Below are 46,353 nucleotides of genomic sequence, written 5' to 3' on the forward strand. Positions count from 1 at the left end.
CCCACAGACCCAAGACGAGTGCCCTATGAAACCTAGGCCAACCGTCAACCATCACCTGGGATCGAACCGTCAAGCATCAGGTGGGACTAGACAACTCACTGCTCCTCGTCGCTGCAGACTCTTCTCCAACAGGCGGGCAGCCCAGGAGGGATGGTTCACCTCGAGGGCCGAATGCTAGGAGAACCTGTTGAAGAGGCGGCCGACTTCACGAGGAGGAACTTCCCGGGTGCTCGGACCTTGGCGCTCGTACCATTTATCGCGGTACGTGACGGGATGGGTAAGAGCATGAATCGGTAACATAAGAACCAGGCGACCGTAGTATCTGGCTGGCCTCATCTGCCTAACAACGTTTGCCGCCAATTCCGGGTCAAGTTCGGAATTCTTGATCCGTTCGGTCAAGAATGTAAGATAGCCGTCGATAGTACCGCCGTGCTTTGACGTCTCGTTGTCTACACCTGTGATGTAGAATCCATGTTGAGACATCAACGGCAAGTCGTAGATATGCTTCACGCGCTCCGCATCTTCTCTATCGTCGGAGATTCCGATAATGACATATCCTGTTGCATTCGATCCTTCATTTGCGATTGCCGAGATAGTTTGCAAGATACGGTCTAGCAGTCTTTCGTTTAGTTCGGCTGCAGCGTCAAGGTTGTGTAGACCTTGCTTAAGTTCGAAGAGACTGTGTTCTGCCAGGGCCGCAGTCAAAAGACGCTGAATCTTAGCCTCATTGGGTTCAAGCAATAGATCTCGGTCGCCACTCGAAAGGGCCGTGTGGTCTCGGAGCAGATCAGCGACAGCTGCAATGTTGATCCGCTTATTCTCAGCTGACCATGTGCCGCCACCGCCCGTAATATTTAGAACCCGATCTCCCGAACCATCTAGTGATTTGATGACCTGAGGCAGATTGATGATCTCACGATTTTCCTTGATGAGCAGCGTGTAAAGAGCAAGGAAGATAGACTCATAATAGCGTGGAACGCGTTGCCTAGGAGATTTGAAGACGAGTTGGGCAAAATTCTTGCCAGCTGTTTTCAAGATTTTTTCTAGAACACCGTGCACGTACTCGAATCGTTGCCGGATTAGCTCAGGGTTGTCGCGCTGTATCGCGGTCTCGACGCGCTCACTCCGTCGCTCAGAGGTGTCTACTCCAGTGAGTCCGTAGTATGAATCTAGCACTTCCGAGTGATATCGCGGTGTCGTATCGAGGATCATTGTCGCTAGCAGGTCGGCGACGATCTCTTCATCTCGTGACTCGCGGACCTGGTCCTTCTCTAAAATTTTGTGACGCACCCAGAATACGTCATCTATGTATATCCCTTGCCCATCCTTGTCACTTGAAATGCTAATTGCCGGCATAGCCGTCAACTTAACCAGGTCTCGAATAGACGAGTCGCCGCGAATAAAGGAGGACACTTCCCTAACTAGGTCGGAAAAATTTGAAACGGCGCCCGCTTGTCTAATCTCTTGGCGCGAAAGATAGCGCCCATTCGAATTTATTCGTCGAAACACTTCCTCCACAAGGGCTTCGCCTGGAGTCCGATAAGTCGACATGGGAAGTACGTAGTTTGCGATACGTACGCAATCAGTTCGCGCAAGCTTTGGTTCACGCTGAATAAGAAGGCCGTCATCCCTTCGAAGCTTAGTTTCTGCCAGCGTTTCAAGGTCGAAGTATTTACCATCGAGCGGATAGGCATTCTCGATGAAAGAGAAGATCGCATTCAGTCGCTGTAGGCCGTCGATGATTTCGAATACGGGTTGTTCGTCGACGAGCCGTTCTGCGGTTAGAACTAGAGGGACCGGCAATTGCTTCTGCAGCGAATCGATGAACGCTTGCTTCTCCGGCAGAATCCAAACAAGCTTGCGCTGATAGCGTCGATTCACAACAAACGAGTTATTGACATAGCTGTTATACAGTGTTTGTACATTTTCGCCACGAACTATCAGATTGCTGCTGAGCTCAGCCATGTGGTTCCTCTACCTCAATTCAGCCCTGTCGAGATCGATCGGCGCATGGATTGTGATACCACCATGAGTCCCTCCTGCCAACCCCATTGAACTGGTTACCTGATCGTGTCGGATCGAGGAGGTTCTGTCGTGCTTCAACGACCCGTGTCGCACTAATCCCCGCGAAAGGCGCCGGTTAAGAGCATCATCGTGGTGGTGATGGCAGTCGGCTGTGCGTTCGACAATGCCTCTGTCTTGCCTGGTTTGTTCGCGTAGCCGACGGAGCGGGCGTGGGCAGCACGAGCTGCCTGAATGTCAGTCGGCGAGTCGCCCACGAGCGTGCATCTGGCCGGTTGCACTTTGAGCATCGTAATCGCCTTGTCTACCAGGTGCGGGTTCGGCTTGAGCAGAGCAGAGTCCGCGTTCGCTCGCGCGGCGATCACGTCCGTGGCGGAGCGGAGGTCGTAGAAGTCGAGGTAGGCCGCAATAGCGGCGACAGAGTTGTTGCTCACGATGGCCAGCGGTCGATCTGTCAACTTCCAGCCTCGGAGGAGGTCGTGACTACCGGCCGTCGGCTTCGCGCTGCGAACGGCGTCTGCCTCCAGAGCACGAAATGCGGCGTCGACGTAGCGGACCTCTTCCTCGCCCAGAGCCGCCGCGTGGAACAGCACGACGAACGGGTCCGTGGCTTGCTCGACGTCCAGCGGAAGCTTGGAGTGGCCGCCCGCGGCAAGGACCTGACGGAGTTGGTCGGCAACGACGTGTGCCGGAAGGCCAGCGAACAGCGAGCAGACAGGGCCGTCGAAGTCGAGAAGCAGGGCGTCGGTGGTTGCGAGGATCTCCCGTAGTGCCTCGGGGTCGTCGATGGGTGGGGTCACGGGGTGAACTCCGTGGAGACGGTGTTCCACATGCTGTCGAACCAGGTGCGGGCTTGGTCGACGTATTGGGAGCCGGTGGAGGTGTCGTCGTCGTTGGCGGAGTGGTGGAACAGGACGGCGTCTTTGCCCATGAGGTCGTAGATGGTTTGGGGTTGTTCTCCGAGGGTGAGGATGTGTTCGCGGACAGGGTAGAAACCGAAGAACGCTTCTTCGCCATTGACGATGTAGAGCTTGAACAGTGGTGCGGCGTGGTGCACGTGGACGGTTGCGCTGGCGTTCTCAACCAGGCCCAGGCTGCCCAGCTCGTTGACGGTGTCGGTGATCGCGCCGACGTAGCGGTGCATGATCCGGGTGGCGCGGGCGCGGAACTCGGGGCTGTCGCCGAGGTCGTCCGCGCGGCATGGGATCGCCAACGGCGCTGTCGTGTCCGGGATGAGGATGCGAACGGCGATGGACTTCGGGCGGAGTCGGCCGACGCGGATCTTGTCCAGCGGTTCTTGCATGGCTCCGTGCAGGGTCTCGCCGGAGAACCCGGCGAAGTCGATCGTGACTTCCTCAGCTTCGAAGGCGCGCTCGATGTGGGGGCGGAGGCCGACTGGGCGTTCGGTGCGCTCTCGCACGAACACGCCGCTCCCCTGCCGGGACACGATCAGCCCTTCTTCGCGCAGTTCGCGTAGGGCGTTCTGGATGGTCATGGGCGCGACGTTGTACGTCTTCGCCAGCTCCTGGCGTGACGGCAACTTGTCGCCAGCGGCGAACTTCTTGGTCAGGATCGCGGCGCGCAAGGCGTTCGCGACCTGCACGTATGGCGGACGCGGGTCGTCCGGATCTAGCGCCATGTCGCCTCCTCCGGCAGCACAAGCGTGCTGCAAAGCTCTGCAAAGCGGGCAGCACAACTGTAGCTGGTGTTGTCTAGGCGACCTAGAGAGCTAGCCACGTCAGACCACCGCTTGACTTGTCTAGCCAGCCTGGCTTACTCTTGGATTTGTACAGGTTGCCTAGCCCAGCTAGGCCGGACGTCAGGAGTCATGCAGATGCCAGTTGTTCCGACGCGGTTCGCGGTGGAGTTCGGGGAGGTGTTCCCGTTCGGTGCGTTTGTGCTGGGTGTGGAGCCGTCCATGGCCTTCTCCGCGGACGCCAACGCACCCAAGCAGCAGGAACGGGACAAGGAGACCGGTCAACTCGTATGGGTCGTCCGTGCGCTGGACGCCAACGAGGACGCGGCCAGGTTCGGGGCCGAGTTCAAGGTCAAGATCACGGCTGATCACCAGCCGGTGCCGCCCGAGAAGCTGCCGGGGTTCCCGTTCCCGCCGGTCGAGTTCGACGGGCTGACCATCACGCCCTACGCCAACAACAAGGGCCGGATCGCGCACAGCTTCCGGGCCAAGGGCATGCAGGCGCCGGGCGGCACGGCGCGCAAGCCTGCTCCGGCCCGTGAGCCGAAGGCGGCGTGATCACCATGCGGGCGTCTCGGGAAGCGGTCGCCCGCTGGAACACCGCCTATGCCGAGCAGACGGCGGCGCTGTTCGCGGCTCAACGCGCCAAGCCAAGAGACGTGGCAGCGATCCGCCGTCTTGCTCGGGCCTATCACGACGTGGCCGAAGCGTGGCGGGGTCTGGCCGGAGAGCTGGCCATCCCGCTGTGGGCACGTCACGCGGCTGCGGTTGCCGCCGAGGAGTTCGACCGGCGCGCGGTCGTCGAAGCCGCCCGCATCGGTCCACCACCAAGCAAGGAGTTGTGAGAAGTGGCGTTCAACGTGTCGTGTTCGCCCGGCAATGACGCGACGGCCGCGTTCATGCGGGTCACGCCGCAGCTACCGGCGCTGGTCCTCTACCTGGACCCGGTGAACCTCGCGATCCAGTTGCCGCCGTTCCCCGGCGGGACGCTCGTGTTGGCGAAGTTCTGCCGGGAGCTGGCGCGCGAGGCCGCGAAGCTGGCTGCCGAGATCGACCCGGACGGCGAACCCGCTCCGCCGGAACGTGCGCCCCGACATCGGCTGGTGACCGGTGATGACGGTGATTCTGGTGGTGGGTACTGATGGGTCGGTGTCAGCTCGTGCCGTCGTCGGTGGCTGAGGCGCATGAGGTGTTGTGGCGACGCAGGCCAGCCCATGACGCGGCTCCTGCCGAGTGGGCAGCGTTTCACCGGCGCAGTGCGGAGGTGTACGCGGCGGCGGCGAAGGTCGACGTGCCGAATCGGCAGGAGGCGTCGCAGTACGCGGTGTTCGCGATCAGGCGGGCTCGGGAGATCGAGCACCGGCTCAACCCAGACGGTGATGACGAGTGACCGGGGCAACGGAGGCGTTGGCCGAGTCACTGGAAACCGCGGTCACTCGGGCAGTGGGCGAAGAGTTGCGGCGCGTACGTGAGGCTCGCGGCTGGTCACGCGCACACTTCGTGAAGCGGTTGCCGTCAGGTATCGGTGACAGGACCCTTCTCGCGTATGAGCACGGCGTCCGTCAGCTGACCCTGTCCCGCTTGACTGAGCTGGCCGAGGCCCTGGAGGTCGATCCGGCGACGGTTGTCGCACGCGGGCTCCAGCGAGCACGTCGGCACCTGGACCAGCTGACGTTGCACGTCGACCTGCCCGCGCTGCTGAACCATGACGGCGCAGGCCGGGGCAAGTTCCGGCCGATGATCCAGTGGGCACGCAACGCCCTCATCGAGAACCCGCACGGGGTCGCGGAGATCGACGTCAAGGTTGTGCGCAACCTCGCACTGTTCGCGGGCTGTTCACACCGGGAACTGGCCGAGTACCTGGCCCAGTTCACCCCGCCGCCCGGTGACATCGAGGACGAGGAGAACCCGGACGAGCGGCCGCAGTAGACGCAGACGTTCAACAACTAATTCCTGAGTAGACACAACACACGCGGGGTCGTGTGGCGATGGCGCACGCCTTGGTGCGGGTCGCTGATCCCGTAGGCGCAGAAGCGGAATCTCTCGGTCTGGCAACCTTTTCCGCTCCTGCGCTGTCCACCCGGAGGTAGACAGTGAACAGGTTAGAACCATGTCCTGTGCGTGCGCCAGAGGGGGTCACCCGAACGCGGTGCGCCCGGTGTCGGCGTTTCGCTCGGCTGCTGGCTGGCGAGACCCGCTGCGCGCGGTGCGCGGGCATGCTCGCCCTGGAGTTCGCCCCGAAGCGGGGTGAGCGCCGATGAACGCGCAAGCTATCGCAACGCTCGCGCTCGCCGGTGGTGCGATCGCGGTCGTCGTATGGCTGCTGAACAAGATCGGTCGCGCACTGACGGCGGTCCTGGAAGCCCTGGCGACAGTCGCGATGGTGCTCGTCGCCGTGTGGTTGCTGGTCAAGACGGTGTACTTCGTGGTCAAGGCTGCGGTGACCCACTGGCGCACCACACTCGGCGGCACCCTCCTCGCCGGGTGGCTGTGGTGGTGGGGCTGGCTGCCCGTCACCGGCACCCTCCTGGCCGTCGCCGTTGTGCTGCTGGTGTGGCGGTGGCGTCACCGGCTCTCGTTCGAGACCTGGGCGGGCCGTTGGCTGCGGTCGTGGTGGCAGCGCTGGGCCGTGTACGCGCGGAAGCTGCCCGGTTGGTTGCGTGCCTGCGGTCTGACCGTGCTGGATGCGGACCGGCCGATCGTGGTCACCGCGAACCCGTTGGGGCGTAACAAGGTTCGGCGTCAGCCCAAGCAGCGGGCGGACCAGGTGCCGAAGGTGCTGCGGGTGCGGTCAGGAGCGTCGTGGGATGAGGTACGGGTGCGGCTCGTGCCCGGCCAGAAACCCGAGGACTTCGACGACGCCGCTCGCGCGCTCGCGGTGGCTCGTGGGGTGACGCGGTGCCAGGTGCGGGAGCTGTCGCCGAACGTCGTGTCGATCGACTTCCAGCGGCGTAACCTCCTCGCGCAGACCGTGCACTGCATCGACCTCGCCGACCTGGCCGACGTGCCCGGCACCGACATCGACCTCACCAAGGTGTGGAGCGGACGCACCGACTACGGCGTCGACTGGCACCAGTCCCTCACCGGCTCGCACACCCTCCACGCCGGGGTGACCGGCGCGGGCAAGGGCGCGCAGATGTGGTGCCCACTGGTGTCCATCGCCCCGGCCATCCGTGACGGTCTGGTCCGGGTGTCCGGCATCGACCCCAAGGGGATGGAGCTGGCGTATGGCCGCCGGATCTTCCACCGCTACGCGGTCACCGGCAAAGACGCGCTGGCGCTGCTGGATGACCTCATCGGCGTCATGGACCGGCGCAAAGCCGAGTTCGCCGGGCGGCTGCGGTCCGTGCCGATCTCGCGTGAGCACCCGCTAGAGATCGTGGAGTTCGACGAGATCGGCGCGTTGATCCGCTACATCGGGGACCGCAAGCTGCGGGAAGCGATCACGGAGCGGGTGGCGCTGCTGACCACCCAGGGGCGGGCGCTGGGCTGCACCGTGCGCGGCTACGTCCAGGAACCCACCAAAGACACCGTCCCCGTCCGGGAGCTGTTCCCCCGCCGCATCTGCCTCCGCGTGGCCACCAAGTCGCACGTCGGCATGGTCCTCGGCGACCAAGCCTACGAACGCGGCGCGTGGGCCAACCGCATCGGCGAAGGCGAACCCGGCGTCGGCTACCTGTTCGGCGAAGGCATCCGCGAACCCCTGCGCGTACGCGGCGGCTGGGTGCCCGACGAGGTAATCAAAGACCTCGAAGCCTTCGTCACCGGCACCACTCCGCCGAGTCGGCCCGGCACGGTCCACACCTTCCCTGCCTTCCGCAGTGCACGCGACAACGCGCCCGGCGGCGCGGCCTAAACCCATTGTCTTGAAAGGACTTCTCGCGATGAACGCTGTCTTGACCACGCCGTCCACCATGGACTCGTTGATCGGCGCTTACCGGTCCCACGTCCTCGGCCGGAACCTGCCCGACCCCGTGTCGCTGAACCTCATGCCCTCCACGCGAGAGATCATGGTCCAGCCCCATGGTGGCCTCGACGTGGCATCCCGGCTCGGCAACATCCTCGTCTGGGCTTACACCCTGTCCGACCTGACCGCCTCCTGGTCACGCACACCCGAAGACCGCCTGCACGTCCGCGTGAACGGCCGAACCGCCGGCGGCACCGTCCTCACGATCTACGGCGGCGGACCCTTCGCCGAGTGCTGCGGCCTCGTCACCCTCGACCTCGACGAGCGCGAAGGTGTCTCCCTCGACGAGCTGTACACCCTCGTCGGCCTGCTCCGCGAGCACGGACAGCACGAGCGGGAGGTGGCCTAATGACCACAGGCACCCGCGCACAGCGGATGAAACAACCCCTCGCTGCCGACGTGATCATCGCGACGGCAGAGCAGCACGGCGTCTGTGTCCGGCCGTTCACGATGGAGGTCGGCGACCTGGACACCGGCGAACTCCGCTACGTCCCGGTCCCCTGCGGCTCAACCGTGGAATCCGTGTGCGGACCATGCGCGCGGAAGGCTCGGGCGCTGCGGATGGCCCAGTGCCGCGAGGGCTGGCACATGACCGAGGAACCCGACTTCACACCGGACAAGCCCAGCGACGACCACACGGCGCTCCTCGAGTTCCGTGCGGATCTGGTGGCGGCCTACCAGCAAGCCGCGGTGGCCGGTGCCGTGGAGGCCGACGAGCTGCACGACGAGATCCGCTCCGTGGACGAGGAACTTCGGCAACTGGGCATGCGCGGCCGTCTGCCCAACCCGGACGGTCCGGGCAAGCGGTCGCCGAAGCGCTCGACCAAGCGACGGCAGGACGCACCGGAGCTGCCTCGGCGACGAGTCGAGAAGCGCACTGTGGGCCGGGAGTACGCGGGCCGGTTCCGGCCGTCCATGTTCGTCACGCTCACCCTCGACAGCTACGGCCGCGTCCGCGACGACGGCACCCCCGTCGACCCGACGAGCTACGACTACCGGCGGGCCGCTCGGGACGCGGTGCACTTCGCCGCGCTGGTGGATCGGTGGTGGCAGAACCTTCGCCGTGTCGTCGGTTGGGATGTTCAGTACTTCGCGACCGTCGAGCCGCAGAAGCGCTGCACACCGCACCTGCACGCCGCTGTGCGTGGGTCGGTGCCGCATGAGGTGCTGCGGCAGGTCACGGCAGCCACGTATCACCAGGTGTGGTGGCCGCAGCATGACGAGCTGGTCTACGACGGCAACCACCTGCCCGTGTGGGACGGCGAACAGTTCGTCGACCCGGACACCCGGCAGCCGCTCACGGCCTGGGCGGACGCCGTGGACGACCTGGACGAACCCGCGCACGTCGTCTCGTTCGGACGGCAGGTGCACTCCAAGGGCATCCTCGGCGGCTCGCAGGAAGCCGGACGGCACATCGGCTACCTGACCAAGTACCTCACCAAGTCCACCGGTGAGGTCATCGAGGCCGCCACCGACCGTCAACGCCAGCATCACGACCGGCTGCACGACGAGCTGCGCGTCACCCCGTGCTCGCCGCGCTGCGCGGTCTGGCTGCTCTACGGCATCGAACCGCTAGGCACCAACTCGCGCACCCATCCCGGCCACTGCAAGGGGAGGGCGCATCGGCGGACCACGCTCGGCCTGCCTGGTCGGCGCGTGCTGGTGTCGCGGAAGTGGTCCGGGAAGACGCTCGCTGACCACCGGGCCGACAGGAAGGCGTTCGTCCTGGAGTCGCTGGCCGCGGTGGGCATCTCCAAGCCTGAGCCGGATCGGTCGCGGCTGGTGTGGCAGAAGGTGCAGCCCGGTGATCCCGGCCTTCCGCCACGCGACCACCTGCTCATGCACGCGATCGCCGAACGGATCAAGTGGAGAGCCGAATACGACAAGGCGCTACTAGCGGCGAGTCCACCCGATCTTTCGGCAACTCAACCGCAAGCGGCTTGAACGGGGGATCCGGGGATGAGCAACGTAAGCAAGATTGATCCGCTGTGGACGGTCGATGAGGTGTCCGCCTACCTCGGCGTGCCGGTCAAGACCCTCTACCAGTGGAAATGGCGTGGCGAAGGTCCGCCCGTACGCAAGATCGGCCGTCACCTGCGCTATGACCCGGTGGCTGTCCGCGCCTGGGCCACCGCTGCGGCCTGAACTTTTCGGCAACCACAAAGGGGCTCGTCATGGCACACATCCAAGACCGCTGGTACAGGCCGAAGAAGGACCCGGAGACCGGCAAACCCGTGCTGAACGCACGTGGCAAGCAGGTGATGGAGAAGACCGAACTCCACGGCACCGGAGATCGATACCGCGTTCGGTACATCAACCCGGACGGCCTGGAAAGATCCAGGTCCTTCCCGGATCGGCAGAAGAAACAGGCCGAAGACTTCCTGATCGGCATCGAGAATGACAAGCGGGAAGGACGCTATATCGACCCGAAGTCGGCTCGGGTGACGTTCCAGGTCCAGGCCGACAACTGGATCAAGGGGCAGTCCGACGACCCCGCTACGCGGGAGATTCTGCGTAGCCGACTGCGGAGTCAGATCCTTCCGCACCTCGGCGACCTCCCGATCGGAAAGATCACGCCGAGCACGATCCGGGATTGGCTCGGCGTGATCCAGGACCAGGCCGACAACTATAAGGTGGTCCTGTTCAGCGTCGTCACCGGGGTCATGGACTCGGCGGTGGACGACAAGCTGATCCGCGACAACCCGTGCAAGGCCAAGACGATTCGTCGGCCAACGAGTCCGGCCGTCGAGGTCAAGGACATCTGGCCGGTGGACCGCGTCCAGGCCGTTCGGGATGGCATGGAAGAGCGGTGGCGGATCACGGTCGTGATCGGGGCCGGGCTCGGCCTGCGGCAGGGTGAGATCCTTGGCCTCTCGCCGGACGACATCGACGAGGAATCGATGCTGCTGCACGTCCGGCGACAGCTCCGCACGGTGGATCGGACGTTGGTGTTCGCTCTCCCGAAGGGCAACAAGACACGGACAGTGCCGCTGTCGCCCGGCGTGCTCGCCGAGATCCGCGGGCACCTCGCCGACCACCCAGCGACGACCGTCACGGCCCCCTGGCGGAAACCGACCGGCGACCCGACGACCGTTCGACTCCTCGCGACCGGGGAAGACGGGCGGCTCTACTCCGGCGACCTATTCACCAAGACCATCTGGGAAGGAGCCTTCCGCACGGCCAAGCTCACCCGTGCGAAGCAGGTCGACGGCATGCACGCGCTACGGCACTTCTACGCGTCGACCCTGCTCGCGCAGGGCGTGTCGATCAAGGAGCTTGCGACCTACCTCGGGCACGCTGACCCCGGGTTCACCCTGCGCGTCTACACGCACCTGGTGCCGTCCAGTCACACACGGGCACGGCTGGCCGTCGACACGGTGTTCGGCGATGCACGTATGGTGGTCTGAGTTCATGGCGGCATCGTGGCTGGCAGGAGAGTGCAAGAGTGCGGGAAAAATCGGACAGACACAAGGAAGCCGAGACCCAGAAGCATATCTCCACGCCTCGCACCGACGGCGGACACTTTATTTATGCCGACCGCGTCGTTCAAAACTACAACACAGTTCACGCCGAGATCAGATCCCTCGAAAACAGTATCGACGACTTAGTACTTTTGTCAGAAGTTTTTGGCGTAAATGTAGACGTTCCACGCAACTACACACCTCGCATAAATGTCGACGACGCATTGGTTACCGCGCTTAGCCGAAGAAAACATGTCGTAATCCACGGAAGTAGCAAGCAGGGGAAAACCTGTCTGCGCAAGAAGTACCTTGGCGATGACGCGGGTCACGTAGCCCTAACCTGCTCAGCAAACTGGTCACTAAGCGACCTACACTTACAAATCTTAAAGGCAGCCGGATATCGCCAAGTGCGACAAGAGGTGATCACTTCAAATTCGAGTCAAAAGGCCACCGGCAAGGTCGGTGGCAAAATTCAACTACTTAAGACCTTAGAGATTACCGCCGAAGCAGCGGGCGAGGCTGGTCGCGCTCAACAGATCGAGCGAACCGTCGAACATCTTACACTCGACCCTTCTGATGCCAACGATGTCATCGCCGCGCTGCGAGATGCACAGTTCGACAAGATTGTCGTACTTGAAGATTTTCACTATTTGCAGCCGTCGACTCAGCAAGACTTTTCGGTCGCACTTAAGGCCTACCACGACTCCGGTCAAATCCAAGTGGTGATCGTCGGCGTATGGCTAGATCGCAACAGGCTAATCCAATTCAATGGAGACCTCAGTGGACGTATCGAATCCATCAATGTTGATAACTGGACTCCTGAAAGCCTAGCTGAGGTTATCAAGACCGGTGCGGACATCATCGGCCTCGACTTCGATCCCTCTTTTTCTGATTCACTTATAAGGGAATCGCGGAACAGCGTCTGGATTGTTCAAGAAATTTGCTACAGCGCGTGCCAACGTTCCGGGGTAGTGAGCGACCAAGGCGGCGGACGCCCCACGGTTGGGAAAGGATTCGATGTCCAGGCCGCTGTAGCGGACATCGTTGATTCGATGTCATCCCGATTTCTTCGAATGATTGCTCATGTAGCAGACAAAGGACGTTCGCAAACAGACATTCACAAGTGGATTATTGCCGCCATCCTAGTTAGTGATGTAGATCAACTCTCTGCCGGTGTCCGTCGGTCAGAGTTGCGGGATTTTATCAATACTCATCGACCCGGAGCACAAGTTGACGAAGCCTCTCTGACGAGAGCACTGAACTCACTGACCCAGCGACAGCTAACCCACGGAGTCAGACCCATCGTATTGGACTACGACCACAGCTCAGGGACTATCAATATTGTTGACCGCTCATTTCTACTTTGGCTGGTATTCAAGAAGCTGGATATGCGATCGATATTTGAAGAAGCACAACTTCCTGCGGAATTCATTCAAGAGGCATTAGTTCGTGCGCGCCAGACCGGAAGGCATAGTAGACCAACTTCCTGATTGCACCCACGGGGTTGCCACAACGTCAGTCCAATGCCTAACGGCCTGGAGACGGCCTGATCATGAACACATCTCGAGCCGCCATCCTGCCAAGATCGGTGATCTAGCCCCTGAGCAGGGCGCGGGCCATCACCATGCGCTGGATCTGGTTCGTGCCCTCGTAGATCTGGGTGATCTTGGCGTCGCGCATCATGCGTTCCACCGGGAAGTCCTTCGTGTAGCCGGCGCCGCCGAACAGCTGCACGGCGTCCGTCGTGACCTCCATCGCGATGTCGGACGCGTACGTCTTCGCCGCCGAGGCCATGAAGCCCGCGCGCTTGTCGCCGCGCTCGGTGGCCGCCGCCGACGCGTACACCAGGTGCCGGGCCGCTTCGATCTTCATGCCCATGTCGGCCAGCATGAACTGGACGCCCTGGAAGTCGGCGATGCTCTGGCCGAACTGCTTGCGGTCCTTGACGTAGGTGATGGACGCGTCGAGCGCGCCCTGTGCGATGCCCAGGGCCTGCGCACCGATCGTCGGCCTGGTGTGGTCCAGCGTCCGCAGCGCCGTCTTCAGCCCGGTGCCCGGCTCACCGATGATGCGGTCCTCGGGGATCTCGCAGTTCTCGAAGTAGATCTCGCGCGTCGGGCTGCCCTTGATGCCCAGCTTGCGCTCCTTCGGGCCCACGGAGAAGCCCGGGTCGTCCTTGTGCACGGCGAACGCGGAGATCCCGTTGGCCTTCTTCGGCGCGTCGGGGTCGGTCACGGCCATGACCGTGTACCACGACGACTCGCCCGCGTTGGTAATCCAGCACTTCGTGCCGTTCAGCACCCACTTGCCGCCGTCGAGCACGGCACGGCAGCGCATCGACGCGGTGTCCGAGCCGGCCTCGCGCTCCGACAGCGCGTACGACGCCGACGCCTCACCCGACGCGATGGCGGGCAGCACCAGCTTCTTCACCGCCTCGCCGCCGGACAGGATGATCGGCTGCGTGCCGAGCTTGTTGACCGCCGGGATCAGCGACGCCGACGCGTCGACCCGCGCGACCTCCTCGATCACGATGCACGCCGCGACCGCGTCCGCGCCCTGACCGTCGTACTCCTCGGGCACGTGCACCGCGTGGAAACCCGCCTTGACCAGCGCGTCCAGCGCCTCCGACGGGTACCGCTCCTGTTCGTCGACCTCAGCGGCGTGCGGCGCGATCTCCTTCTCCGCGAGCGCGCGCACAGCCTCCCGCAGCGCGTCGTGCTCCTCGCTCAGCTCGTACACCGCACACCTCCTGACGTGGAACCAACGGCCTCGATGTTAGCGCTCGTTAGCTTGGCTGGACGTGTCGAGCCCGTCACGCAAGCGTGCGTCCTTGTCCAGCACGAGTTGTTCTAGATCGGCGGCGAACCGCGCCAGCCGGTCCCGCAGCTTCTCGTCGGCCACCGACAGCATGCGCACCGCCAGCAGACCGGCGTTGCGGGCACCGCCGACGGACACCGTCGCGACCGGGATCCCGGCGGGCATCTGCACGATCGACAGCAGCGAGTCCATGCCGTCGAGGTACTTGAGCGGCACCGGCACACCGACCACCGGCAGGGTGGTCGCCGACGCCACCATGCCCGGCAGGTGGGCCGCCCCGCCCGCGCCCGCGATGATCACCTTCAGGCCGCGGTCGGCCGCGGTACGCGCGTAGTCGAGCATGCGCTGCGGCGTGCGGTGCGCGGACACCACGCTGACCTCGTAGGGCACCTCGAACTCGGTCAGCGCCTCTGCCGCGGCCTTCATGACCGGCCAGTCCGAGTCGCTCCCCATGATCACGCCAACGAGCGGCGCCATACGTCAACTCCCACCGTGAATGTCGTATCCGTCAAGCCATTCGGCGTGGGACAACCAGTGCGCGGCGAGCTTGGCCCGTTCCCGCACGTCGGCCATCGACGCCCCGAGCATCGTCACGTGGCCGATCTTGCGGCCGGGACGTTCCTGTTTGCCGTAGTAGTGCACGTGCGCGTCGCGGAACCGGGCGAGCAGGTGGTGCAGCCGCTCGTCGGGGCTCATCGCGGGCGCGTCCGGGGCGCCGAGCACGTTCGCCATGACCACGGCGGGGGCCATGACGTCGGTCGCGCCCAGCGGGTAGTCGAGCACGGCGCGCAGGTGCTGCTCGAACTGCGAGGTCCGCGCGCCCTCGATGGTCCAGTGCCCGGAGTTGTGCGGGCGCATGGCCAGCTCGTTGACCAGCAGGCCGTCGGCGGTGTCGAACAGCTCGACCGCCAGCACGCCGACGACGCCCAGCTCGGACGCGATCCGAAGCGCCAGGTCCTGCGCGACCTCGGTGTCCGCCTCGGACAGGTCCGGCGCGGGCGCGAGAACCTCGACGCAGATGCCGTTGGACTGCACGGTCTCGACGACCGGCCACACCCCGCCCTGCCCGAACGGCGACCGCACGACCAGCGCGGCCAGCTCACGGCGCATCGCGACCCGCTGCTCCACCAGCAGCGGGGTGCCCGCCTCGAGCAGCTTCGGCACCAGGTCACCGGCGCTGTGGGCGCCGTTCAGCATCCACACGCCGCGGCCGTCGTAGCCGCCGCGCGCGGCCTTCAGCACGCACGGCCAGCCGTGCTCGCCCGCGAACCGCTCGACGTCCTCGACGCTGGTGACCTCCGCGAACGGCGGGATCGGCAGGCCGAGGTCGCCGAGGCGGCGGCGCATGACGAGCTTGTCCTGCGCGTGCAGCAGGGCGTCCGGGCCGGGCCGGACGTGCACGCCCTGGTCGACCAGCGCCCGGAGATGCTCGCCGGGGACGTGTTCGTGGTCGAACGTGAGCACGTCGCAGCTCTTCGCGAAGGCGGCGAGCGCGTCGAGGTCGGTGTGCGAGCCGAGCGTGACGTTCGGCGACACCAGCGACGCGGGGTCGTCAGGTGACACGGCGAGCACGTGCAGGGATTGGCCGAGCGCGATCGCCGCCTGGTGGGTCATGCGCGCGAGCTGCCCACCACCCACCATGCCGACGATCGGCAAGCCGGTACGAGTGTCCACGCAGGTCAATCTATCCGCGCCGCCACCGGGCCAGCACCAGGACGCCCGCCACGAGCGGTACCAGCAGGTACGCGCTGCCCAGGATCACCTCGGGAGGAGTCCACTCCAGCTCGGGTTTCTCGCCCGCGGGGCGGTTCGGGTCGGACGTGCGCATGATGAGCAACACACAGCTCGCGAACACGAGCACGATCGAGCCGACCCCGGAGAGCGCCCGCACCCGGGCCCAGCCGTGCGGCAGCGGCTCGGGCAGGCGGGACAGCAGGTAGACCAGCAGCGGCACGATCCACACCCAGTGGTGCGACCAGCTGACCGGGCTGAACAGCAGCCCGAAGAACGCGGTGACCAGCAGCGCGGGCAGTGGTTGACCGGCGCGGTGGAAGCGGCGGGCGATGACGAACGCGGGGATCGCGAGGACCGCGCCGATGGCGAAGGAGATCTCGTTCGACCACGGGGACAGGTCGGAGAGGCGCTGGACGAGCCCGTTGAGGCCCTGGTTGCCCGCCCAGAACGTCGGCCCGGTGCGTTCCGGGTCGGTGACGGTGAGGAACTTCAGGACGTCGTGCGGGATGATCGCGAAGATCAGCAGCTGGAGCAGCGCGAACGTGACGACCGCGCGGACGGCGTCCATACGGCGGCCGGTGAACCACAGGTGCGGCACGAAGACCAGCGGCGTGAGCTTCACCGCGGCCGCGACACCGACGAGCACGCCGCCGAAGTGCCGGGAGCGGCCGAGGACGAGCACGTCGACGACCACGAGCGCCATCAGGATCAGGTTGATCTGTCCGAGGAACAGCGTGCGCCAGACGGGCTCGAGTCCCAGCGCGAGCACGGTGACGACGACGGTCGTCTGCGCGGGCGCCATCCACGTGGGCCGGGTGGGCACGTTCTGGATGGCGACACGGACGACGGTCGCGAGCGCGAGCACGGACAGCGCGCCGAGCAACCCCCAGGACACCTGCGTCGGGAAGAGCGCGAGCGGCACGAACAGCAGGGTGCTGGTGGGCGGGTAGGTGAAGGGAAGCCGAGCCCAGGGCGGCTCGGCGGAGAGAAACATGTTGTCGTAGAGCGGTTCCCCGGTCAGCAGGGCAACAGCCCCCGACCGGTAGACAGCACTGTCCACCCCAAGCCGCCAGTCGATGACCCAGCTGACAACCCCAGCAGCCACCACCACAGCAGGCACAGCAAAAAGCGCGACAACCAACCAAGGCCGCGCGAACAACCGCCGCACAGCCTCGAAAACCCACCCTCGACGCCCCAGAACATCAACCGGCACCGCAAGAGCAAACCACGCCCCCACCCACCCCACCCCACACCCCCACAAGCCCCCGCAAGTCACGCCCCCAAACACAACGAGCCGCCGCTCCCGTGCACACACCCACCCCACGCGACATGCACAAACCAACAACTCAGTACGCCCGGGAACGCGACTCGCGAGACACACACACCCGCGAGTCGCGTTTTCGGACACGTTGAGTTGTCGGTTTCGTGCGTGCATCCACCCCACACGACATGCACGAAACCAACAACTCAGTACACCCGGGAACGCGACTCGCGAGACACACACACCCGCGAATCACGCCCCCGAACACAACGAGTTGCCGGTTTCGTGCACACACCCCACCCACACAACATGCACGAAACCGACAACTCAGTACGCCCGGGAACGCGACTCGCGAAAGACACACACCCGCGAGTCGCGCGCTCGAACACAGCGAGTTGTCGGTTTCGTGCGTGCGCCCCACCTCCGTGGGACATGCACGAAACCGACAACTCGGTGTGTCTGGGGGCGTGACTCGCGGGGTTACGCGCGGCTTATTGAGTGGAGGAGGGTTCGGGCTTCTTCCTGGGTGGCTGGGAGGCGTTCCAGGCGGACTATCGGGCGGTTCGTGGACTTGAGTTGGGGGTCCACTGCCAGGCGTTCCGTGATCAGCCAGCCGGCGCTCAGTGCGCGGTCGCCGAAGCCCGGGTCGCGTTCCGCCAGTACCGCGGCCACCGACGGGCCGAGGAGTGCGATGCTCTCGCCGCCGTCGAAGACCTCCCGCAGCGCGTCCGCTAACAGGACCATCGCCATCAGGCGCGCCCAGCCCGTGACCGCGGACAGGTCCAGGGTCACCACGAGTAGCGCGTGGGTCTCCGCCGCCGGCACCCCGAGCCGCGTGGCCTGCCGGTAGACCTCGCTCAGCCGCGTCCGCAGGTACGCCAGCGTCGCCAGGTTGGTCAGGTTCTCCGTCGTCTCCGCGTTCCGCAGCTCCCCGAAGGACGCCTCCGCCCACGCGAGCGCCGCCGCTCGCACGAGCCTGGTCGGCGCCGCGTTGGGGTCGGTGGCGATGAGGCCGTCACGGACGTCGACGTTCGTCAGCACCGCGTGCAGCGCGGCGATGTCGGTCAGCGTCTCGTCCAGCCCGGCACCAGCCTCGGCGCGTGCCCGGCCCAGCCCGGACAGCGCCTTCATCAGATCTCCCCTGCGTACCGCGGACAGGCAGACCTCGTCCACCTCGGGTACGCCCCAGTCACTCGGGAATCGCCACCCGGCCGCGATGCTCGCTGTGCGCCATCGGGTACGCAGGGTACGAAGGTCGTAACCAGTACCCTCCGCATCGCCACGATGTGAGCGCGGGTCGGCCTCACGTACTGTCACTGTCGTTCATCCCTCCGCCGTGCCCGTCGGATGAGAAACGTCGACGAGTGACGTCCGTGACGCCGTTCGGGCGAAAACGCTGATGGATTCGTCTGGTGTGCGGCCATTCCGGTGATCGGATGATGCTGTTCGGGGCATTTGGCGTCACACTATGCGCGGGAGCGCGTCCAGTGAGGGACCGGGACCTTGAAGACGCAGGTCCTGGCGCTGTACGTGAGTGAGTTCGAGGAGGATCGTGGCCACCGTTCCAGCCGACGTTGAGGGTCCTGGCGACGCCGAGCTGATCGAGGCCGTACGCAAGGGGACAGTGTCCGCGTACGGGGCGTTGTACGAACGCCATGTCGCCTCCGCCTACAACCTCGCACGCCAGCTTTCCCGATCTCCCGCCGAGGCCGACGACCTGGTTTCCGAGGCCTTCGCCAAGGTGCTCGACACGCTCCGTGGCGGTCGCGGCCCGGACTCAGCCTTCCGGGCTTACCTGTTGACCGCGCTCCGTCACACCGCGTACGACAAGACGCGACGTGAGCGGAAGCTGGAGCTGTCGGACGACGTGTCCACGGTCTCCGGTGTCTCGGTCGAGGCGGTCAGTCAAGAGTTCGACGACACCGCCGTCAAGGGCCTGGAGCGGTCACTCGCCGCGCAAGCGTTTGCGCGACTGCCGGAACGGTGGCAGGCGGTCCTCTGGCACACCGAGATCGAGGGCCAGTCACCCGCCGAGGTGGCGCCGATCCTCGGCCTGACGGCCAACGGCGTCTCCGCGCTCGCCTACCGCGCCCGCGAGGGTCTGCGGCAGGCCTACCTGCAGGTCCACCTCGCCGAGACCACCGACCGGCACTGCCGCGCGGCCGCCGAACGGCTCGGCGCCTGGACCCGCGACGGCCTCGCCAAGCGGGAGAAGGCACAGGTCGAGGCGCACCTGGACACGTGTGCGCGCTGCCGTGCGCTCGCCGCCGAACTGGCCGACGTCAACGGCGCCATGCGCGGCTACGTGGCACCGCTGGTGCTGGGCGTGGCCGCGGCGGGCTACATCGCGGCCACCGGCGTCCTGAAGGTCGCGACGATCGGCACGGCCGCCACCGCGACCGGAGCGGCGGGCGCCGCGGGCGCCGCGGCGGCCGGACCGCGCCAGTTCCTCGGCGTCGCCGCGTCGAGCGTGGCGCTGGCCGCGGCGATGGTCGTCGGCCTGACGGCGGGCGGCGAGTCCCCGGAGATCCCGGCTGCCGCGCCGGTCCCCACGCAGGAGGCGCCCCCGCCGGGACAGCCGCCGCAGCCCGAGCCACCGCAACCACAGCAGCCGCCCGCGCCGCCGCAGGCCCCGCCCGCCCAGAACCCGCCACCGGCCGAGGAGGAGCCGCCACCCGCGGAGAACCCGCCGCAGGAGCAGCCCCCGGCGCCGCCACAGCTGGACGCGAACGGCCCGAGCACGCCGGTCTCACTGATCGCGGGCGGTGACCCGGTCGACCTGCCGCTGACCGTCCGCAACACGGGCGGCTCCGTGTCGGAGCCTGTCACGGCCGTACTGAACCTCCCGCCCGGCGTCAGTGCGGTCCCGATCGACGGGTTCGCCGCGCCGAGGCTGCTGAACCTCAACGGCGCACGGCAGGCGACCACGGTCAACTGCCCTGGCGGCGAGGGCACGGTGCGGTGTTCGAGCGGTACGGGCCTGCGGCCGGGCCAGTCCGTGACGTTGCTGTTCCGCCTGCAGGCCGCGGAGGACAGCCGGGGCGGACAGATCACCGGTTCGGTGTCGGCCGGGTCGGGTGTGCGGGTCAACGTGACGGTCCGTGTTGACGTCAAGCCGGAGGAGACCACCGACATGCTCCGGCTGTCGGCCGAGGTCGAGACCGACCTGCTCGGCGTGTTCCGCCTGTGGCTGCACCCGACGGTGGTGGTCACCGCCACCAACACGGGCACCAGCTCACGGCCCGTGACGGTGAACCTGGACCAGCCCGCGAAGCTGCGCTGGTCGTCGCAGGAGGTGAGCTGCACGTCCGGCGGCGGCACGACCTGCACCACCACGGCCGAACTGGCCCCTGGCGAGTCGCTGCGGATGGTGCTGAAGGTCCACGCCGACCCGTGGCCGGAGCACCAGCCGGGCCGCGACGAGCTACACGTGTGGGCGACACTCGGCGCGGCGAAGGACAGCGTGGTCGTCACGCTGTGGGACTGGTTCCCGCCTGGGCTGACCCCGCCGACCACCCCGACGCCGCCGTCATCCCCGACGCCGCCGACCAGCGAGTCGACGACGGAGCCACCGTCGACGTCGGAGGACGACCCGACGACCACCACCACACCACCGGCGACAACCCCACCGACGACCCCACCGACGACCCCACCGACGACCTCCTCAACGCCCCCGGCACCGTCGAAGGAGAAGCCCGACAAGTCGGAAAAGCCGCACAAGCCGTCGAAGACGACGAAGCCGACGGACCGCTCGGAACCCACGCCGGAGGCCTCGCGGAGCGGTGGCGGACTGAGTGACCTGCTCAGGTGGCTGCTTGGCGGCTGATCACGGCACGGTCACGAAGCCTGGTTAGACTGCGCCGACATGAGCCTGCTCTACCGGGTGCTCTCGCGCCTGCCCAAACCGGTGCGGGACAAGCTCGTGAAGCACAAGGAGCTGCTGAAGTTCGCGTTCGTCGGCGGCATCTGCTTCGTCGTCACCGTGGTCGTGAACTACTCGCTGAAGCTCACGGTGCTCAACGACAACCCGGTGACGGCCCAGGCGATCGCGGTGATCATCGCGACGATCGTGTCGTACGTGCTGAACCGCGAGTGGTCGTTCCGCACCCGTGGCGGCCGTGAGCGCCAGCATGAGGCGGCGCTGTTCTTCCTGATCAGCGGCATCGGCGTGGGCCTGAACTCGGCGCCGCTGTTCGTGTCGCGGTACTGGTTCAACCTCGAGGTGCCGCATGTCACGCTGCTGGTGCAGGAGGTGGCGGACTTCGCGAGCGGCATCATCCTCGGCACGCTGATCGCGATGGTGTTCCGCTGGTGGGCCTTCCGGAAGTGGGTGTTCCCGCAGTCCGGCGCCCGGCCCCGAATTGTCCGGGTCAGCCGCCGAGGCCACCGGCTCGCCGTCGTGGAGGACGACGAAGAAGCCGCCTGATCGGTCGCGCTCCGTACACTGCGCTGGTGACCGTCGTCGACACCGTGCTGGCGCGCGTGCCCGAACCGCTGCGCGATCTGCTGCTCAAGCACCGCGAACTGCTGAAGTTCGCCATCGTCGGCGGCACGACGTTCATCATCGACAACGGCATCTGGTACCTGCTGAAATTCACCGTGCTGGTGGAGAAGCCGGTCACCGCCAAGATCATCGCCATCATCATCGCGACGATCGTGTCGTACGTGCTGAACCGCGAGTGGTCGTTCCGCACCCGCGGCGGCCGTGAACGCCACCACGAAGCGGCTCTGTTCTTCCTGATCAGCGGGGTCGGCGTGGCGCTGAACTCGGCACCGCTGTGGATCTCCCGGTACGTGCTGATGTTCGAGGTCCCGCACGTGTCGCGGCTGGCGCAGGAGGTCGCCGACTTCACGAGCGGCGCCATCATCGGCATGTTGCTGGCGATGTTCTTCCGCTTCTGGGCGTTCCGCCGCTGGGTCTTCCCGGACGAACTGGGCGACAAGAGCCGCCACGCCACACCGCCGGACGACCCGGTGGAAGAGCTGGGCCACTCGTAGCGGACGGTCAGCTCCCCCGGCACAGGGCCATGCCCAGCGGGGTCAGGCTGTGGACCACCCGCTGCCCGTCGCGGACGCTGACCACCAGACCCGCGTCACGCAGCACCGACGTGTGCTCGCTGGCCGACGACGTCGACAGGTCCAGCCGCTGCGCCAGCTCACTGGTGGCGGCCGGGGTCCGCAGCGCGGCGAGTACCCGGCCCCGGGTGCCGCCGAGCAACGCCGCGAGCGCGTGCGCGCGCCGTGGCGGCAGGTCCGGGGCGTGCTCGATCGGATAGACCGCGACCTGCGGCAGTTCGGGGTCCACCAGCACGACCGGCATGCCCTGGCAGAAGTACGACGGGATCAGCCGCAGCCCGCGACCACGCAGGTGCACGTCCATCTCGGCGAACGGGTAGTCGGCGGACAGCACGGGCGGGTCCCACCGGAACACGGGCCGCAGCGAGCGCAGGAGTGCCTCGGTGCCGCCGCGGAGCACGGTGCGTGCCCGGCGTGCGCGGTCGGCGGCGATCCGCTCGTGCACGGACGTCCACTCGGGCTCGATCACCATGCGGTACCACGTGTCGAGCCCGTCCGTCAGCGTGCGCAGCGCGTCCCGGTCACCGGCGGCCAGCCTGCGCTCCCACGCCGTCGGCCGCCGGTGCCGGGCGAAGTGGGCGAGGTCGGCGCGCAACCGGTCGCCGGGTGTGGCGAGCACCGCCTCGAGCCCTTCGCTGAGCCCGGCCGCGGCGGCCGCGGGGGTCAGGAAGTCGGGGAAGTACCCGGTCTGTGGCACGAGGGTGCGGAGCAGCCGGACCAGCCCGCCCGCGTCGGCCGCGCGCAGCCGGTCCACTGCCTGGTCGCGCCAGTTGGCGACGACACCGGGCGAGCCGAGCCGGTGCAGGCTCAGCACCGACTCCCACAGCGGGTCGGGCTCGTCGGCGACCTGGACCCGCCCGAGGTCCCGGTCGGTGAAGTGGATGCGCAGCATGATCGGCTTCCGTGCTGGTTGGTTGTCACACGTGGACGATTCAACCCCACAGGACGTTCCCGGTCTCCTGCCGTCAGCGCGGGGAGCGTTCCGCGGGCCAGCGGACGCCCTGCACGTCACCCGCCCTCGGCACGGGCAGGAACACCGTGAACGTGGCGGGCCGCTTCGCCGACAGCTCCAGCCGTCCGCCGTCCGAGTCGATCAGCGCACGTGCCAGCGCCAGCCCCAGCCCGGTCGACCCACCACCGGAGACGCCGCGTTCGAAGATGTGCTCGGCCAGCTCGTCCGGCACGCCCGGCCCCATGTCGGTCACCTCGATGACCACGGTGTCGCCGCTGGTCCCGACGCCCTCCCGGGCCGTCAGCGTGACCGTGCCGCTGCCGTGCCGCAGCGCGTTGTCCAGCAGCACGCCGATCACCTCCCGCAGCCGCGCGGAGGACACCTTCGCGAACAGGTTGTCCTGCAGCTTCACCTTCAGCGACCGGCCGACGGCACGCATCGGCGCGCGCCATTCCTCGGTGATGCCCACCAGCTCACCGCTCAGGTCCACCGGCTCGGCGCCGGTGGCGCGGGCCTCGCGGGCCGCGGTCATCAGCTCGTCCAGCACGTCGGCCAGCCGTTCCGCCTGTTCCAGCGCCGCCTGCGCCTCGCCCGCGATCTCCTCGTCGGGGACGGCGGTCAGCTCCTCGATCCGCAGCTGTAGTGACGTCAACCGGCTCCGCAGCTGGTGGGACACGTCCCCGACCAGCTCCCGTTCCCGCTGCACCAGCTGCGCCAGCGCGGTCGCGGACGCGTCCAGCGCCTCGGCGACGGAGTCCAGCTCGCTCACCTGGTAGCGCGTCTTGTCGAGCCGGAAGTCGCCCGCGCCCAGCCGCGCGGCGCGGTCGGCGACGTGCCGCAGCGGGCGGGTCAGCCGTCGCGCGGTGACGGACGCGACCGCCGCGCCGCCGCCGATCGCCGCGATCACGACCAGGACCACCAGCAGCGTGACCTGGGTCTGCGTGGTGCGCATGGGGCCCGCGTCGACCGACAGGACGACCTTGCCGTGCTGGACGATCGGCACCTCCTCCGACACGGTGTCGCCGACGAGGTCGTCGCCGAGCTCGCGCCGGAAGTCCGAGTCGGGCAGTTCCACCAGCAGGTGCCCGCCGGGCGGCACGAGGAGCTGCACGCCGTTCAGGTCCGGTTCGTTGCCGCCGGTGACCTGGTCGTCCAGGACCGCCGCGATCTGGCGGGCCCGGCCGCCCAGCTCCTCCCGCGTGAGGCTCTCGACGACGGCCGACGCCGACCACCCGAGCGGGATGCCGAGCGCGACGGCCGTGACCGTGACGGCCAGCAGGATGGCCAGGAGGATGCGACGGCGCATGGGTGCCTATTCCGTGTTGAACCGGAAGCCCACGCCACGGACGGTCGCGATCCGCGCGCCGCGCCGGCCGCCGACCTTGCGGCGCAGCCACGACATGTGCATGTCGAGCGTCTTGCTGGTCCGCAGCTCGGGCCCGCCCCACACCTCGTCGAGGATCTCCTCGCGGGTGACGACCTGGCCCGCCCGCTGGATCAGCACGCGCAGCAGCTCGAACTCCTTGTTCGCGAGCGTGACCTCGTCCCCGTCGACGATCACCTGTCGCGCCGCGAGGTCCAGTTTCACGCCGTTGACCTCGATCGTTCCCGGTGCCTGGCGGCGCAGGAGGGCGCGGATGCGCGCGAGGAGTTCGGCGAGCCGGAACGGCTTCGCCACGTAGTCGTCCGCCCCCGCGTCCAGCCCGACGACGAAGTCGACCTCGTCGGCCCGCGCGGTCAGCATGAGCACGGGAAGACCGCGCCCCGCCGCCCGCAGCCTGCGGCACACGTCCAGACCGTCTATCCCGGGCAGCCCCAGGTCGAGGACGAGCAGGTCGACGCCGCCGCCGTTGGCGGTCTCGAAGGCGCGGTGCCCGTCGCTGACGACCCGCACCTCGTAGCCCTCGCGGTTCAGCGCGCGGGACAGCGGGTCGGCGATCGCCGCGTCGTCCTCGGCCAGCAACACCACACTCACGTGGTCAGACTATGCCTGCTTCTCCCGAAGATCAGCCCGGAAGGCGTCCCACCCGGAGACGGGCACGGTGAGCATGGGACCGGAAACGTTCTTGGAGTCCCGCACCGCCACGCCCTGCCGCACAAAAGCAACCTCGACACAGTCCTGCTCGTTGCTGCGACTGCTTTTACGCCAGTTCACGTAGCACTCCTCAGCTTGCCAGCGAGTTCCGCGATCAGCTGCCGGGAGTCGTCATCGGACAAGGCGGCGGCCGACAGCCTCTTCCAGGCCACCCTAGCCTTGTCGATGAACTCCTCGTCCTCGAGAAACGCGGCAGTGGATCGAGTCTCCTCATAGCAAAGAGGCGGCTGCCCGGGGCAGTCGAGGATCTTCAGAGAGCCTTGCGCGGCGACCGCGACGACGGCGTTGAATGGCAAGACCCGGATGCTCACGTTGCGGCGCGCCGAGGCAGCGAGCAGATGCTGGAGCTGGCCGTACATCATGACGGGATCGTCCATCGTCCGCCGGAGGACCATCTCCTCCACGATCAGCTGGACCGTCGGCGGATCGATTCGATCAAGCACACGCTGGCGCGCCATTCGCGACGCGACAAGGCTTTCGGTGACCTCCTCGGATCGGCTGCCGGGCAAGGCCCGGAGGAGCGCGCGGGCATAGTCCGCCGTCTGGACCAGACCCGGGACGAGGGTGAGTTCGAAGCTGTGGATTGCGGTCGCTTCGTTCTCGAACCGGATCAGGTCCCGCAGCATTCGGGAAAGCGGAGCGCTGCCGATCTCGTGCCAGTTTCGTTCGTCGCCGGTTCTGACCAGGTCCAGGACGTCTTGCCGGATTTCGGCTGGGACGCGGAGAAAACCGAGCACGGCCGCCACGTCATCGACATAGAGCCCGCGTTCGCCGGTCTCCATACGACTGACCTTGCTCTCCGACCAGTCCAGCGCCCGCGCGACGTCCTTGCAGCTCAAACCCCGCTTGATCCGCCATGCCCGCAGCTGTGTCGACACCCGTCGCTGCCGGACGGAAACCCCTTTTCGCCGTGCCATTCCGACACGATCCCGTCATGCCACGGTGGCACGAAAGTCGTGTCACCCGAACGGAAATTTGCGCGACCGCATGGCGCGGCGGGACGTTGTGCGGCATGGAGCTGACCTGGACCGTGCGCGGCGCGTACGCGAACTGGACGATGACCGTCTCGACCGCACCGCCCGACCCCGAAGAGGAAATCGAGTACCGGGACGAGTGGCCGTCCGAACCGTTCAACCGGCTGCACGCGAACTTCCGGGAACTGATCGACCTGCTGGAAGCCGTGCGCGGCCTGGACAACGTCCCCGGAGCGCTGCTGTCGTACACATGACAGCATCTGGCCATGCACCGCACCGACCACACCGACGACCTCGCCGTCGCCTTGCGGCTCGCCGACGCCGCCGACGAGATCACCATGGCCCGGTTCCTCGCCGCCGACCTCGTCGTCGACCGCAAGCCGGACCGCACGCCCGTCACCGACGCCGACACGGCCGTCGAGGACACGGTGCGGGAGATCATCGCCGAGCTGCGGCCCGACGACGAGGTCCTGGGCGAGGAGCGCGGCGGAGCCGTCGGGGACGGGCGGACGTGGGTCGTCGACCCGATCGACGGGACCAAGAACTTCCTGCGGGGCAATCCCGTGTGGGCGACACTGATCGCGCTCGTGGACGGTGGGGTGCCGGTCGTGGGGGTCGTGTCAGCGCCCGCGTTCCCGCGCCGGTGGTGGGCGTCGGCCGGTGGCGGGGCGTGGTGCGGGGAACGGCGGCTGCGGGTGTCGGCGGTCGCGGCGCTGGCGGACGCGTACCTGTCCACGACGGACGCCCGGCTGTGGGAACCGAGGGAGCCCTACCAGTCGCTCATGGACGCGTGCTGGGAGACCAGGGCGTTCGGCGACTTCTGGCAGCACGTGCTGGTCGCCGAAGGTGCGCTCGACCTGGCGGCGGACCCGATCGCGAACCCGTGGGACCTGGCGGCGGTGCAGGTGATCGTCACCGAGGCGGGTGGCCGGTTCACCGACCTGCGCGGCGAGGCGCGGTTCGACGGCGGCGACGGGCTCGCGTCGAACGGGCTCCTGCACGACGCGGCGCTGGGCGTGCTTCAGGCCGGCGTCAGCGCACCCCGCACGACCTGAGCCCAGGTCAGCCTGCCGAACAGGTAGTGGCAGGCGACCTGTTCGTTGCTGAAGCGGGCCCAGTCGTAGCGGTTGCCCTGCTCGCGCCAGAAGACCTCCCAGGCGTAGTTGCCCTCGTCGTCGGGGTTGTCGTCGCGGACGAGGCACCACGCGTTGTCGGCCTCGGCACCCACGGACACGACCTCGGCGGGCACCCCGACGGCGGCCAGCCATTCGGTGATGGACTCGGCGTTCATGCGATCTCCTCGAGGTAACCCAGCGCGACCAGCTCGATGGCCGAGTGGGTGGTGCGGTAGCGGACGCCGCCCCCCGGCTGCCCGAACCAGGCCGCCGACACGGCACGCCACACCGGCAACGGCTTGACCACCCGGTAGCGGCGGTACCCGGCGTCCTTGTGCTCGGGCGGCAGGGACCGTTGCGCGAACATCGTGCCGTCGACCGCGAACACCCGCCCGTGCGGCGACCCGAAGCGGTCGATGACCGTGTCCTCGGCGAGGGTTTCCGCTTCGCCCGGGGCGCTGCCGCCCTCGGGGTACTGCTCGCTGGTGGGCCAGTTGTACTCGAGCCCCTCGGGGCTGATGCCCTGCGGCGTGACGCTGCCGAGACGGACGAGGTAGCGGCGGTCCCAGTCCCGCTCGTTGGCGCCGCCGAGCGGGTCGTGGTGCTCGAGGAGCGCCTGCACCGCGGGGTGGTCGGCGGTGATGCCCGCGCTCGGGTTGACCGGGCGGAACCTGGGCAGGGTCGCGGCGTCCGGTGACACGTCGGCGGCGCTGGGCGCTGCTGGTGCGGGTTCGTCGACCGGCGGCCGCGGATAGCCCTGCTGGCCCAGGCCCGTGTAGGACATGCCGCCCCCGACCTGCGGCGCGGGATGAGGGGGCGGGTACTGGTACGCCGACGGCGGTGCGTAGCTCTGGTAGCCCGGCGGTGTCGACGGGGGCGGCAGCTGCGCCGGGGCGGCGTCCGCGGCGGCCTTCGTGGCGGCGCGGTGGGCGATGCCCTCGTGCAGTTCCGCCAGGCGGGGCCGGTCGTCGACGAGGCGGTGGTCGGGGTGGTCGGCGGGCTCGAAACGCAGGCCCGCCGCGTAGTCCAGCTCCGGCGGGGGCGCCGGGGTCTGCCGCGCGGGCCGGTAAGACGCGACCGGCAGGTGCCCGATCGGGAACATGTGGATCCAGAACGCCGCCAGAACCTCGTTCCGCTCCCCCTTCGCGGGCGGCGGGGCACCGGGCGGTCCTGCCATCGGCTTGCCCGCTCGTGGTGCCGGGTCGGCCGGGCGCTCCGCCGACGGGACGTACGCCGCCGGGGCCTGCCGGACCGGGGCCGGGGCGACCGGTGCCGGGGCCGCGGGCGCGGCCGGACGGCCCGGTGCGGGAACGGGTGCCGCCGGTGCGGGCGCACCGCCCACCGGAGCCGCGGGAGCGCCCCCGAACTGGCCACCGCCGTAGGCCGGTGGCGCCGCCGGGTTCGCCACCGGCGGGGCCGTCGCCGCTGGCGGGAGGTTCGGCGGTGGCGCCACCGCCGGTTCCAGACCACCAGCGAAACCCGCCTGTACGGTCTGGCCGGTCGGCGGGGTCGGGGTGTCGTCGATCGTGTCGTCGATGACGTCGGACGGGACCGGGCCCGTGATGTCCGGATCCGCGGGCAGCACACCGTCCGGGCGCCCAGGCAATACACCCGACCCGTCTCCGGGGGGCACGTCACCAGGCGGCAGGTCTCCAGGGATGCCCGGCACCACGTCCCCGGGCATCCCGTGGCCCGGCGTCGGCCGCAGCGTGTCGGCCGTGTCGCCGACCACCCCCGCGGCCGGGCCTGCCACGTTCCCAGGAAGCTGCGTCGCGGTGTCCACCGTACCGCCCACCGTACTGTCCACAGTGGACGCTACGGCGTCGGTCACCGGTGACGCCACGTCCGTCACCGTCGTCGTGACGCCCGGCAGCAGGTGGTGACCGGGGTTGGCGTTCACCGGGGTCTGCACGGCCGCGATGTCCACGCCAGAACCCGGCTGCACGGCGCTGACCAGCTGAGACTCGATGTGCGCCACGTTCGCCGCCGTGCCCCGCACGGCCGTTTCCAGACCGGCGAGCGCGGTCGGGTGGCCCGCCGACGCGGCCGTGTGGGCGGCGTCGGTGTTCTGGGCCAGGTGCACCAGGTTCCGGACGATCTCCACCTTGGCCGCGCCGACCTGGCCCGCCGCGTGCTCCAGGCGGTCCGCCGCCGCGTTGGCGTCGCGGACGACGGAAGTCAGGTGACCGGAATCCGCCTCCACGAAGGACTTCCACTCGTTCGCCGCGGCGTCACCGGCGTCGCCGGTCACCGCCGACAACGCGGAGCGGGCCGTCGTGTCGGCGTCCGTCGTCAGCGTGGACATGGTGGTGGCCGTGTCACGCCAGGCCTGGGCCTGTCTGGCCATGGCCTCCTCGTCGGCCTCCGGCCACACGACACCGGCCTGCGCGGCGACGTCCGCCAGCTCCGGTGGCAGCTCGATGCCCATCTACTGCTCCGCGGACTTGAGATGGTCGAGCGCCGCGCCCTCGCCCGCGCCGTACGTGGTGGCGGTGTCGGAGAACCGCGTGCCAACCGAACCGAGCCGCTCGGACAGCGACGACAGGCGGGCCACGACGTCGTCGGCGGGCTGGGCGTGCACGGACGAGAAGCTCTGGCCCACCGCGTCCGTGCCCCAGCAGGCGCCGTCGGCGCTCAGCGCGTCGGAGAGCGAGCGGTGGATGGCGGCGACCCTGGTGCTCAGCGGTTCGAACTGGCTCGCCTGCCCGGCCAGCCGCTCGGCATCGACGTCATATCCGTCGTGCATGGCGCGTGCCTCCCGACTGCATCCAGGACTTGTCCTCGAACGTCTCGTCCTGCGGGTCGTCGTCCGGCTCCGGTTCCGGCGCCAGCTCCTCGTCCGACAGGTCGGCGGTGCCGCGCAGCAACGCGGCCGGGTCGGAGTCGGCGGGCAGCACAGGCGCGAGCACCTCGCTCGCCTGGCGGTTGACGCGTGCGGCGGCCTCGGCGGTCGTGCGGACGATCAACGCGGCCAGGTCGGCGGGCCGTAGGGCGCGGTAGGCGTCGTCGTCGATGGCGAGGTCCACGAGCGTGCCCGACGCGGACACCGTGACGGCCACGCGGCCGTCGTCACTCGTCACTGTCTCCCGGACCGTCGCAAGCGACCGTTGCACGGCCCCCAGTTGCTCCCGGCTTCGCCGGTAGCCGGCCAACAGGTCCTCGACCTGAGCTCTGTGGTCAGCCACCACGGCCACCTCCGCTGGGGGACGGCATTGGTCTCGGTCTCGCGTTGGACGTGTGGCACGCGCCGAGGGTTCCAGAGAATTTTCACAGCCGCGCGCGGATCGCGCTGTGCACCGCGCGGGCGAGGGCGCCACCGACCACCGATCGTGGACCGCCGAACGGTTCGGCGGGCCCGTCGGGCGGGCAGAGCACGACCACCGAGTCGGTCGGCGTGCCCGTTCCCGGTACACCTGACTCGAAAAGCGCCTGCGCCTTGGCCTCCGCGACCGTGGCGACCGCGTTGACCAGCGCCGCCTCGGTGAGCCGGACCGGCAGGTGGCAGATCGCGTTGATCGTGCCGACCGGCTCCGGCACGGCGGCGGGACCGGCCGCCCACGTCGGGTGCGCGCCGATGCCGGTGGTGACCGCGACACGGACACCACCGTCCTCCCGGTGTACGACCTCACGTACGTCAACGGCGGTCAGCAGCCCGATCCCGTCACCGGTCAGGCCGAGCGAGGTGGCGATCTCGTCGAGGTGGCGGTCCGGGTCGAGCCGGGCGTAGGTGTTGGCGACGGTCGCGTTGACCACCCAGTTCCGCAGGCCGATACCACCGCCCAGCACGCCGGACGACACCGCGAGCCACGGCGAGCAGGCCCGCCACACGTACACCGGCGAACCGTCGACCTCGGTGATCACGTGAGTTCCTTGCGCACCAGCGCACGCCGGGTGCCGCGCCGTTCGACGAGTTCGAAGCCCGCCGACAGGAACACGTCGAGCGTGCCGTGGTACAGGTCGCCGGAGGCCTTCTTCTGGCCCTCGGTGTCGACCGGGTGTCCCTCGACCGTCGTCGCGCCACGCTCGCGCGCGAAGTCGACGGCCGCGTCGACCAGCGTGCGAGCGAGGCCGCGACCACGGGCGGAACGGTGGACGAAGAAGCAGGTCACCGACCAGGTGTCCGGGCCAGCGTCGGAGGCGGTGACCTTCGAGCGGTCGAGCTTCGGGTACGTGGACCGGGGCGCGACCGCCACCCAGCCGACCGGGCGGTCGTCGTCCAGCGCGAGCACGCCGAGCGGCTCACCGGCCCGCACCAACTCGTGCAGGAACCTCTTGTTGCCCTCGCCCCATTCCGCGCGGACCTCGGTCCGCATGAACCACGTGCAGTAACACCCGCCGACGGTCTTGTTGGCGCTGAACAACTCCGCCAGCGACGGCCAGGTGTCCCGCGTGAGTTCGGCGAGCCGCATCGCTCAGCCCCGCAGCGCGCGGACCACGCGTGACGGGCTCGGCCGCCCCAGCTTCGCGGCCATCCACGCGCTGGTGTCGGCGAGCTTGTCGAGGTCGACGCCGGTGTCGACGCCGAGGCCGTCGAGGCACCACACGAGGTCCTCGGTGGCGAGGTTGCCGGTGGCGGACTCCGCGTACGGGCAGCCGCCGAGGCCGCCCGCCGAGGAGTCCACTGTGGTCACCCCGTGCCGCAGCGCCTCGACCGTGTTGGCGAGCGCCTGCCCGTAGGTGTCGTGGAAGTGCACGGCCAGCGCGGCCGCGTCCGTGCCCGCCTCGGTGAACGCGTCGATCAGCGCGGCGACGTGACCCGTGGTGGCGACACCGATCGTGTCGCCCAGGGAGAGCTGCGAGCAGCCCATGCCCAGCAACCGCTGACCGACCGAGACGACCGCTGCGGGATCGACCGCGCCCTCCCACGGGTCGCCCCAGCACATGGACACATAGCCGCGCACGTCCAGGCCCTCGGCGACGGCCCGGCTCACGACCGGCTCGAACATCTCCATCTGCGAGTCGAGCGTGCGGTTGAGGTTGCGGCCCGCGAACGTCTCCGTGGCGCTCGCGAAGATCGCGATGTGCGTGACCCCGGCGGCGAGCGCCCGGTCGAGCCCGCGCTCGTTCGGTACCAGCACCGGGTACCGCACACCCTCACGAGCCGCGAGCCCGGCCAGCAACTGCTCGGCGTCAGCCAGCTGCGGCACCCACTTGGGGTGCACGAAGCTGGTGGCCTCGATCGTGGTCAGCCCGGCATCGGCGAGCCGGTCGAGGAACTCGAGCTTCACCTCGACGGGGACGATCGCGTCCTCGTTCTGCAGCCCGTCCCTCGGCCCGACCTCCCAGATCGTGACGCGTGCCGGCAACCCGGGTGCGGGCACCCGGGTCGGCAGGCCGAGGTCGCGCGCGGTCGTGGCCATGTTCGCTCCGCAAGCTCCGCTCAGCGGCGGTACTGGCCGCCGCCCTGCGGCGGGTACTGCTGGGTCTGCTGCGGCTGCTGGACGAAGTCGTCGTGCGGGTTGTCGTTGATCTCGCGGTAGAGCAGCGTGTGCACCTTCTCGACCGACGGGATGTCGTCGAACTCGAGGGCTTCCTGGGAGGCGGACTCGATGATCAGCGTGCCGCAGCCGAAGATCCGGTCGATGAGGCCGTGCTCGAAACGGACGCTGTTGATGCTGTTCATCGGGATGGTGATGCCGGTCGTCTTGATGACGCCCTCCTTGGCCATGACCCGGTCGGTCGTGACCACGAAGTGCGTGGTGCGCCAGCGGACGAACGGGATGAAGAACAGCCACACCAGCAGGATCAGCGCGACAGCGCCGATCGCGATGTAGCCGACCATGCTCCACGACGTGTCCGAGACGAGGATCGCGAGCCAGATGCCCACCCCGAGCGTCACGATCAGCACGACATAAGGCAGGAGGAGCATCTTCCAGTGCGAGTGTTTGTGCAGGATGACGCTCTCGCCCTCGCTGAGCAGATCCTCTGGGTATGCCACGGCGTCCTCCCGAGATAAACCGCCTGTCGCGCGTAACCGTACCGAGGTGGACCGACAGTTCGTGGGCTGACCCGCGAGAATTCCCGTCAGTCCGTCCGCAGGTGCACGATGTCACCGGCGGAGATCGCTTTCGGGGTTCCGTCGTCCAGTTTGACCAGCAACCGGCCGTCGATGTCGACGTCCACGGCGACGCCCGTGAGCACGCCGTCCGGCAGCTCGGCACGCACGCGCTGACCGATGGTCCCGCACACGTCGCGGTAGCCGGTGAGCACGCCGGAACGCTCCAGGTCACCGTCGTTCATCCGCCACACGGCCTCCATCTCCTGGAAGGCACGCAGGAAGCTCGCCGTGATCGTCGTCCGGTCGGTGACCTGCGCGCCCGCACCCGCGAACGACCCCGGCGCCAGCCCACCCGGTCCCGGCTCGGCACCCTCCGGCAGCGCGGTCACGTTGAGGCCGACCCCCACCACGGCGCCAGGTCCCGCGCCGTCGTGCACCGCCTCGGACAGCACCCCGGCCGCCTTCGCCCGTTCGGCGCCGACGAGCAGGTCGTTGGGCCACTTCAGCACGGCCTCGATCCCGGCGGTCTCCGTGGCGACGTGCACGAGCGCCAGACCGGCGACCAGTGCGAGCGAGCCGAGCCGCTCCTGGGGCACGGCCGACGGCCGGACCAGCACCGACAGGTACACCCCGGACCCCGGCGGCGACGCCCACGTGCGGTCCCGGCGGCCGCGGCCCGCCGTCTGCTCGCCCGCGACCAGCACCGTCCGGTCCGCCGCGCCGTCGGCAGCGGCGGCCATCAGGTCGGCGTTGGTCGAGCCCGTGCGCTCCACCACGTCGAGGGCCGCGTACGGGCCGTTCGGCGCGACCAGCTGTTCACGAAGGACCAGGACATCCAGGTTGTTCTCGGTCACATCGGTGAACTTACCGGGAGTCAACCGCGACTACGCTCCCGAGACATGAGCAGCGCGACCGAACCACTGGGTCAGGTGCCGACCGGCGAGACGGACATCCACACCACCGCGGGCAAGCTGGCCGACCTGTACCGCCGCAGTGACGAGGCGGTGCACGCGGGTTCGGAGCGCGCGGTCGCGAAGCAGCACGCGAAGGGCAAGAAAACGGCCCGCGAGCGCATCGACGCACTGCTCGACCCCGGTTCGTTCGTGGAGCTCGACGAGCTGGCGCGGCACCGGTCGGTGAACTTCGGGCTGGAGCGCAACCGCCCGTACGGCGACGGCGTGGTGACCGGGTACGGCACCATCGACGGGCGTCCCGTGTGCGTGTTCAGCCAGGACGTGACCGTGTTCGGCGGCGCGCTCGGCGAGGTGTACGGCGAGAAGATCGTCAAGGTCATGGACCTGGCGCTCAAGACGGGACGCCCGATCATCGGCATCAACGAGGGCGGCGGCGCGCGCATCCAGGAGGGCGTCGTCTCGCTCGGCCTGTACGGCGAGATCTTCGTCCGCAACACCCGCGCGTCCGGCGTCGTCCCGCAGATCTCGCTGATCATGGGCGCGAACGCGGGCGGGCACGTCTACTCGCCCGCGCTGACCGACTTCGTGGTGATGGTCGACCAGACGTCCCACATGTTCATCACCGGCCCGGACGTGATCAAGACGGTGACCGGCGAGGACGTCGGGTTCGAGGAGCTGGGCGGCGCGCGGGCGCACAACACCAAGTCCGGCAACGCGCACTACATGGGCGCCGACGAGGACGACGCGATCGCCTACGTCAAGGAGCTGCTGTCGTTCCTGCCGTCGAACAACATGTCCGACCCGCCCGTGTTCCCCGGGTTCGCCGAGGAGGGCTCGGTCGCGTCGAACGTGTCGGAGACCGACCTGGAGCTGGACACGCTGATCCCGGACTCGCCGAACCAGCCGTACGACATGCACTCGGTGATCGAGCGGGTGCTCGACGACGGCGAGTTCCTCGAGGTCCAGTCGATGTTCGCGCCGAACATCCTGGTCGGGTTCGGGCGCGTCGAGGGCCACGCCGTCGGCATCGTGGCGAACCAGCCGACGCAGTTCGCCGGGTGCCTCGACATCGACGCGTCCGAGAAGGCGGCCCGGTTCGTGCGGACCTGCGACGCGTTCAACGTGCCGGTGCTGACGTTCGTCGACGTGCCGGGCTTCCTGCCGGGCACCGACCAGGAGTGGAACGGCATCATCCGGCGCGGCGCGAAGCTGATCTACGCGTACGCGGAGGCCACGGTCCCGCTGGTCACGGTCATCACGCGCAAGGCGTACGGCGGCGCGTACGACGTCATGGGGTCCAAGCACCTCGGCGCGGACGTGAACCTGGCGTGGCCGACCGCGCAGATCGCCGTCATGGGCGCCCAGGGCGCGGCGAACATCGTGCACCGCAAGACGCTGGCGGCGGCCGCGGACTCCGGCGAGGACGTGGACGCACTGCGCGCACGGCTGCAGCAGGAGTACGAGGACACACTGTGCAACCCGTACGTGGCGGCCGAACGCGGCTACGTGGACGCGGTCATCCCCCCGTCGCACACCCGCGGCCACGTGGCCCGCGCACTACGCCTGCTCCACGACAAGCGCGAGACCCTGCCCCCGAAGAAGCACGGAAACATCCCGCTATGAGCGACCGCCCCCACCTGCGAGTAGTCCGCGGCAACCCGACCGACGAGGAAATAGCCGCCCTGATCACAGTCGTCTCCACCCTCCACCCCCCAGAGGAACCACCCCCACCCCCCCGGTCAGCCTGGTCAAACCGCGAACCCCTACTCCGCCGCCCCCTACCCCACAACCCAACAGCCTGGCGAACCTCAGCACGCCCCCACTAACCCCGCGAGTCACGCCCCCACCCACAACGAGTCGCGTTCCCACACACCGCGAGTCGCGCCCCCAGACACAACGAGTTGTCAATTTCCTGCAGACGACACGCGCACAAAACCGACAACTCGATGCGCACGAGACCGCGACTCGCCCTCACACACACCGCGAGTCACGCCCCCAGACAGCGCGAGTCGCGCGCTCGGACATAGCGAGTTGTCGATTTCGTGCAGGTGGCATGTGCACAAAACCGACAACTCGGTGTGCGCGAGAGCGCGACTCGCTACGTCCGGGGGCGCGACTCGCTATGGCTGGGGGCGCGACTCGCGGGGTTAGTCGCGTTCTCGGCTGTTGGCCCAGGTGATGCCGGGGACTATCAGGGCGACGTAGGCCGCGACGCCGTACAGGACCTCGCGGACGCGTTCCTGTTCGCCGGTCAGCCAGATGCCGCCGCAGATCAGGGCCAGTACCAGGGATGTGCCCGCGACGACCTTCGCGAAGAACTTGTACGAGCACCAGCGGGTGCAGCCGCCCGGGACGCGGTGGCGGCACAGGCGGTTCCCGCTGGCGCTGGTGGGCAGCTGCACAGCGCGCTCCGAGTGCCGCCGCATACCCCACATCCTCACCGCCGGTGACGATCCCCGACAAGCCGTCGATCTCGAACTGACACACTGCACCGCATGAGAAGCCCGTGGATCCCGATGTGGGCGCTCTGTGCGTGCTTCTTCATGATCATGCTCGACTCGACGATCGTCACCGTCGCGATCCCCACGATGCTGACCGACCTGCACGCGAACCTGAACGAGGTCGTCTGGGTCAACAGCGTCTACCTCCTCGCGAACACGGTCCCCCTTCTCATCACGGGGCGGCTCGGCGATCGGTTCGGTCCGAAGAACGTCCTCGTCGCCGGGCTCGTCGCGTTCACGGCCGCGTCGGCGTGGAGCGGCCTCACCACCACCGCGGGCGAGCTGATCGCCGCCCGCGCACTACAGGGCCTCGGCGCGGCTCTCATGACCCCGCAGACGCTGTCGTTCATCACCCGCCTGTTCCCACCTGAGAAACGCGGTGTGCCGATCTCTGTCTGGGGCGCGGTGGCCGGTGTCGCGACGCTCGCGGGCCCGGTGCTCGGCGGGCTGCTCGTCGAGCACATCGGGTGGCAGTGGATCTTCCTGATCAACATTCCGATCGGCGTCGTCAGCCTGCTGATCGCGCTGGCCGCCCTGCCGAACTGGCAGCCGCGCCGCCGCCTGCGCTTCGACCCGCTCGGCACCGCGCTGTGCGCCGTCGGGCTCCTGCTCCTCGTCTTCGGCGTGCAGAACGGGCAGCACTACCACTGGAGCACGGTCGCGGGCCCGGTCACGATCGTCCACCTCCTCATCGCGGGCGTCCTGCTGCTCGCCGCGTTCGTGTACCGCCAGGTCACCGTGAAGAACCGCGAGCCGTTGGTGCCCAACGAGCTGTTCCGCGACCACACCTTCACCTACGCCAACCTCGCGCACGCGGCCATGGGCTTCGCGATGACCGGCATGTTCCTCCCGCTGGTGCTCTACCTGCAGACCGTCCTCGGTCTGACGGCGCTCGAGTCCAGCGCGCTGGCCCTGCCCATGGCGGTCACGGCGGCCGCAGCGGCCGGGCTGTCCGGCGCGCTGTGGCACCGCATCGGCGCCCGCAACCTGATCGTCGCCGGGTTCGCGATGCTCGCGCTGGCCGTCGGCATCCTCGTCTACCAGGCACAACCGGAGACGGACCCGGTCACGCTCATCCCCGGCCTCGCGTTCGCCGGGCTCGGCATCGGGTTCGTGTTCTCGCCGCTGACCACCGCCGCGACCGCGGGCATGCCGGCGGAGCTGGTCGGCGCGGCGTCGGGCGTGTACAACACGGCCCGCCAGGTCGGCGGGGTCCTGGGCAGCGCGGCGACCGGTCTCGTGTTGCAGCTGGGCGTCGCGTTCGCAGTGCCCGACGCGGCCGCCCGGTACGCCGAACGCCTGCCGTTCCGGTACCGCGAGGAGTTCGTCGAGCGGATCACCGAGGCGGCGAACACAGCGAGCCAGTTCGACTCGTCCAGCCCGCCCGTGCCGTCCAACCTGGACCCGGACGTCGCCGACATCGTGCGCAGGATCGTCACCGGCGTGTTCCACGAGGGGTTCACCGTGGCCGCGAAGGCAAGCCTCATGCTGCCGATCGCGGTGCTCCTGCTCGGCATCGTCGCCGCGATGGGCATCCGCGTACGCACCACACCGCGCGATCTAGAGTCGCAACCGTGGAGTTCGTCCTCGCATCACAGTCCCCCGCCCGCCTGATGGTCCTGCGTGCCGCGGGCATCGAACCCGTCGTGCACGTGTCCGGTGTCGACGAGGACGCCATCACCGCGACGCTGCCCGCCGACGCGCCGCACGAGCACGTGGTCGTCACGCTCGCCGAGGCCAAGGCCCGCGCCGTCGCGCCAGGTCACGCGGACGCGGTGATCATCGGTTGCGACTCGATGCTCTCCCACGACGGCGAGCTGGTCGGCAAGCCCGGCACGCCCGAGCGGGCCCGCGAGCGGTGGAAGCGGATGGCGGGCGGCGAGGGCAGGCTCTTGACCGGCCACGCCGTGCTGCGTGTCCGCGACGGAGCCGTCGACGCGGTCGCCACCGGCACCGTGACCACCACGATCCGGTTCGGCACCCCGGCCGAGGACGAGGTCGAGGCGTACATCGAGACCGGCGAGCCGCTGTCGGTCGCGGGCGGGTTCACGCTCGACGGGTTCGGCGGCTGGTTCGTCGACGGCGTCGACGGCGACCCGTCCAGCGTGATCGGCATCAGCCTGCCGCTGACCCGCGGGCTGCTCGGCGAGGTCGGCGTGCGGGTGATCGACCTGTGGGCTAGTCGCAGGACCTGATCGTCGCTTCCGACAGGTCCGGGTTGGGCCAGCCGGGCATCGACTCGAGCCGCGCGTAGTCACGGGTGCAGCCGAGCACCTCGCTGCGCATCGAGAAGATCTGCACGTAGACCTCGGTGTCCGAGCAGTCGGCGGTGGCCGCGCGGTCGCAGCGGTGCTGCGCGACGAGCACCTCCGGCCCGGACTGCTGCCCGGTGACGTCCTGCACCGCGACGAACCCCGCGTCGGACGCGAACGGCTTCGCCAGCGACGCCCACTTCGCGGACCGGCCGACGATGACCTGGCCGAGCATGCCGTCGGCGGCGCTGCCACGGACGACGCACGCCGACAGCGTGCCGCCGACGCACTGCAGCGCGTCGGGCCCGAGCACGGCGCCGAGCTTGGTGATGGTCACCTCGATCACGTCGCTCGCGCCGCCCCCGCCGATCTGCACGCGGCCGGACTTGCCGCCGGCGTCCGCGACCAGCTGCACGGCGGTGCCACCGATGGGGATGGGCCCGAGCACACGGCACGGGTCGTCGAGGCACCCGTCGGCCCCGGCTCCCGACGTGGTCGTCGGCGGTGTCGTGGTCTCGGCCGGGCGGCTCGCGGTCGACCGTTCATGGCGCAGGACAGCGGCCGTGACCAGCGCGCCGAGCGTGACCAGCGCGCACACGACCGCGGTGACGACCACGGCCCACGGCCTACCCGATCGTGTCACCCGTCACCCCACCCCCGTGACCTTGCTCTCGCCCCATGTCAGCACAGGGTCCGTAAACTTCCCCACCAGTAACAAGTGTGCCGCTTCGTCGGTGAGGGAGTAAGGGCGTGCCCCAGCTCAGCAAGATCCTGATCGCCAATCGCGGTGAAATCGCTGTCCGTGTCGTTCGTGCGTGTCGGGATGCGGGTGTGTCGAGTGTGGCTGTTTACGCCGACCCGGATCGTGATGCGTTGTTTGTCCGGTTGGCGGACGAAGCGTTCGCGCTGGGTGGGTCGACGGCGGCGGAGAGTTACCTCAACATCGAGAAGCTGATCGAGGTGGCGGCACGATCGAGTGCGGACGCGGTACACCCCGGTTACGGGTTTTTGTCGGAGAACGCGGAGTTCGCGCAGGCGGTGATCGATGCGGGGTTGACGTGGGTTGGGCCGTCGCCGCGGGCGATCCGGGATCTGGGTGACAAGGTGACCGCGCGTCATATCGCGATGCGGGCGGGTGCGCCGCTGGTGCCGGGCACGAAGGAGCCGGTGGGGGGGCCGGAGGAGGTTGTGGCGTTCGCGCAGGAGCACGGGTTGCCGGTGGCGATCAAGGCGGCGTTCGGTGGTGGTGGCCGCGGGTTGAAGGTCGCGCGGACGATCGAGGAGATCCCGGAGCTGTTCGACTCGGCGGTGCGTGAGGCGGTGGCGGCGTTCGGGCGGGGTGAGTGCTTCGTGGAGCGCTACCTGGACAGGCCGCGGCATGTCGAGGCGCAGGTGCTGGCCGATCAGCACGGCAACGTGGTGGTGGTGGGTACGCGGGATTGTTCGTTGCAGCGGCGGCATCAGAAGTTGGTGGAGGAGGCGCCGGCGCCGTTCCTGTCCGAGGAGCAGCGGGCGTCGATTCATTCCTCGGCGAGGGCGATCTGCCGGGAGGCGGGGTATTCGGGGGCGGGCACGGTCGAGTACCTGGTGGGGCAGGACGGGACGATCTCGTTCTTGGAGGTCAACACCAGGTTGCAGGTCGAGCATCCGGTGTCGGAGGAGACGGCCGGGGTGGATTTGGTGCGGGAGCAGTTCCGCATCGCGGCGGGTGAGAGGTTGCGGTTCACGTCTGATCCGGTGCCGCGGGGGCATTCGATCGAGTTCCGGATCAACGGTGAGGACGCCGGGCGTGGGTTCTTGCCGGCGCCGGGGGTGGTGACCCGGTTCGTGTCGCCGGAGGGTCCGGGGGTGCGGGTGGACACCGGTGTGGAGTCGGGCACGGAGATCGGTGGGCAGTTCGATTCGCTGCTGGCGAAGGTGATCGTGACGGGCGCGACCCGTGAGGAGGCTCTGGAGCGGTCGCGGCGGGCGTTGGACGAGATGGTGGTCGAGGGCATGGCGACAGTGCTGCCGTTCCACCGGGTGATCGTGCGTGACCCGGCGTTCGCGGCGGAGTTCACGGTGCACACCCGGTGGATCGAGACCGAGTTCGACAACCGGATCGAGCCGTTCCCCACGCCCACCGACCCGGCCCCCTCGGAGGAGCAGGAGGGTGAGCGGCAGACGGTGGTCGTGGAGGTCGGCGGCCGGCGGCTGGAGGTGTCGCTGCCCGCGGGGCTGGCGACCGGGTCCGCGCCGAAAGCGGCCGCCAAGCCACGGAAACGGGCGGGCGGCAAGACCACGGTGGCCTCGGGTGACGCGGTGACCGCACCCATGCAGGGCACGATCGTGAAGATCGCTGTCGAGGACGGCCAAGCGGTCCAGGCCGGTGACCTGATCGTGGTACTGGAGGCCATGAAGATGGAAAACCCGGTCACCGCCCACAAACCAGGCACCGTCACCGGCCTCAACGTCGGCCAGGGCGAGACAGTCACACAAGGCACCGTGCTCTGCGAGCTGAAGGACTGAGCGCGGCCCTCGGCCCCCCGAAATCCACCGTAACGGCCGGCACCGACAACCGATCACGACGAACCCCGGGTTGTCCACAGGTCGACCGGTTATCCACAGGAACGCCGTTCGCGGCCGGTTCTGTCGGTGAGCACCGGTAGACTGGCATGGCGGGTGGCCCCCGGGATCGGGCAGGGCTCCGTCAAAGTCGCATTTCTGCTGGTCAGAGTTGGTTTTGGCGGTAGATGCACCGCTGATCGAACGTTCTATTGAGGACACCTGGGCGACAGGTCTCCAAGAATGGCCAGGTCGTCAACCTCGGCCGACGGTGCAGGAGACCATGGGTTCCCGTCTTCTGCCTTGCTTGGACGCCGTGACCTGCACGAACCCGACTTTGACGGAGCCCTGCCGGGATCGGGCAGGGTTCCGTCAAAGTCGTTTGTGCTGGTTATGTGGGGATTCCGAGCAGTGTGAGTGGTCGTGTGGTGTCTCGGGACATGTGGCGGAGGGCTTGGGCGATGTTGGTCCAGCCGGTTTGGCGGAGTGCGCTGATGGCGAGGTTGCGCAGGCTGGCCATGGCGCGGGGTGCGGTGCCGGTGCGTAGGTGGGAGTGGTCTTCGGTGTAGGTGACGTCGCGGACCCAGTGCAGCCGGTTTTCGATGTGCCAGTGTTGTCGGAGGAGGTTGGTGATCTGGGTGGGGGTGGCTTGGTCGGGGTGAGGCTGGTGATTCCGGTGCAGGTGTGGGTTTCGCGGGTGCTGGTGGTGCGGTTGGTGCGGTAGCGGGTGATGTGGAAGACCTGCGTGGCGCCGGGGAAGTCGAGGTCGGTGGGGGCGGGAAGGATCTCGATGACGCGTTGTTCGAGCCGGCCGTGTCCGATGTCGGTGGTGGTGTGATGCTGGGCTTGTGGCCAGGGCAGTGTGGCGAGCCGGGTGTGGAGGCGGTGCTGGTTCTTCTTGACCAGGAACGCGTAGTGGGCGCCGCGTTGCCGCAGGTAGATGGCGTGGTCGCGGGTGGTGTGCAGGGCGTCGGCGGTCACGACTGTCCCGGTCAGGTCGATACCGGCTAGGAGGGGTCGGAACTCGGCGATCTCGCTGCTGCCGATCGGCACGAGTCGTTGCCCCGCGACAGTTCCCCGCTGGTGCGTGAACGCGGACAACAGATGCACCCCGGCGCCGCCAGCGCGGCCCACCGTGCCCCGTAACGTCTTGCCGTCCACCGCGATCGCCGCCCACCCCACCCCCCCCAGCATCCGCCACCCCAACTGCTGTCGGCCCGGCCTGGTGGGTGATCCAGGCGCTGATTGCGATGTCCAGCTCATCGCCGTCCACCCGGGCCAGCGCCCGACGCAAGGTTGCCTCACCCGGCACCACGTACCGATCCTGCCGCGGGTCGAACCGGGCACCCAGCGCCTTCAACGCCCACTGCGGCAGGTCAGCAGCCCATTCCCAGATCGCCGTCACAGACCGCGAACCCGCGGCCACCGCAACCGCCGCCATCGTCAGCATCGCACCCAGCGAGTGCCGTATCCCCCGCCGATCCCGAGGATCAACCACCCGACCCAAATACTCCCGCAGGTCAGCAGCACACCACACGGTGACACGGCCCAGCCGATCAAACACAGCAGAGATCGGGAATGATGACACAGCAGGCACGGCCCTCTCACACGATCATGCGACTTCGACAATCACATGATCAACTAGACGACCGTGCCTGCTCTCATCCAGGTAATCGACTTTGACGGAACCCTGCCGGGATCGGGTGGGGGTTGAGGTTACGTACTGGGGTGGCACCAAAACTTCGCCTGTCTGAGAGAACCCTCAGGTCGCGGCAATCGTCACGGCTGATTACCGGATTACAGACGTACGATCGAAGGGTGAGCGAGTACCAGCCGTCGGACATCCGGGTGAGCGACGCTGAGCGGGAAGCGGCCCTCGCCAAGCTTGGCGAGCACATGACCGCGGGCAGGCTCGACATCGACGAGTTCGGCGAGCGCTCCGCCAAGGTCGCCACCGCGAAGACCCGTGGCGACCTGCTCGACCTGTTCGGCGACCTGCCCGAGCCGAAGCCGGCCTTCGGGCAGCCGAGGGGCACGGTCGTGCCACGGGAGCGCGGGTTTGTCGAGAAGGTCGCCCCCGTCGCGATCCCCGTCGCCGCGATCCTCGCCGTCGGAACGGTCCTGGTCGTGTTCAAGATCGGGTTTTTCGTGCCACTTCTGCTCTTCTTTCTTTTCGTGAACGGTCGGTGGCACGGCCAGCGCCGCGGCCCTGACCAGCGGCGCAGGTGGCGGCACGAGCGCGGCTACTGACACCCCGCCGAAGGTCGCGAGCCGATCGGCGGATTGCCCGGCCATCACCCGATTGCCAGACTCCCTGAAAAAGATCTCACAAAAACTGGGTGAACCATCGAATCCGATCATCCGTGTTGGATATGGTTGATCGACCACAGGGGATCTGGTTGGGAGGGCAACCGAGTGCCAGGTAAGCACGGGGGTGGGGGTACCCAGAACGACATCGTCAGAGTCGATCCGGACGCGGTGCCAGGCCTGCGTTCGGCCTTCGCTGACGCGCTCGCCAGGGTGGACCGCCAACTCGAGCTGGCGGAGGCGGAGCTGCGGGTCAACGCGTGGGCCAAGGACCCGGTCAGCCAGGGCGCGACCATCCTCTTCAACGACCGCTCGGTCGAGTCTGACCAGTCCGCGGTGGACACCCTGCGCGCGTACCGCACCGAGCTGGACGCGGCCGTCCAGAACCTGGACAAGACCGCCAAGCAGTACTCCAAGACGGACGGCGACAACGTCCACGGCGTCGGTAAGAACGGGGGCTGACCACCATGCCTGACACCCCCACCACGCCGCCTCCCGAGGAGACACAGCCGACCGGCGACCCGGCCGAGGGCACCCGCTGGCGCGGCTACACCCACAAAGAGCTGTACCTGATGCTGCACGACGGTCCGGGCGCTGCCGCGTCCGCGTCGCCGTCGCGGCGCTGGGCCGAGATCTCCACGACCCTCACCGAGATCGGCGAGGACCTCAAGAAGGCACTCGACCTGACCGGCTCCGGCTGGCAGGGCAGGGCCGCCGGCGCCGCGTACGACCGGCTGTCGACCACCGTCGCCTGGGCCACCAACGCCGGTGCGGGCGCCGGGCTCATGCGCACGGCCGTCGAGGACCAGGCCGACCACATCGCCAAGGCACGCGCCGACATGCCCGCCCCAGAAGGTGTGCCACCGGTGGCGCCCGACCCGACGGTCGCGCCCGCCGTGCAGGTGCTCCAGACCCAGGTCGACGCCGAGCCCGCCGAGGCAGGGGCGTCGTCGGCGGAGGAGCGGGCCGTCGAGGTGATGGCCGCCTACGAGAACAACACCAAGACCACCACGGCCTCGCTCGCGACGTTTGACATGCCGCAGAAACTGCTGCCGAACACCGGCATGAGCCAGGGCCACGGCGGCGGGCTGCTCGGCATCCTGCCGACCGTCGTGTCCGGACTGGTCGGTCACGGTGGGCCGCCCCGGCACGACCACCACCACAACGACTGGCGTGGTAACCCGCGCAACGACTGGCACGGGCCGTCGACCGGCGGCTCGTCCGCGCACTGGGAGGAGCGGCGGCCCGCACCGCCCGCACCGCCCGCGCCCGGCAAGACGATGGGTGTGTCCAGGGAGCCGCTTCTCGCGCCGCGCATCATGACGAGCGGCGGTCCGCAGGAGCGGTCGTCGAACAACCGGAGCAGCTCCGGTGGCCCCGCCGCCGGGTCGAGCAGCGGGCACGGCCCGGTGCCGCCGAAGACCCCGACGAACGCGGCCCTGCCACCGAGCGAACAGCAGTTCCAGCAGGCCGCGGCGGCGAGCCAGGCGGCGGCCAGCGCCCACCCGGGTGCCGGTACACCGATCGCGCCGACGTCCGGGCCGGTCGCCGGTGGGCAGGAGAAGATGGTGCTCCGCCGGTTCGGCATGGACGCCATCGGGTCCAGCCAGTGGTTCGGCGACACGGACGAACCGGCGGTCGGCGAGAGCCCGAAGCGGCGGTTCGACCTGCGGGAGTCCGCGGAGGTCACCGAGTCCGTCTCGATCCTGGACGAGGAACACAAGCTTCCGCCCACGGTGATCGGCGACGGCGGCCGATAATCACGGCATGACGATCGGCAGCACGATCGGCGGGGTCGACACCGACCCCGTGGAGATCAGCACGCTCGAGTTCGACGTGCTGTGGGAGCACTACCACGGCGTCGCCCAGATGCCGCTGGTCCTGCGGGTCCCGTCGCCAGGCCGCACGGACGAGGAGCGCAAGCGCATCGTCCGTGGCGTGTGGGACGGGCTCACGGGCCGCGGCCTGGGCTCGCCCGTGGACGCGGACCCGCGGCTGACGCACCTGCTGTCGCTGCTGCGCAGACCGGACCGGGAGATCGACGGCAGGCTGTGGCTGGGCGGCGAGGTGCGGCTCCTGGCAGCGGCGACCGGTGACGAGGCCGTGCTGGCGGTGTTGGCGAACGGCAGGCTGACGCTACGTCCCGCGGACGCGACGGGCCTGCCGCGATTCGCGCTGTCTGTGCTGCCGCCCGCTGCCGCGGGCCCCGGCCAGTCGATCACGCTGCCGACGGCCGACTTCGAAGCCGCCGCCAAGGAGGCACGCAAGCAGGAGGAGCTGGCGGTCGCGCTGCGCAACCGCGGCGTGCGCGCCTCCGACGCGCAGACACTGGCGGAGATGATCGGCGACATCGTCAACCGCGGCCAGTACGGCAGCGCACACCGCGACCGCTGGGGCCGCCGCGTCCGCACACCCCGCGTGATCAGCTTCTTCGACACGGAAGCAGGCCGCTACCTCCAGGTCCGCCGCGAATCCGAAGACACCGAACCCTGGACGACGATCTCCCCAGCCGCCCCCCGCCGCCTACTACAACACCTGACAGAACTCCACGAAGAACACCCATAACCCCGCGAGTCACGCTCAGGAACATGGCGAGTCGCGCTCTCCAACATGCCGAGATGCCGGTCCCGTGCCGATCTTGACCCGCCTGGACCCAGCGGTACGTAC

The 46,353-nt window shown here is 68.3% G+C and carries 50 protein-coding genes and 2 pseudogenes; 25 read left to right on the forward strand and 27 right to left on the reverse strand.

The features are described from left to right. Positions 1-174: 174 nt before the first annotated feature. From ACIBVP_RS38095 to ACIBVP_RS38105, 3 genes are all read right to left on the reverse strand, one after another. Positions 175-1,965 carry a DUF262 domain-containing protein gene (locus tag ACIBVP_RS38095; RefSeq protein ID WP_396111352.1) on the reverse strand — a complete coding sequence of 597 codons (1,791 nt, stop codon included), beginning with the start codon at positions 1,963-1,965 and terminating at the stop codon, positions 175-177. A gap of 152 nt (positions 1,966-2,117) precedes the next feature. Further along, complete coding sequence (locus tag ACIBVP_RS38100; protein WP_396111353.1) at positions 2,118-2,822, reverse strand: HAD family hydrolase; 705 nt, start codon at positions 2,820-2,822, stop codon at positions 2,118-2,120. Further along, complete coding sequence (locus tag ACIBVP_RS38105) at positions 2,819-3,661, reverse strand: GntR family transcriptional regulator (protein WP_396111354.1); 843 nt, start codon at positions 3,659-3,661, stop codon at positions 2,819-2,821. Before ACIBVP_RS38105 ends, ACIBVP_RS38100 begins: the two co-directional genes overlap by 4 nt. Before the next feature lie 195 nt (positions 3,662-3,856). Between ACIBVP_RS38105 and ACIBVP_RS38110 the strand changes: the two genes are divergently transcribed. The 11 genes from ACIBVP_RS38110 (at position 3,857) to ACIBVP_RS38160 (ending at position 12,636) form a co-directional block, all read left to right on the forward strand. After that, the gene (locus ACIBVP_RS38110; protein WP_396111355.1) at positions 3,857-4,276 is read left to right on the forward strand and encodes a plasmid replication, integration and excision activator; all 420 of its coding nucleotides are present in this window, start codon (positions 3,857-3,859) and stop codon (positions 4,274-4,276) included. A 5-nt stretch (positions 4,277-4,281) separates the two neighbouring features. Then, positions 4,282-4,563, forward strand: coding sequence for a hypothetical protein (locus ACIBVP_RS38115; RefSeq protein ID WP_396111549.1), 282 nt, complete (start codon positions 4,282-4,284; stop codon positions 4,561-4,563). Between the two features lie 3 nt (positions 4,564-4,566). Next, positions 4,567-4,860 (forward strand): hypothetical protein, encoded by a 294-nt coding sequence (locus ACIBVP_RS38120; RefSeq protein ID WP_396111356.1) that lies wholly within the window; start codon positions 4,567-4,569, stop codon positions 4,858-4,860. Between the two features lie 29 nt (positions 4,861-4,889). After that, positions 4,890-5,108, forward strand: a complete 219-nt coding sequence (locus ACIBVP_RS38125) for an AMED_5909 family protein (protein WP_396111357.1) — start codon at positions 4,890-4,892, stop codon at positions 5,106-5,108. Between the two features lie 53 nt (positions 5,109-5,161). Continuing rightward, on the forward strand, positions 5,162-5,647 hold the full coding sequence (locus ACIBVP_RS38130) for a helix-turn-helix domain-containing protein (RefSeq protein ID WP_396111551.1): 486 nt from the start codon (positions 5,162-5,164) through the stop codon (positions 5,645-5,647). A 328-nt stretch (positions 5,648-5,975) separates the two neighbouring features. After that, positions 5,976-7,574 carry an FtsK/SpoIIIE domain-containing protein gene (locus tag ACIBVP_RS38135; RefSeq protein ID WP_396111358.1) on the forward strand — a complete coding sequence of 533 codons (1,599 nt, stop codon included), beginning with the start codon at positions 5,976-5,978 and terminating at the stop codon, positions 7,572-7,574. 28 nt (positions 7,575-7,602) lie between these two features. Continuing rightward, positions 7,603-8,034, forward strand: a complete 432-nt coding sequence (locus ACIBVP_RS38140; RefSeq protein WP_396111359.1) for a hypothetical protein — start codon at positions 7,603-7,605, stop codon at positions 8,032-8,034. Next, the gene (locus ACIBVP_RS38145; protein WP_396111360.1) at positions 8,034-9,629 is read left to right on the forward strand and encodes a replication initiator; all 1,596 of its coding nucleotides are present in this window, start codon (positions 8,034-8,036) and stop codon (positions 9,627-9,629) included. The genes ACIBVP_RS38140 and ACIBVP_RS38145 overlap by 1 nt, the downstream gene beginning before the upstream one ends. Before the next feature lie 15 nt (positions 9,630-9,644). Next, positions 9,645-9,830 (forward strand): helix-turn-helix domain-containing protein, encoded by a 186-nt coding sequence (locus ACIBVP_RS38150; RefSeq protein WP_396111361.1) that lies wholly within the window; start codon positions 9,645-9,647, stop codon positions 9,828-9,830. A 29-nt stretch (positions 9,831-9,859) separates the two neighbouring features. Continuing rightward, the gene (locus ACIBVP_RS38155; RefSeq protein WP_396111362.1) at positions 9,860-11,092 is read left to right on the forward strand and encodes a tyrosine-type recombinase/integrase; all 1,233 of its coding nucleotides are present in this window, start codon (positions 9,860-9,862) and stop codon (positions 11,090-11,092) included. 38 nt (positions 11,093-11,130) lie between these two features. Beyond that, complete coding sequence (locus ACIBVP_RS38160) at positions 11,131-12,636, forward strand: hypothetical protein (protein ID WP_396111363.1); 1,506 nt, start codon at positions 11,131-11,133, stop codon at positions 12,634-12,636. A 103-nt stretch (positions 12,637-12,739) separates the two neighbouring features. Here ACIBVP_RS38160 and ACIBVP_RS38165 read toward each other — a convergent pair whose 3' ends face one another. From ACIBVP_RS38165 to ACIBVP_RS38185, 5 genes are all read right to left on the reverse strand, one after another. Continuing rightward, positions 12,740-13,885, reverse strand: coding sequence for an acyl-CoA dehydrogenase family protein (locus ACIBVP_RS38165; protein WP_396111364.1), 1,146 nt, complete (start codon positions 13,883-13,885; stop codon positions 12,740-12,742). A 36-nt stretch (positions 13,886-13,921) separates the two neighbouring features. After that, the gene (gene purE / locus ACIBVP_RS38170; protein ID WP_396111365.1) at positions 13,922-14,440 is read right to left on the reverse strand and encodes a 5-(carboxyamino)imidazole ribonucleotide mutase; all 519 of its coding nucleotides are present in this window, start codon (positions 14,438-14,440) and stop codon (positions 13,922-13,924) included. 3 nt (positions 14,441-14,443) lie between these two features. Further along, positions 14,444-15,637 (reverse strand): 5-(carboxyamino)imidazole ribonucleotide synthase, encoded by a 1,194-nt coding sequence (locus tag ACIBVP_RS38175; protein WP_396111366.1) that lies wholly within the window; start codon positions 15,635-15,637, stop codon positions 14,444-14,446. 10 nt (positions 15,638-15,647) lie between these two features. Further along, the gene (locus ACIBVP_RS38180) at positions 15,648-16,802 is read right to left on the reverse strand and encodes a glycosyltransferase 87 family protein (RefSeq protein ID WP_396111367.1); all 1,155 of its coding nucleotides are present in this window, start codon (positions 16,800-16,802) and stop codon (positions 15,648-15,650) included. A 636-nt stretch (positions 16,803-17,438) separates the two neighbouring features. Further along, positions 17,439-18,089 (reverse strand): hypothetical protein, encoded by a 651-nt coding sequence (locus ACIBVP_RS38185; protein ID WP_396111368.1) that lies wholly within the window; start codon positions 18,087-18,089, stop codon positions 17,439-17,441. 421 nt (positions 18,090-18,510) lie between these two features. Here ACIBVP_RS38185 and ACIBVP_RS38190 point away from each other — a divergent pair, with 421 nt between their 5' ends. Genes ACIBVP_RS38190 through ACIBVP_RS38200 form a run of 3 tightly spaced genes read left to right on the forward strand, consistent with a single transcriptional unit; the run spans position 18,511 to position 21,956 of the window. Continuing rightward, positions 18,511-20,784, forward strand: coding sequence for a sigma-70 family RNA polymerase sigma factor (locus ACIBVP_RS38190; RefSeq protein ID WP_396111369.1), 2,274 nt, complete (start codon positions 18,511-18,513; stop codon positions 20,782-20,784). Between the two features lie 39 nt (positions 20,785-20,823). Then, positions 20,824-21,384: a GtrA family protein gene (locus ACIBVP_RS38195; RefSeq protein WP_396111370.1), complete on the forward strand. Its 561-nt coding sequence runs from the start codon at positions 20,824-20,826 to the stop codon at positions 21,382-21,384. A 26-nt stretch (positions 21,385-21,410) separates the two neighbouring features. Next, on the forward strand, positions 21,411-21,956 hold the full coding sequence (locus ACIBVP_RS38200; RefSeq protein ID WP_396111371.1) for a GtrA family protein: 546 nt from the start codon (positions 21,411-21,413) through the stop codon (positions 21,954-21,956). 7 nt (positions 21,957-21,963) lie between these two features. Here ACIBVP_RS38200 and ACIBVP_RS38205 read toward each other — a convergent pair whose 3' ends face one another. The 5 genes from ACIBVP_RS38205 to ACIBVP_RS38225 all read right to left on the reverse strand — a co-directional run bounded on the left by ACIBVP_RS38205 (position 21,964) and on the right by ACIBVP_RS38225 (position 25,998). After that, complete coding sequence (locus ACIBVP_RS38205; protein ID WP_396111372.1) at positions 21,964-22,926, reverse strand: ArsR/SmtB family transcription factor; 963 nt, start codon at positions 22,924-22,926, stop codon at positions 21,964-21,966. Positions 22,927-22,999: 73 nt separating this feature from the next. Beyond that, positions 23,000-24,292: an ATP-binding protein gene (locus ACIBVP_RS38210; RefSeq protein ID WP_396111373.1), complete on the reverse strand. Its 1,293-nt coding sequence runs from the start codon at positions 24,290-24,292 to the stop codon at positions 23,000-23,002. A 6-nt stretch (positions 24,293-24,298) separates the two neighbouring features. Further along, complete coding sequence (locus ACIBVP_RS38215) at positions 24,299-24,961, reverse strand: response regulator transcription factor (RefSeq protein WP_396111374.1); 663 nt, start codon at positions 24,959-24,961, stop codon at positions 24,299-24,301. A 9-nt stretch (positions 24,962-24,970) separates the two neighbouring features. Continuing rightward, entirely contained in the window at positions 24,971-25,141 is a 171-nt protein-coding gene (locus tag ACIBVP_RS38220; protein WP_396111375.1) for a DUF397 domain-containing protein, read from the reverse strand. After that, entirely contained in the window at positions 25,138-25,998 is an 861-nt protein-coding gene (locus ACIBVP_RS38225) for a helix-turn-helix domain-containing protein (protein ID WP_396111376.1), read from the reverse strand. The genes ACIBVP_RS38220 and ACIBVP_RS38225 overlap by 4 nt, the downstream gene beginning before the upstream one ends. A 95-nt stretch (positions 25,999-26,093) precedes the next feature. On the opposite strand from ACIBVP_RS38225, the gene ACIBVP_RS38230 reads away from it, so the two are divergent. Next, a complete protein-coding gene (locus ACIBVP_RS38230) occupies positions 26,094-26,309 on the forward strand; it encodes a hypothetical protein (protein WP_396111377.1) in 216 nt (71 codons plus the stop codon). Between the two features lie 12 nt (positions 26,310-26,321). Further along, positions 26,322-27,110 (forward strand): histidinol-phosphatase, encoded by a 789-nt coding sequence (gene hisN, locus ACIBVP_RS38235; RefSeq protein WP_396111378.1) that lies wholly within the window; start codon positions 26,322-26,324, stop codon positions 27,108-27,110. Here the strand turns inward: hisN and ACIBVP_RS38240 are convergent. From ACIBVP_RS38240 to ACIBVP_RS38280, 9 genes are all read right to left on the reverse strand, one after another. Continuing rightward, positions 27,077-27,346, reverse strand: coding sequence for a hypothetical protein (locus tag ACIBVP_RS38240; RefSeq protein ID WP_396111379.1), 270 nt, complete (start codon positions 27,344-27,346; stop codon positions 27,077-27,079). The genes hisN and ACIBVP_RS38240 overlap by 34 nt on opposite strands. Beyond that, positions 27,343-29,598 carry a glycohydrolase toxin TNT-related protein gene (locus ACIBVP_RS38245; RefSeq protein ID WP_396111380.1) on the reverse strand — a complete coding sequence of 752 codons (2,256 nt, stop codon included), beginning with the start codon at positions 29,596-29,598 and terminating at the stop codon, positions 27,343-27,345. The genes ACIBVP_RS38240 and ACIBVP_RS38245 overlap by 4 nt, the downstream gene beginning before the upstream one ends. Then, complete coding sequence (locus ACIBVP_RS38250) at positions 29,599-29,916, reverse strand: hypothetical protein (RefSeq protein ID WP_396111381.1); 318 nt, start codon at positions 29,914-29,916, stop codon at positions 29,599-29,601. After that, positions 29,900-30,355, reverse strand: coding sequence for a YbaB/EbfC family nucleoid-associated protein (locus ACIBVP_RS38255; RefSeq protein ID WP_396111382.1), 456 nt, complete (start codon positions 30,353-30,355; stop codon positions 29,900-29,902). Before ACIBVP_RS38255 ends, ACIBVP_RS38250 begins: the two co-directional genes overlap by 17 nt. A gap of 82 nt (positions 30,356-30,437) precedes the next feature. Further along, complete coding sequence (locus tag ACIBVP_RS38260) at positions 30,438-31,031, reverse strand: adenosylcobinamide amidohydrolase (protein ID WP_396111383.1); 594 nt, start codon at positions 31,029-31,031, stop codon at positions 30,438-30,440. Next, complete coding sequence (locus ACIBVP_RS38265) at positions 31,028-31,579, reverse strand: GNAT family N-acetyltransferase (protein ID WP_396111384.1); 552 nt, start codon at positions 31,577-31,579, stop codon at positions 31,028-31,030. The genes ACIBVP_RS38260 and ACIBVP_RS38265 overlap by 4 nt, the downstream gene beginning before the upstream one ends. Before the next feature lie 3 nt (positions 31,580-31,582). Then, a complete protein-coding gene (locus tag ACIBVP_RS38270) occupies positions 31,583-32,530 on the reverse strand; it encodes a hydroxymethylglutaryl-CoA lyase (protein ID WP_396111385.1) in 948 nt (315 codons plus the stop codon). Positions 32,531-32,550: 20 nt separating this feature from the next. Beyond that, a complete protein-coding gene (locus ACIBVP_RS38275; RefSeq protein WP_396111386.1) occupies positions 32,551-33,108 on the reverse strand; it encodes a PH domain-containing protein in 558 nt (185 codons plus the stop codon). A gap of 86 nt (positions 33,109-33,194) precedes the next feature. Beyond that, a complete protein-coding gene (locus ACIBVP_RS38280; RefSeq protein WP_396111387.1) occupies positions 33,195-34,022 on the reverse strand; it encodes a biotin--[acetyl-CoA-carboxylase] ligase in 828 nt (275 codons plus the stop codon). A 45-nt stretch (positions 34,023-34,067) separates the two neighbouring features. Between ACIBVP_RS38280 and ACIBVP_RS38285 the strand changes: the two genes are divergently transcribed. Next, positions 34,068-35,705, forward strand: a complete 1,638-nt coding sequence (locus tag ACIBVP_RS38285) for an acyl-CoA carboxylase subunit beta (protein WP_396111388.1) — start codon at positions 34,068-34,070, stop codon at positions 35,703-35,705. Then, positions 35,702-35,908, forward strand: a complete 207-nt coding sequence (locus ACIBVP_RS38290; protein WP_396111389.1) for an acyl-CoA carboxylase subunit epsilon — start codon at positions 35,702-35,704, stop codon at positions 35,906-35,908. Before ACIBVP_RS38285 ends, ACIBVP_RS38290 begins: the two co-directional genes overlap by 4 nt. Before the next feature lie 321 nt (positions 35,909-36,229). Here the strand turns inward: ACIBVP_RS38290 and ACIBVP_RS38295 are convergent, their stop codons facing one another. Continuing rightward, complete coding sequence (locus ACIBVP_RS38295; RefSeq protein ID WP_396111390.1) at positions 36,230-36,508, reverse strand: hypothetical protein; 279 nt, start codon at positions 36,506-36,508, stop codon at positions 36,230-36,232. A gap of 69 nt (positions 36,509-36,577) precedes the next feature. On the opposite strand from ACIBVP_RS38295, the gene ACIBVP_RS38300 reads away from it, so the two are divergent. Together ACIBVP_RS38300 and ACIBVP_RS38305 are read left to right on the forward strand one after the other, a co-directional pair. Next, positions 36,578-38,197 (forward strand): DHA2 family efflux MFS transporter permease subunit, encoded by a 1,620-nt coding sequence (locus ACIBVP_RS38300; protein WP_396111392.1) that lies wholly within the window; start codon positions 36,578-36,580, stop codon positions 38,195-38,197. Then, a complete protein-coding gene (locus ACIBVP_RS38305; protein WP_396111393.1) occupies positions 38,158-38,778 on the forward strand; it encodes a Maf family protein in 621 nt (206 codons plus the stop codon). The genes ACIBVP_RS38300 and ACIBVP_RS38305 overlap by 40 nt, the downstream gene beginning before the upstream one ends. Here the strand turns inward: ACIBVP_RS38305 and ACIBVP_RS38310 are convergent. After that, entirely contained in the window at positions 38,762-39,478 is a 717-nt protein-coding gene (locus ACIBVP_RS38310; protein ID WP_396111394.1) for a hypothetical protein, read from the reverse strand. The genes ACIBVP_RS38305 and ACIBVP_RS38310 overlap by 17 nt on opposite strands. A gap of 107 nt (positions 39,479-39,585) precedes the next feature. On the opposite strand from ACIBVP_RS38310, the gene ACIBVP_RS38315 reads away from it, so the two are divergent. After that, a complete protein-coding gene (locus ACIBVP_RS38315; RefSeq protein ID WP_396111395.1) occupies positions 39,586-41,343 on the forward strand; it encodes a biotin carboxylase N-terminal domain-containing protein in 1,758 nt (585 codons plus the stop codon). A gap of 427 nt (positions 41,344-41,770) precedes the next feature. Here the strand turns inward: ACIBVP_RS38315 and ACIBVP_RS38320 are convergent, their stop codons facing one another. From ACIBVP_RS38320 to ACIBVP_RS38330, 3 genes and pseudogenes are all read right to left on the reverse strand, one after another. Further along, positions 41,771-42,235 (reverse strand): transposase, encoded by a 465-nt coding sequence (locus ACIBVP_RS38320; protein WP_396111552.1) that lies wholly within the window; start codon positions 42,233-42,235, stop codon positions 41,771-41,773. Continuing rightward, a pseudogene (locus ACIBVP_RS38325) lies at positions 42,127-42,642 on the reverse strand (ISAs1 family transposase); the annotation flags it as partial. The gene ACIBVP_RS38320 and the pseudogene ACIBVP_RS38325, both read right to left, overlap by 109 nt. Next, positions 42,623-42,976 (reverse strand): annotated as a pseudogene (locus ACIBVP_RS38330) (transposase family protein); the annotation flags it as partial. The pseudogenes ACIBVP_RS38325 and ACIBVP_RS38330, both read right to left, overlap by 20 nt. Positions 42,977-43,197: 221 nt before the next feature. On the opposite strand from ACIBVP_RS38330, the gene ACIBVP_RS38335 reads away from it, so the two are divergent. From ACIBVP_RS38335 to ACIBVP_RS38350, 4 genes are all read left to right on the forward strand, one after another. Further along, entirely contained in the window at positions 43,198-43,629 is a 432-nt protein-coding gene (locus tag ACIBVP_RS38335) for a DUF1707 domain-containing protein (protein WP_396111397.1), read from the forward strand. A gap of 270 nt (positions 43,630-43,899) precedes the next feature. Continuing rightward, entirely contained in the window at positions 43,900-44,148 is a 249-nt protein-coding gene (locus ACIBVP_RS38340) for a hypothetical protein (protein ID WP_396111398.1), read from the forward strand. Between the two features lie 5 nt (positions 44,149-44,153). Then, positions 44,154-45,446: a PPE domain-containing protein gene (locus ACIBVP_RS38345; protein WP_396111399.1), complete on the forward strand. Its 1,293-nt coding sequence runs from the start codon at positions 44,154-44,156 to the stop codon at positions 45,444-45,446. 7 nt (positions 45,447-45,453) lie between these two features. Then, positions 45,454-46,251, forward strand: a complete 798-nt coding sequence (locus ACIBVP_RS38350; protein WP_396111400.1) for an ESX secretion-associated protein EspG — start codon at positions 45,454-45,456, stop codon at positions 46,249-46,251. Positions 46,252-46,353 lie beyond the last annotated feature (102 nt).

The sequence above is a fragment of the Actinophytocola sp. NPDC049390 genome, from assembly GCF_044466355.1.
GTDB lineage: Bacteria > Actinomycetota > Actinomycetes > Mycobacteriales > Pseudonocardiaceae > Actinophytocola.

Coding starts and splice junctions, on each gene's coding strand:
- ACIBVP_RS38140 (WP_396111359.1), top strand. CDS start 7,603: ATGAACGCTGTCTTGACCACGCCGTCCACCATGGACTCGTTGATCGGC.
- ACIBVP_RS38135 (WP_396111358.1), top strand. CDS start 5,976: ATGAACGCGCAAGCTATCGCAACGCTCGCGCTCGCCGGTGGTGCGATC.
- ACIBVP_RS38105 (WP_396111354.1), bottom strand. CDS start 3,661: ATGGCGCTAGATCCGGACGACCCGCGTCCGCCATACGTGCAGGTCGCG.
- ACIBVP_RS38095 (WP_396111352.1), bottom strand. CDS start 1,965: ATGGCTGAGCTCAGCAGCAATCTGATAGTTCGTGGCGAAAATGTACAA.
- ACIBVP_RS38150 (WP_396111361.1), top strand. CDS start 9,645: ATGAGCAACGTAAGCAAGATTGATCCGCTGTGGACGGTCGATGAGGTG.
- ACIBVP_RS38270 (WP_396111385.1), bottom strand. CDS start 32,530: ATGGCCACGACCGCGCGCGACCTCGGCCTGCCGACCCGGGTGCCCGCA.
- ACIBVP_RS38110 (WP_396111355.1), top strand. CDS start 3,857: ATGCCAGTTGTTCCGACGCGGTTCGCGGTGGAGTTCGGGGAGGTGTTC.
- purE (WP_396111365.1), bottom strand. CDS start 14,440: ATGGCGCCGCTCGTTGGCGTGATCATGGGGAGCGACTCGGACTGGCCG.
- ACIBVP_RS38250 (WP_396111381.1), bottom strand. CDS start 29,916: ATGCACGACGGATATGACGTCGATGCCGAGCGGCTGGCCGGGCAGGCG.
- ACIBVP_RS38225 (WP_396111376.1), bottom strand. CDS start 25,998: ATGGCACGGCGAAAAGGGGTTTCCGTCCGGCAGCGACGGGTGTCGACA.
- ACIBVP_RS38155 (WP_396111362.1), top strand. CDS start 9,860: ATGGCACACATCCAAGACCGCTGGTACAGGCCGAAGAAGGACCCGGAG.
- ACIBVP_RS38205 (WP_396111372.1), bottom strand. CDS start 22,926: ATGCTGCGCATCCACTTCACCGACCGGGACCTCGGGCGGGTCCAGGTC.
- ACIBVP_RS38345 (WP_396111399.1), top strand. CDS start 44,154: ATGCCTGACACCCCCACCACGCCGCCTCCCGAGGAGACACAGCCGACC.
- ACIBVP_RS38350 (WP_396111400.1), top strand. CDS start 45,454: ATGACGATCGGCAGCACGATCGGCGGGGTCGACACCGACCCCGTGGAG.
- ACIBVP_RS38185 (WP_396111368.1), bottom strand. CDS start 18,089: ATGAAGGCGCTGTCCGGGCTGGGCCGGGCACGCGCCGAGGCTGGTGCC.
- ACIBVP_RS38210 (WP_396111373.1), bottom strand. CDS start 24,292: ATGCGCCGTCGCATCCTCCTGGCCATCCTGCTGGCCGTCACGGTCACG.
- ACIBVP_RS38295 (WP_396111390.1), bottom strand. CDS start 36,508: ATGCGGCGGCACTCGGAGCGCGCTGTGCAGCTGCCCACCAGCGCCAGC.
- ACIBVP_RS38240 (WP_396111379.1), bottom strand. CDS start 27,346: ATGAACGCCGAGTCCATCACCGAATGGCTGGCCGCCGTCGGGGTGCCC.
- ACIBVP_RS38300 (WP_396111392.1), top strand. CDS start 36,578: ATGAGAAGCCCGTGGATCCCGATGTGGGCGCTCTGTGCGTGCTTCTTC.
- ACIBVP_RS38195 (WP_396111370.1), top strand. CDS start 20,824: ATGAGCCTGCTCTACCGGGTGCTCTCGCGCCTGCCCAAACCGGTGCGG.
- ACIBVP_RS38230 (WP_396111377.1), top strand. CDS start 26,094: ATGGAGCTGACCTGGACCGTGCGCGGCGCGTACGCGAACTGGACGATG.
- ACIBVP_RS38145 (WP_396111360.1), top strand. CDS start 8,034: ATGACCACAGGCACCCGCGCACAGCGGATGAAACAACCCCTCGCTGCC.
- ACIBVP_RS38290 (WP_396111389.1), top strand. CDS start 35,702: ATGAGCGACCGCCCCCACCTGCGAGTAGTCCGCGGCAACCCGACCGAC.
- hisN (WP_396111378.1), top strand. CDS start 26,322: ATGCACCGCACCGACCACACCGACGACCTCGCCGTCGCCTTGCGGCTC.
- ACIBVP_RS38245 (WP_396111380.1), bottom strand. CDS start 29,598: ATGGGCATCGAGCTGCCACCGGAGCTGGCGGACGTCGCCGCGCAGGCC.
- ACIBVP_RS38115 (WP_396111549.1), top strand. CDS start 4,282: ATGCGGGCGTCTCGGGAAGCGGTCGCCCGCTGGAACACCGCCTATGCC.
- ACIBVP_RS38285 (WP_396111388.1), top strand. CDS start 34,068: ATGAGCAGCGCGACCGAACCACTGGGTCAGGTGCCGACCGGCGAGACG.
- ACIBVP_RS38265 (WP_396111384.1), bottom strand. CDS start 31,579: ATGCGGCTCGCCGAACTCACGCGGGACACCTGGCCGTCGCTGGCGGAG.